55 protein-coding genes (1 of these 55 only partly in view) are annotated in these 57,333 nt (G+C 53.5%); 26 read left to right on the plus strand and 29 right to left on the minus strand.

The features are described from left to right. Positions 1-116 precede the first annotated feature (116 nt). The 6 genes from ACTG3Z_RS12295 to crtA form a co-directional block, all read right to left on the minus strand. Positions 117-635, minus strand: coding sequence for a CoxG family protein (locus tag ACTG3Z_RS12295; RefSeq protein ID WP_439143361.1), 519 nt, complete (start codon positions 633-635; stop codon positions 117-119). Between the two features lie 76 nt (positions 636-711). Further along, complete coding sequence (gene hemE / locus ACTG3Z_RS12300) at positions 712-1,746, minus strand: uroporphyrinogen decarboxylase (RefSeq protein WP_439143362.1); 1,035 nt, start codon at positions 1,744-1,746, stop codon at positions 712-714. Next, positions 1,743-2,630 carry an alpha/beta fold hydrolase BchO gene (bchO, locus tag ACTG3Z_RS12305; RefSeq protein WP_439143363.1) on the minus strand — a complete coding sequence of 296 codons (888 nt, stop codon included), beginning with the start codon at positions 2,628-2,630 and terminating at the stop codon, positions 1,743-1,745. The genes hemE and bchO overlap by 4 nt, the downstream gene beginning before the upstream one ends. A gap of 3 nt (positions 2,631-2,633) precedes the next feature. After that, complete coding sequence (locus ACTG3Z_RS12310; protein ID WP_439143364.1) at positions 2,634-4,292, minus strand: magnesium chelatase subunit D; 1,659 nt, start codon at positions 4,290-4,292, stop codon at positions 2,634-2,636. 27 nt (positions 4,293-4,319) lie between these two features. Next, complete coding sequence (gene bchI, locus ACTG3Z_RS12315; protein ID WP_439143365.1) at positions 4,320-5,327, minus strand: magnesium chelatase ATPase subunit I; 1,008 nt, start codon at positions 5,325-5,327, stop codon at positions 4,320-4,322. Then, positions 5,324-6,028, minus strand: a complete 705-nt coding sequence (crtA, locus tag ACTG3Z_RS12320; protein WP_439143366.1) for a spheroidene monooxygenase — start codon at positions 6,026-6,028, stop codon at positions 5,324-5,326. Before crtA ends, bchI begins: the two co-directional genes overlap by 4 nt. Before the next feature lie 123 nt (positions 6,029-6,151). Here crtA and ACTG3Z_RS12325 point away from each other — a divergent pair, with 123 nt between their 5' ends. From ACTG3Z_RS12325 to tspO, 3 genes are read left to right on the plus strand one after another with little or no spacing between them, the layout of a single operon-like run. After that, positions 6,152-7,702 (plus strand): phytoene desaturase, encoded by a 1,551-nt coding sequence (locus ACTG3Z_RS12325; RefSeq protein ID WP_439143367.1) that lies wholly within the window; start codon positions 6,152-6,154, stop codon positions 7,700-7,702. An 8-nt stretch (positions 7,703-7,710) separates the two neighbouring features. After that, entirely contained in the window at positions 7,711-8,754 is a 1,044-nt protein-coding gene (gene crtB / locus ACTG3Z_RS12330) for a 15-cis-phytoene synthase (protein ID WP_439143459.1), read from the plus strand. Between the two features lie 21 nt (positions 8,755-8,775). Beyond that, positions 8,776-9,255 carry a tryptophan-rich sensory protein TspO gene (gene tspO, locus ACTG3Z_RS12335; RefSeq protein ID WP_439143368.1) on the plus strand — a complete coding sequence of 160 codons (480 nt, stop codon included), beginning with the start codon at positions 8,776-8,778 and terminating at the stop codon, positions 9,253-9,255. Here the strand turns inward: tspO and crtC are convergent. Together crtC and crtD are read right to left on the minus strand one after the other, a co-directional pair. Continuing rightward, positions 9,252-10,130, minus strand: a complete 879-nt coding sequence (crtC, locus tag ACTG3Z_RS12340; RefSeq protein WP_439143369.1) for a carotenoid 1,2-hydratase — start codon at positions 10,128-10,130, stop codon at positions 9,252-9,254. The genes tspO and crtC overlap by 4 nt on opposite strands. Before the next feature lie 32 nt (positions 10,131-10,162). Then, the gene (gene crtD, locus ACTG3Z_RS12345; protein WP_439143370.1) at positions 10,163-11,656 is read right to left on the minus strand and encodes a 1-hydroxycarotenoid 3,4-desaturase CrtD; all 1,494 of its coding nucleotides are present in this window, start codon (positions 11,654-11,656) and stop codon (positions 10,163-10,165) included. 123 nt (positions 11,657-11,779) lie between these two features. Here crtD and ACTG3Z_RS12350 point away from each other — a divergent pair, with 123 nt between their 5' ends. The 13 genes from ACTG3Z_RS12350 to dxs all read left to right on the plus strand — a co-directional run bounded on the left by ACTG3Z_RS12350 (position 11,780) and on the right by dxs (position 23,984). Continuing rightward, complete coding sequence (locus tag ACTG3Z_RS12350) at positions 11,780-12,667, plus strand: polyprenyl synthetase family protein (protein ID WP_439143371.1); 888 nt, start codon at positions 11,780-11,782, stop codon at positions 12,665-12,667. Further along, on the plus strand, positions 12,668-13,801 hold the full coding sequence (locus ACTG3Z_RS12355; protein ID WP_439143372.1) for a methyltransferase: 1,134 nt from the start codon (positions 12,668-12,670) through the stop codon (positions 13,799-13,801). A 121-nt stretch (positions 13,802-13,922) separates the two neighbouring features. After that, a complete protein-coding gene (bchC, locus tag ACTG3Z_RS12360) occupies positions 13,923-14,864 on the plus strand; it encodes a chlorophyll synthesis pathway protein BchC (protein WP_439143373.1) in 942 nt (313 codons plus the stop codon). Beyond that, entirely contained in the window at positions 14,861-15,865 is a 1,005-nt protein-coding gene (locus ACTG3Z_RS12365) for a chlorophyllide a reductase iron protein subunit X (protein ID WP_439143460.1), read from the plus strand. The genes bchC and ACTG3Z_RS12365 overlap by 4 nt, the downstream gene beginning before the upstream one ends. A 168-nt stretch (positions 15,866-16,033) precedes the next feature. Beyond that, a complete protein-coding gene (bchY, locus tag ACTG3Z_RS12370) occupies positions 16,034-17,560 on the plus strand; it encodes a chlorophyllide a reductase subunit Y (protein ID WP_439143461.1) in 1,527 nt (508 codons plus the stop codon). Then, on the plus strand, positions 17,560-19,017 hold the full coding sequence (gene bchZ / locus ACTG3Z_RS12375; RefSeq protein ID WP_439143374.1) for a chlorophyllide a reductase subunit Z: 1,458 nt from the start codon (positions 17,560-17,562) through the stop codon (positions 19,015-19,017). Before bchY ends, bchZ begins: the two co-directional genes overlap by 1 nt. A 2-nt stretch (positions 19,018-19,019) precedes the next feature. Next, entirely contained in the window at positions 19,020-19,253 is a 234-nt protein-coding gene (pufQ, locus tag ACTG3Z_RS12380) for a cytochrome PufQ (protein ID WP_439143375.1), read from the plus strand. Between the two features lie 111 nt (positions 19,254-19,364). Next, complete coding sequence (gene pufB, locus ACTG3Z_RS12385; protein WP_439143376.1) at positions 19,365-19,523, plus strand: light-harvesting antenna LH1, beta subunit; 159 nt, start codon at positions 19,365-19,367, stop codon at positions 19,521-19,523. Positions 19,524-19,535: 12 nt separating this feature from the next. Then, positions 19,536-19,700, plus strand: a complete 165-nt coding sequence (gene pufA, locus ACTG3Z_RS12390; RefSeq protein WP_072631408.1) for a light-harvesting antenna LH1, alpha subunit — start codon at positions 19,536-19,538, stop codon at positions 19,698-19,700. Between the two features lie 116 nt (positions 19,701-19,816). Next, positions 19,817-20,647 (plus strand): photosynthetic reaction center subunit L, encoded by an 831-nt coding sequence (gene pufL, locus ACTG3Z_RS12395; protein ID WP_375264770.1) that lies wholly within the window; start codon positions 19,817-19,819, stop codon positions 20,645-20,647. A 13-nt stretch (positions 20,648-20,660) separates the two neighbouring features. Next, the gene (pufM, locus tag ACTG3Z_RS12400; RefSeq protein WP_439143377.1) at positions 20,661-21,587 is read left to right on the plus strand and encodes a photosynthetic reaction center subunit M; all 927 of its coding nucleotides are present in this window, start codon (positions 20,661-20,663) and stop codon (positions 21,585-21,587) included. 30 nt (positions 21,588-21,617) lie between these two features. Next, entirely contained in the window at positions 21,618-21,854 is a 237-nt protein-coding gene (gene pufX, locus ACTG3Z_RS12405; protein ID WP_439143378.1) for an RC-LH1 core complex protein PufX, read from the plus strand. Positions 21,855-22,064: 210 nt separating this feature from the next. Next, complete coding sequence (gene dxs / locus ACTG3Z_RS12410; RefSeq protein ID WP_439143379.1) at positions 22,065-23,984, plus strand: 1-deoxy-D-xylulose-5-phosphate synthase; 1,920 nt, start codon at positions 22,065-22,067, stop codon at positions 23,982-23,984. Positions 23,985-24,088: 104 nt separating this feature from the next. On the opposite strand, the gene ACTG3Z_RS12415 is transcribed toward dxs, so the two are convergent. After that, positions 24,089-24,418, minus strand: a complete 330-nt coding sequence (locus ACTG3Z_RS12415; RefSeq protein ID WP_439143380.1) for a hypothetical protein — start codon at positions 24,416-24,418, stop codon at positions 24,089-24,091. A 69-nt stretch (positions 24,419-24,487) separates the two neighbouring features. Here ACTG3Z_RS12415 and ACTG3Z_RS12420 point away from each other — a divergent pair, with 69 nt between their 5' ends. After that, on the plus strand, positions 24,488-24,790 hold the full coding sequence (locus ACTG3Z_RS12420; RefSeq protein ID WP_439143381.1) for a hypothetical protein: 303 nt from the start codon (positions 24,488-24,490) through the stop codon (positions 24,788-24,790). A gap of 116 nt (positions 24,791-24,906) precedes the next feature. Here ACTG3Z_RS12420 and idi read toward each other — a convergent pair whose 3' ends face one another. The 4 genes from idi to chlG are packed head-to-tail and all read right to left on the minus strand — an operon-like array spanning position 24,907 to position 28,803. Next, a complete protein-coding gene (idi, locus tag ACTG3Z_RS12425) occupies positions 24,907-25,437 on the minus strand; it encodes an isopentenyl-diphosphate Delta-isomerase (RefSeq protein WP_439143382.1) in 531 nt (176 codons plus the stop codon). Next, positions 25,437-26,615 carry a geranylgeranyl diphosphate reductase gene (locus ACTG3Z_RS12430; protein ID WP_439143383.1) on the minus strand — a complete coding sequence of 393 codons (1,179 nt, stop codon included), beginning with the start codon at positions 26,613-26,615 and terminating at the stop codon, positions 25,437-25,439. The genes idi and ACTG3Z_RS12430 overlap by 1 nt, the downstream gene beginning before the upstream one ends. 3 nt (positions 26,616-26,618) lie before the next feature. Then, positions 26,619-27,905, minus strand: coding sequence for a BCD family MFS transporter (locus tag ACTG3Z_RS12435; protein ID WP_439143384.1), 1,287 nt, complete (start codon positions 27,903-27,905; stop codon positions 26,619-26,621). 1 nt (position 27,906) lies between these two features. Then, positions 27,907-28,803, minus strand: coding sequence for a chlorophyll synthase ChlG (chlG, locus tag ACTG3Z_RS12440; protein ID WP_439143385.1), 897 nt, complete (start codon positions 28,801-28,803; stop codon positions 27,907-27,909). Positions 28,804-29,023: 220 nt separating this feature from the next. Between chlG and ACTG3Z_RS12445 the strand changes: the two genes are divergently transcribed. Further along, positions 29,024-29,458, plus strand: coding sequence for a c-type cytochrome (locus tag ACTG3Z_RS12445; protein WP_439143386.1), 435 nt, complete (start codon positions 29,024-29,026; stop codon positions 29,456-29,458). Between the two features lie 88 nt (positions 29,459-29,546). Beyond that, positions 29,547-30,509, plus strand: a complete 963-nt coding sequence (locus ACTG3Z_RS12450; RefSeq protein ID WP_439143387.1) for an NAD(P)H-binding protein — start codon at positions 29,547-29,549, stop codon at positions 30,507-30,509. Between the two features lie 11 nt (positions 30,510-30,520). On the opposite strand, the gene hemA is transcribed toward ACTG3Z_RS12450, so the two are convergent. The 14 genes from hemA to bchF are packed head-to-tail and all read right to left on the minus strand — an operon-like array spanning position 30,521 to position 45,788. Then, the gene (gene hemA, locus ACTG3Z_RS12455) at positions 30,521-31,735 is read right to left on the minus strand and encodes a 5-aminolevulinate synthase (RefSeq protein ID WP_439143388.1); all 1,215 of its coding nucleotides are present in this window, start codon (positions 31,733-31,735) and stop codon (positions 30,521-30,523) included. Further along, positions 31,725-32,531 (minus strand): putative photosynthetic complex assembly protein PuhE, encoded by an 807-nt coding sequence (puhE, locus tag ACTG3Z_RS12460; RefSeq protein ID WP_439143389.1) that lies wholly within the window; start codon positions 32,529-32,531, stop codon positions 31,725-31,727. Before puhE ends, hemA begins: the two co-directional genes overlap by 11 nt. Beyond that, on the minus strand, positions 32,531-33,661 hold the full coding sequence (gene acsF / locus ACTG3Z_RS12465; RefSeq protein ID WP_439143390.1) for a magnesium-protoporphyrin IX monomethyl ester (oxidative) cyclase: 1,131 nt from the start codon (positions 33,659-33,661) through the stop codon (positions 32,531-32,533). Before acsF ends, puhE begins: the two co-directional genes overlap by 1 nt. Beyond that, positions 33,658-33,954: a hypothetical protein gene (locus ACTG3Z_RS12470; RefSeq protein WP_375264784.1), complete on the minus strand. Its 297-nt coding sequence runs from the start codon at positions 33,952-33,954 to the stop codon at positions 33,658-33,660. Before ACTG3Z_RS12470 ends, acsF begins: the two co-directional genes overlap by 4 nt. 25 nt (positions 33,955-33,979) lie before the next feature. Further along, a complete protein-coding gene (gene puhC, locus ACTG3Z_RS12475) occupies positions 33,980-34,447 on the minus strand; it encodes a photosynthetic complex assembly protein PuhC (protein WP_375264785.1) in 468 nt (155 codons plus the stop codon). A gap of 5 nt (positions 34,448-34,452) precedes the next feature. Further along, positions 34,453-35,097 (minus strand): photosynthetic complex putative assembly protein PuhB, encoded by a 645-nt coding sequence (puhB, locus tag ACTG3Z_RS12480; RefSeq protein WP_439143391.1) that lies wholly within the window; start codon positions 35,095-35,097, stop codon positions 34,453-34,455. A 56-nt stretch (positions 35,098-35,153) separates the two neighbouring features. Continuing rightward, positions 35,154-35,927 carry a photosynthetic reaction center subunit H gene (puhA, locus tag ACTG3Z_RS12485; RefSeq protein WP_375264787.1) on the minus strand — a complete coding sequence of 258 codons (774 nt, stop codon included), beginning with the start codon at positions 35,925-35,927 and terminating at the stop codon, positions 35,154-35,156. Between the two features lie 17 nt (positions 35,928-35,944). Beyond that, positions 35,945-37,375, minus strand: a complete 1,431-nt coding sequence (locus ACTG3Z_RS12490; RefSeq protein ID WP_439143392.1) for a PucC family protein — start codon at positions 37,373-37,375, stop codon at positions 35,945-35,947. Continuing rightward, positions 37,372-38,037, minus strand: a complete 666-nt coding sequence (bchM, locus tag ACTG3Z_RS12495; RefSeq protein WP_439143393.1) for a magnesium protoporphyrin IX methyltransferase — start codon at positions 38,035-38,037, stop codon at positions 37,372-37,374. Before bchM ends, ACTG3Z_RS12490 begins: the two co-directional genes overlap by 4 nt. A 2-nt stretch (positions 38,038-38,039) precedes the next feature. Further along, on the minus strand, positions 38,040-38,936 hold the full coding sequence (gene bchL / locus ACTG3Z_RS12500; protein ID WP_439143394.1) for a ferredoxin:protochlorophyllide reductase (ATP-dependent) iron-sulfur ATP-binding protein: 897 nt from the start codon (positions 38,934-38,936) through the stop codon (positions 38,040-38,042). A 28-nt stretch (positions 38,937-38,964) separates the two neighbouring features. Beyond that, positions 38,965-42,495 (minus strand): magnesium chelatase subunit H, encoded by a 3,531-nt coding sequence (locus ACTG3Z_RS12505; protein WP_439143395.1) that lies wholly within the window; start codon positions 42,493-42,495, stop codon positions 38,965-38,967. Between the two features lie 4 nt (positions 42,496-42,499). Then, entirely contained in the window at positions 42,500-44,023 is a 1,524-nt protein-coding gene (bchB, locus tag ACTG3Z_RS12510) for a ferredoxin:protochlorophyllide reductase (ATP-dependent) subunit B (protein WP_439143396.1), read from the minus strand. Continuing rightward, complete coding sequence (locus ACTG3Z_RS12515) at positions 44,020-45,303, minus strand: ferredoxin:protochlorophyllide reductase (ATP-dependent) subunit N (RefSeq protein ID WP_439143397.1); 1,284 nt, start codon at positions 45,301-45,303, stop codon at positions 44,020-44,022. The genes bchB and ACTG3Z_RS12515 overlap by 4 nt, the downstream gene beginning before the upstream one ends. Next, positions 45,300-45,788, minus strand: a complete 489-nt coding sequence (gene bchF / locus ACTG3Z_RS12520) for a 2-vinyl bacteriochlorophyllide hydratase (RefSeq protein WP_375265839.1) — start codon at positions 45,786-45,788, stop codon at positions 45,300-45,302. The genes ACTG3Z_RS12515 and bchF overlap by 4 nt, the downstream gene beginning before the upstream one ends. Before the next feature lie 276 nt (positions 45,789-46,064). On the opposite strand from bchF, the gene ACTG3Z_RS12525 reads away from it, so the two are divergent. After that, on the plus strand, positions 46,065-46,871 hold the full coding sequence (locus tag ACTG3Z_RS12525) for a cobalamin B12-binding domain-containing protein (protein ID WP_439143398.1): 807 nt from the start codon (positions 46,065-46,067) through the stop codon (positions 46,869-46,871). Between the two features lie 59 nt (positions 46,872-46,930). Further along, on the plus strand, positions 46,931-48,343 hold the full coding sequence (ppsR, locus tag ACTG3Z_RS12530) for a transcriptional regulator PpsR (protein WP_439143399.1): 1,413 nt from the start codon (positions 46,931-46,933) through the stop codon (positions 48,341-48,343). On the opposite strand, the gene ACTG3Z_RS12535 is transcribed toward ppsR, so the two are convergent. Beyond that, the gene (locus tag ACTG3Z_RS12535) at positions 48,340-49,185 is read right to left on the minus strand and encodes a cobalamin B12-binding domain-containing protein (RefSeq protein WP_439143400.1); all 846 of its coding nucleotides are present in this window, start codon (positions 49,183-49,185) and stop codon (positions 48,340-48,342) included. The genes ppsR and ACTG3Z_RS12535 overlap by 4 nt on opposite strands. Positions 49,186-49,548: 363 nt before the next feature. Continuing rightward, positions 49,549-50,154, minus strand: coding sequence for a response regulator transcription factor (locus ACTG3Z_RS12540; protein WP_439143401.1), 606 nt, complete (start codon positions 50,152-50,154; stop codon positions 49,549-49,551). A gap of 201 nt (positions 50,155-50,355) precedes the next feature. On the opposite strand from ACTG3Z_RS12540, the gene ACTG3Z_RS12545 reads away from it, so the two are divergent. The 5 genes in view from ACTG3Z_RS12545 to ACTG3Z_RS12565 are tightly spaced (each overlapping or abutting the next) and all read left to right on the plus strand, a layout consistent with a single transcriptional unit that may run on beyond the window. Further along, complete coding sequence (locus ACTG3Z_RS12545; protein WP_439143402.1) at positions 50,356-52,512, plus strand: thiamine pyrophosphate-dependent enzyme; 2,157 nt, start codon at positions 50,356-50,358, stop codon at positions 52,510-52,512. Then, complete coding sequence (locus ACTG3Z_RS12550) at positions 52,509-53,969, plus strand: indolepyruvate oxidoreductase subunit beta family protein (protein ID WP_439143403.1); 1,461 nt, start codon at positions 52,509-52,511, stop codon at positions 53,967-53,969. Before ACTG3Z_RS12545 ends, ACTG3Z_RS12550 begins: the two co-directional genes overlap by 4 nt. Further along, positions 53,966-55,564 carry an AMP-binding protein gene (locus ACTG3Z_RS12555; RefSeq protein WP_439143404.1) on the plus strand — a complete coding sequence of 533 codons (1,599 nt, stop codon included), beginning with the start codon at positions 53,966-53,968 and terminating at the stop codon, positions 55,562-55,564. Before ACTG3Z_RS12550 ends, ACTG3Z_RS12555 begins: the two co-directional genes overlap by 4 nt. Further along, positions 55,564-56,742 carry a thiolase family protein gene (locus tag ACTG3Z_RS12560; protein WP_439143405.1) on the plus strand — a complete coding sequence of 393 codons (1,179 nt, stop codon included), beginning with the start codon at positions 55,564-55,566 and terminating at the stop codon, positions 56,740-56,742. The genes ACTG3Z_RS12555 and ACTG3Z_RS12560 overlap by 1 nt, the downstream gene beginning before the upstream one ends. Then, positions 56,739-57,333, plus strand: the beginning of a protein-coding gene (locus ACTG3Z_RS12565) for an SDR family NAD(P)-dependent oxidoreductase (protein ID WP_439143406.1). Its footprint extends 662 nt past the window's final position; only the first 595 of its 1,257 coding nucleotides appear in the window; the start codon lies at positions 56,739-56,741; its stop codon lies beyond the right edge, outside the window. The genes ACTG3Z_RS12560 and ACTG3Z_RS12565 overlap by 4 nt, the downstream gene beginning before the upstream one ends.

Here is a 57,333-nt window from a genome sequence, read left to right on the forward strand (position 1 = left end):
ACTGCTCATGTCCGCGAGCTATCACGCTGGATTCACACAGTGAATCCTACAGTGCCCGATTTGTGCAACAAAGCCTACTTAATGGCTCAAAAATTCGATAGTGCAGCGCTTTTGGCTTACGCTCCGCGAAGCTTTCGAAACCAGCCCTTCTTGGGTGCATCTTCATCAACGGTTGCTTCTTCTTCACCATCTTCAGGTGCGCCAACAGCGTCTTGAAACGCTGTAAAGAACTGATCCGCCATTTTCTTGGCAAAGCCATCCACGATGCGTGAACCAAGTTGGGCAAGTTTGCCGCCGACTTTTGCTTCGACTTCGTAGTGCAGGATTGTTTGCTCGCCATCCGCTTCAAGACGAACGTTTGCGCCGCCTTTTGCAAAGCCAGCTGCGCCACCCTTACCGGCCCCTGTTAGCGTAAGGCTTTCGTTTTCGACCATCTCGCTCAGCTCGACAGCGCCTTTGAAGGTAGCTTTTACGGGGCCGACTTTTTGCACAACTGTCGCTTCAAATCCTTCCGTCGCAGAGCCAGTCATTTCTTTGCATCCCGGCACACAAGAGGCGAGTACGTCACGGTCTAACAAGGCAGCGTAAACGGTAGCTGGATCTGCGTTGATGGTTTTTGAATCGCTCAGGTTCATGGGCTAGGTCCGATCTTGGGGCGTGGCAGGTATGTTGGCGTAATCCAACACTGCCAGCCCCAAATTTGCAATCGGTTTACGCGCCGCGCACGGTATCGATCATCAGTTGCACGTTTTCAGGGTCAGCATCAGGTGTGATACCATGACCAAGATTGAAGATGTGTGGACCGTTCGAGAGCGCATCAACGATGCGGCGAGTTTCAGACACCAACGCGTCGCCGCCTGTGACCATGTGACTAGAGGCAAGGTTGCCCTGAACGCATCCATCAGGTTGCACATTTTCGGCAACCCATTCCGCGCTGACGGCGTCGTCGAATGCGATACAATCTGCACCCGTTGCTTTGTGCGCGCCGATGTAGCGCTCACCCGCACCGCGCGGGAAGGCGATGATGGGGGTATTTGGATGTGATGCGCGCACGCCATCAATAATTTTGCGCATGGGGGTTAGGGAGTAGTTATCAAAGTCATCGCCTTTGAGTGAACCTGCCCAGCTGTCGAACAATTTGACAACTTCTGCGCCCGCTTCGATCTGCTTGTTGAGATAAAGGATGGTCGCTTCTGTGATGCGATCGAGCACGCCTTCAAACACTGCTTTGTTTTCAGCTTTCAATGCATGCGCCGGAGCTTGATCAGGCGTGCCTTTGCCACCGATCATATAGGTTGCAACGGTCCAAGGGGCACCCGCGAAACCGATGAGTGTTGTCTCATCAGGAAGCGATTTAGAGAGTGTGTTCACGGTTTGATAGATCGGGTCGAGGTGGTCGTGAATTTCATCCACTGGTTTCAAAGCATCGAGTTCTGCTTGCGACGTGATCGTAGACAAACGTGGCCCTTCACCAGTTTCAAAGCGCAAATCAGCGCCCAAGGCTTGCGGGACCAAGAGGATGTCAGCGAACAAGATCGATGCATCGAACCCATACCGACGGATCGGCTGCAGTGTGACTTCTGTGGCCAGTTCAGAATTGTAGCAAAGCGAAAGGAAATCGCCCGCTTGAGACCGCGTAGCGCGGTACTCTGGCAAATACCGTCCTGCTTGACGCATCATCCAGATAGGAGGTGTTGGCAATGTTTCACCGCTGAGTGAGCGCAGGATGGTTTTCTGAGAAGTCATAGAGATATTCCTTGGTTTTCGAGATGCGAAGGCGCGAGCGCTTCTAGTATTAAGTCAGCGACGAGACCTGCGTTTTCTTCATGAGCCAAATGGCCCAAACCTGAAAGCACATGCCCGCGCGCGTGAGGCATTTTGGCGACAGCTTTTTGCGAGGTTGAGGGCGGGACGGCAAGATCGTTATCCGCCGCAATAAGGTAGGTTTGCGCTTGATTGTCAGGCAGGCCATCGATCAGAGCATCAAGTTTCCATTGAGCCATCATTTGCAAGGTTGCGTTGACATGGCTTCGGCTTGCGACAAGGCGTTTGTAATAGCTGATGTCTGAGGGCTGCAGGTTTGACCCTGTCCCTTTTAGTATACGCTCCACGCCTGTTCCCATCGACGTGGTTGCGCTGAAGAAATCCGAAACAAGCGGCACAGCGGCGATTGTCTTTGCAAGGATCGGGAAAAGGACGCCAGCAACTCCGGCGAACGGTTCGAGCGCTGCATTGATACCGATGATCTGGGGGGGCGTCGGGGCCAAGAGTTCAGCCATGCGCAATGCAATCGCAGCGCCCGCCGAATGACCAATGATTGCATCAGGGCGTAATTTCTCCGCATTGCAGAGTGCGATAATGTCTTCCGCCATCGAATCGAGACCACATCGCTGCTGCGCGCCGAGTTTGGTAAAGCCTTGACCGGGCAGATCGATCGCAATGACGCGGTATCGATCTGCGAGTATCGGCATCATGTGCTGCCAGCTATGGGTCGCTCCGCCTGCACCGTGAATCAAAAGCAAGAGCGGTCCTTGGCCCATCTCTTGGAGGTGCCACTTGTGAGGTTTGCTCAATACAAACCGAGAATGCTCAGAATGCGGCCAAGTTGCTTTGTTGCTCGCCCACTCCATCGCTTAGCTCGAAAGTGATGCGGTGACGGCTGCAGACACGCCTTTGGCATCCGCGCGGGGCATTGCAATGTAGGTGCCGTGCATTTTATCGGCCAGCGCTTTAAGCGCACGTTCTGGGCGGACGGTTGTATCAATGACCAGCGTTTCGAGCCCAAGCATGGAAATCTCACGCGCGAGTTTTTCTGCGTCCTCACCAGCTTGTTTGCGGTTGGCTTGCCCATCAAGCGCGACATTGGCGCGTCCATCTGTGAGCAGAACAATCGTTGCGCTCATTCCCTTTTGTGCGGCTGTTTGCGCCATGCTCATCGCGGCAGACAGACCAGACGCGAGCGGTGTCCCACCACCACCAGGAAGAGCGGCAAGCCGTCGTTTGGTTTGCACAAGTGAACGGGTTGGCGGCAACAGAATTTCTGCGTCCAGTCCACGAAAAGAGATCAGCGCCACATGATCGCGCCGCGCATAGGCTTCGCCAAGCAACATTTCTACGGCGCCCTTGGCTTCGGCCAAACGCGCCAATGCAGCAGAACCAGAGGCATCAACAGCAAAGATAAGCAGACGGTCTGACATGCTTTGATAGCGTTTATGCCGCAAATCGCTTGGGCGAATAATAGGTCCTAAACGTTCGGGGTGCGCCCGTTTGCGGATGGTTTGATAGGGAATCGCTGCGCGCAAAGTCGCGATCAAATCAACGCGCGCAGCGTTGCTTCTGGAACCCGCGCGCGCGGGCAGTGGGCGGCCACGGCGGTTGCCTGTTTGTTTTGCGCCTGTTCCGGTGCCTTTGTTGGGTTTGTTTTTCGTACCACTCGCAAGCTTTTCCAGCAGATCACTTGGCAGCGCTGCTTTGACGGCGTCGAGCAAAAGGTCCTCTGGTATGGTCAGGGACTCTTCTTCGTTTGGCTGGCTTTCGGGTTGTTGAGCGTCTTGCGGCTGATCTGGCTCATCTTCCGTCATCTCGGGCATGCGCGTGGCGCGGTGTGCGTAGACCAGATCAACAGCGAGCGTCATGTCATCGGCATTGATCATGGAGCGATTTTGAAGCGCTGCATGGGTCTGTGCCGCGCGGAGCGCCAGCGTCGGTGCGCGTAAGCTGCTTATGCCAAGACTGACGGCCAATGCGACCAGCTGTTCGGGAATATCATCTGGGATATCGACCTTACGCGCCTCTTTTGCCAGTGCAGCAAGATTTTGCGGCAACTCAAACGCGCTGAAATCTGCGAGCGACAAGCCGTCTAGTGAAATCCAGAATGCCGCTCGATCCGCGAGCGATGCGGGAATTGCTTCATCCTCGTCAACGCCTTCATCCAGAGCAAGAAACGCATGCCCTTCGCCAGCATCCAGCGTTTGGCTAAGCCGTGCGCTAAGATAGGGATCAACGCGTTCGGCCATCGGAAGTGTGAACAATGAGGGTGTGCGATCAAGCAGACCTTTTTGCATCACCAATGTGTTGTTTTCCAAAGTGGAAGAGAGGTCAATCTCACCATCCAGCACTTGCGCCGTCATGCTTGGGTGCAGTTTTACGTGCGGCATGGGAACCTGTTTCGCGATTTGCATAAAGGCATCGCGCACGGGCGAGACTCGTGCACGCAAGATCAAACCTGCGAACCCTTTCGGGTCAATGGCCAGCAATGTGAGTGCCAGCGTCGCGCGGTCCCAAGGGGTCATTTATGAGGTCTCACAATCACAGATAATTCAAACGCCAAGCGTGTCTTGCACAATGCGTTCGACCCGTGTGCTAGACCCTGCATCATCAAGGGGATCGCGGCGCAGGCGGTGGCGCAGTGCAAGTGCAGCCGTTGCGCGAATGTGCGAGGTCGCAAGATGCGTATCATCGCGGAATGCTGCGTATGCGCGCGCCGCTTTGAGTAAGGTAAGTTCCCCCCGCAGACCATCTGCACCAAGGTTGAGACATAGCTCCGCCACATCGCGCAGGGCGCTGTCGGGTGTTTTGAGGTCTTTCAAGGTCGCGCGTGCAGAGACGATGCGATCGCGCAACGCGGCGTCTTCGGCCTGCCAGCGCAGCATAAATGCGGAGTGGTTGTTTTCATAAGCATCGCGACGTTTGATTACTTCAACGCGCTCATCAATGTTGTTGGGAGAGGCCACATCAACCGACAGACCAAAGCGATCTAACAGTTGGGGACGCAGTTCGCCTTCTTCGGGGTTGCCGGAGCCCACAAGCACGAAACGTGCGGCGTGACGGATGGAAAGCCCTTCGCGCTCCACCACGTTCTCACCTGATTGCGCAACATCGAGCAACAGGTCAACGATGTGATCCTCAAGCAGGTTCACTTCGTCGATATAGAGGTAACCACGGTTCGCCTGCGCGAAAAGGCCCGGCTGAAACGCTTTTTCACCGCGTGTCAGGGCGCGTTCGATATCAAGCGCACCGGTGACACGATCCTCTGATGCGCCAAGCGGAAGATCGACAACGGGTGTTGCGATTTCATGCTTTGTATCGTCGTCAACATTTGCCCATTCAGGGCAGTCTTCAAGACGCGCGCTGTTTACAGGGCAGGCTTTGATGGCGGTGATGCTTGGCAAGAGGCCAGCAAGTCCGCGCACGGCGGTTGATTTGCCTGTGCCACGATCCCCGAACACCAGAATACCACCAATTGAGGGGTCAATCGCTGTGAGAATCATCGCTTGTTTCATATCGTCTTGGCCAACGATGGCCGAGAAGGGGAATGGATGCTTCATATCGTATTCACTTTTGCTAAGGGCGACGTACCACCCCATGTTCCAATATCTGAAAGGAGGGTGAAGCGCGCATAGAGCTCTTCATTAAACCATCCTTCGTTGCGTACTGCTGTGATCGCTTCTGCATGGGGTCCCGTGCGCGCAAAATTTGCCATCTGCGCGGCGTCCCGCCAGATTGAGAAGGTCACTTGGTGGAGCAGCGGAATTTCACCGACACCAATTTTGAAAATGACGTTTGGGTCTTTGCCAATCACGTTTGAGATGTTGGGCACACGCCGCCAGAAACGCGCAGCGATGCTTGGCTTGATTGTGGCGCGTGTGAGCGCAACCAAAGGTCCTGTTTTGTTATGCTGTGTTGGGATAAACGGAGTTTGACCAGACCATTCGCCACGCACCGTGTCGGTGCTCATGAACATGCTCCAATGTTCGCTCGCCGTGTTTTTGTAGCGCTGAAAAAGAGGGTCGTTGTCGATAGCGCGGCGCGCGGTTGCTTCATCTGGCCAGGTTGCAAGTATTGCATACACAGAGGTGTTGGGAAGCGGTGTAAAGCCTTCGCCAGAGCCAGAGCCGCACAGCTTCCAGAAATCGATACCATCGATCTTGCTCATGTGACGGCGAGCGAGTCCCATCATTACAAAAGCCCAGATGCGCGCACGCAAAGAGCCAAAGCGGAAGAGACTGAAACTGACAACCTGCGACATCGTCATGCGTTCCCTGTGGATTCCCTTATGTGTAAACTTAGACTGACACATATCCCTTGCTTTGTGAAGCTCCATCGCGCTAATAATGTAAACTAGACTAGACAGTCGCTGCTTGGGGTGATCATGACACAGCTTTCACAAACCGGAACCGACAACCGCGCTATTGTTATTGGTGCTGGCCTCGGGGGGCTTTCTGCAGCCATGCGTCTTGGTGCAAAAGGATATGCTGTCACTGTATTGGATCGTCTTGATCGCACGGGCGGGCGCGGCTCTTCGATTGAGCAAGACGGCCACCGTTTTGATCTAGGTCCGACCATTGTTACTGTGCCTGATGTGTTTGAGCGTCTTTGGGCGGAATGTGGGCGCAACTTTCACAATGACGTGGATCTACGTCCTTTGGAACCGTTCTATGAAGTGCGCTGGCCGGATGGTTCGACTTTTAGTGCAAGTTCTGACGACGAAAAGATGTTGGCAGAAGTTGCGAAACTTAGCCCCAAGGATGTAAAAGGGTTTCAGAAGTTTCTGAAGGATTCCCATGCACGTTATGTGGTTGGGTTCGAGGGCATGGTTGCCAAACCGATGCACTGCGCTTGGGAGACTATTAAAGTTCTGCCAACATTCGCGCGTTTGCGGGCTGATCGCTCTATCTATGGGTTGGCGGCGTCACGTGTGAAGGATGAGCGGTTGCGCATGGGGCTTTCGTTTCATCCGCTCTTTATCGGTGGTGATCCGACCCATGTGACATCCATTTACGCTTTGGTGGCGCACCTGGAGAAAACCTATGGCGTGCATTACGCAATGGGGGGTGTGCAGGCGATTGCGGATGCGATGGCCGATGTTGTTCGCACGCAAGGTGGTGTGATTAAGCAGAACGTCACAGTAGATGAGATTTTGATCCAAGACGGCGCGGCAAAAGCTGTGCGTCTTGAAGATGGCAGTGAATTGGCAGCGCCTTTGATTGTCAGCAACGCAGATGCGGGTCACACCTATTCGCATCTTTTGCGCAATCATAAAAAGCGTCGCTGGACCCCGAAAAAGATGGCGCGCAAGCGTTGGTCTATGGGGCTATATGTTTGGTATTTTGGCACCAAGGGCACCGCTGATAAATGGACTGATGTGGGGCATCACACAATTGTAAACGGTCCACGTTTTAAAGGTTTGTTGAAAGACATCTTCATGCGCGGGAAGCTTTCTGACGACATGAGCCTTTATATACACCGTCCTTGCATCACCGATCCGACAGCTGCGCCCGAAGGTGATGATACGTTTTATGTGCTCTCACCTGTGCCGCATTTGAATTGGGACAATACTGTGGATTGGCAAAAAGAAGAGCCTGTGTACCGCGCCAAGGTTGCTGCTGAAGTTGAAAAGCTGATCCCTGGTTTTCAGGATCATATTACAACAGAAACTGTTTTCACGCCCGAGACGTTCCGAGATAGATATTTGAGCCCGCATGGCTCTGGTTTCTCGCTTGAGCCGCGCATTTTGCAAAGCGCCTGGTTTCGTCCGCACAATGTGAGCGAAGAGGCGAAAGGTCTCTTCCTTGTTGGGGCCGGGACGCATCCGGGGGCAGGGCTGCCGGGAGTTGTGTCAAGTTCTGAGGTGCTTGGAAAGATGGTGCCGAGCATAACACAAACGAGCGCGCCACTCGATACAAGATTGGCTGCGGAATGAGCAGTTCTGTGATCCGCCCTGATGATTTAGAGCATTGTCGCGAAGTTATTCGCACAGGGTCGTTGTCGTTCCACGCGGCATCGAAACTTTTGCCAAATTCTGTGCGTGATCCGGCGCTGGCACTTTATGCATTTTGCCGTTTGGCGGATGACGAAGTGGATGAGGGCAGCAACAAAGGTGCAGCTGTGCTTGATCTGCAAGAACGGCTTGATCTGGTTTATTCAGGGACTCCACGCAATGCACCTGAAGACCGCGCGTTTGCTGCGGTTTGCGAAGAATTTGATATGCCGCGAGCTTTGCCTGAAGCTTTGCTTGAAGGGCTTGCTTGGGACGCGATGGAGCAGCGTTATCATTCCTTATCGGATGTACGCAGATACTCTGCGCGTGTGGCCTCTGCGGTTGGCGCGATGATGTGTGTTTTGATGCGCGTGCGCGATGCGGATGCTTTGGCGCGCGCATGTGATTTGGGCGTTGCGATGCAGCTTACCAATATTGCGCGCGATGTCGGGGAAGATGCGCGGGCAGGGCGGATTTACCTGCCACTTGATTGGCTCGAAGACGCGGGCATGGATCCTTGCGAATTCATGGCCGACCCAAAGGCGTCTGCTGAAGTCCGTCGCATGGTCAAACGACTTTTGGCGGAAGCGCGCCGGCTTTATATTCGCTCTGAAACGGGTATTGGGTCTTTACCGCTGAATGCGCGCACAGGAATTTTTGCGGCGCGTTTCATCTACTCTGCGATTGGCACCCAAGTGACCCGCAAAGGGCACGATTCAATCAATCATCGCGCGCGCACGACTGCGGCGCATAAACTGGGTCTGATCAGCGTGTCCGCTGTGCGCACTGCCGCGAGTGTGGTTTTGCCGAAGTCGCCGGTTTTGTTTGCGTCGCCTTTGGATGAAGTGCGCTTTTTGGTCGATGCGGTTGCGACGAATTCACCACACGCGGATGCATGGGGAACAGGGCGCACAGGTGCGCTTTTGTCAGTGCTGTCGGAACTCAAAGCACGCGAAGTCAACGCCAATGCCACAATCGGGGTGGCGGCGGAGTAAGCGCTGACCTATGATGTGGCGATGGAATATATTCTTTTCGCACTTTTTCTTGGAACATGTTTTGGCGCTGGTGCAACGGGTGGTTTGTTTCCACCGGGTGCGTGGTATGTCAGTCTCAATAAACCTTCCTGGACACCGCCAAACTGGATTTTCCCAGTTATGTGGACCACGATCTATGTTTTGATTTCTTTCGCAGCGGCGCGTGTCGCGGTGATGGAGGGCAGTCATTTTGCCATGGCGTTTTGGGCCGCTCAAATTGCGTTCAACACCCTTTGGACACCGATGTTCTTTGGTCTGCGACGCCTTAAGGGCGCGCTGATCGTGATGGCGTTTCTATGGCTCTCCGTTCTTGGGTGCTTCATCACCCACTGGCAGATTGATTTCTGGGCAGGCATAGCAATGGTCCCATACCTTGCATGGGTCAGCGTTGCTGCGATGTTGAACTACTCCGTTGCGAATTTGAACCCAGATGTAGAAACGCTGGACCTGTCCAAGCTCTAGAACGTCCAGTTTTTACGTCGCGGGACGCGTACTGCCAGCATCGGTTTGATCAGATTTGAGCTATATCGGTTCAAATCAAGCGTTTCATGCACGCCTTCGACGCGTTCACCGTCGATGGCGGTTTGCACAACTGAGCGTGAATAAAACGGCGCATCGAGCATAGCTTTCACCTGTTTCGGCGTGGTTCCTGCGTCTGCGCGGGTGTCGCGTTTCAAGGCCCAAAGCGTGCGCTTGAACGAAGTCTTCGGGGGGCCAGAGACAGCGCGCGCAGTGCCATCCTCATCAAAGTTAATTGCAGCATCCAGAACAGTGCCATCGCGCCGGTTCGCATCATAAAAGCAGGTCGCGCCATTCGCTGTAGGATAGCGGGCCCATGTCCATGTGGAGAAGTCTTCTTCCAAGGAACGTGTGCCGAAGTTGCTATCAAAATAGCCATGCCCGTCGAATTGCCATCCCTTTGCTTCCAGCTCCACGGATATGCGTGCGGTTGGGGCGAAGGGGCGCCACACATGCGCGCCATCAGGGGTTAGGGGCATTTCGACTGAGGTGACACCAGAGGGCTGAAGCCGGATCTGGCCACGCATGCGTGAAATGAGGGGGAGGGACGAAATCTCATTGATGTCGATGATCAATTCACCGTTGTCCCAACGCATCGAGGATGGACCAACTTGCAAGCAATCTTCGCTTTGGCGCAACGCGCTGTTGCCGCGATCTGTCATCGCGAAGCGCCCACCTTTGCCGTAGGTTGCCACGTTGATGCAGCAATTATTGCTTGGATCACCGCGCCCTGACCACGCGTACCAAGGTGAAAACACCGAGCCAATGAAGCCAATAACAGACACGGCGCGCGTGCCATCGTCGCTTACGCCGTCCACATACCACCAAGCATATCCGCCCGCGGGAACGTCTATGTTGAAATTAGGTCGCTCAAGATCGCCTCTGCCGCGTGCTGGCCGGAGAGGGTTGCCATCGGCACCCCCGCGCCCGGATGTGCTCCTCCCCCCGCGAGGTAGAGACCGCTCACCTTGCTGCGCGCCGTCGGGCGTTTGAAGGCCGCCATCATCCCATGTGGGGAACGCCCGTAAAGCGAGCCGTGACTCGCTGGAAACAACTTGGCGAAATCTTGCGTCATCGTGAGCGTTGTCGCGGCGGGTCTTGGCGAAAAACTGAGGCCGAAGTGGCTGAGCTGCTGAAGGATCAAGGTCTGACATTGCTCTGTTTCTTTCTCGCTTGGGGCGGTTTGTTGATAGGTCTTTGTGGGTGGGCTGTTCAGGATGATTTCGAAGCGCTCGGGGCCAGTTGGTTCAACGCCGCCAAAGCGATCTTGCGCACAGATGTAGAGCGTTGGATCCGTTTGTTGTTGGCTTTTGGCCAGCGGTGCGTATTCGGCTTTCGGGTCTTGCGCGAAGAAAACGTTGTGCGCTGCCAGCGCGACGCCCTCTGGGATTGCTGCAAAGGACATTACATTTGCGGATAGGCTGCGCGGCGCGGTTGCGCTTTTTTCGATGGTATTCTCGGACGCAGGGCCAAGCATGCCTTGGTGTAGTGCATTTGGGTCGCCATTGAACAACACAGCATCAACAGTATGTCGCGCGTCATTTGTTTGAACCGCGCAAGCGCGCCCATCTTGGGTTTCGATGCGTGTGACATGAGCGTTGTAGATGAATTCTGCCCCAAAGCCGCGCGCGGCGGCTTCAATGCTTTGCGCGAGTTGATGCATGCCGCCTTTGACGTGCCAGACCCCTTGGCTTTCAGCTTGCCAGATGAGGCTCAGAAGAGACGGGGATTGCGCTGGCAAACCGCCAACATATGTGGCGTAGCGCGCAAAGAGTTGTGCAAGGCGCGGCTCGCCAAAGCTGGTGTTTAGACTGCTCGCGAGCGTGCTGAGCGGTTTCATTGCTCGCAGAAGTTTGGGCGATTTGATCACTGTCATAGCCAACTCGGAAAGAGAAGGCGCTGAGCTGCGAATCATCGGGCCATCAAAAGCGTCGTAGAGTATTTTAGTTTGCGCGCAGAACGCGTTAAACTCTTGTGCGGCAGCGGAGCCGAAAACCGCCGTAATATTATCAAAGCTTTGCGCAGGATCACGCATAAGGTCTAGGACAGTACCGTCGCGCCAAAAATGCCGAGCGAGAATATCCTCGGTCTGCAGTGTGATGTGATCGTTTAATTTTAGTCCAACATCGGCGAAAAGCTCTTCAAACACAGGTTTCATAGTCAAAACAGTGGGGCCTGCGTCCACCGGACCTGCTTGTGTTGGCAATGTGCGCATTTTACCGCCGGGTCCGGCATGGCGTTCCAGAACGGTGACGCGACAACCGCCGTGCGACAAACGTAGAGCTGCGGCAAGCCCGCCAATCCCTGTGCCAATGATCGCAACATGCGGAGCAGTGGTGGTCATTAATCAGGCTCCTTTCCCATGCTTTGGTTGACAGGCGGTTCGAATGTGTCCAGTTTAGTTTACATATTAGACGTCATCAAGAAAATACAGCCCTGCCTGAACGAGCTGTCAAAGGAGAGTTGGATGGATTTTTCCAAGCGCATAGAAGCTGCCATGTCACGTGCAATTGAAGCGGGACAAGCGGCACCGTCTCCAGACAAACTTGCGCGGGCGCTTCATTATTCTGTCAGTCCAGGTGGTGCGCGTATTCGACCCAGCATTTTGTTGAGCGTTGCATCCGCTTGTGGTGATGACGCGCCGAAAATTGCTGATGCTGCGGCTGTCGCGCTGGAGCTGATCCACTGCGCATCGCTCGTTCATGATGACTTGCCGTGCTTTGATGATGCGGACACGCGGAGGGGCAAGGCGACGACGCATATTGAATTCAGTGAGCCGCTCGCGGTGCTCACAGGCGATAGTTTGATCGTCATGGCGTTTTCAGTTTTGACCGAAGTCGCGGGCCTTGATCCGATGCGCGCGATTGGATTGATGAAGGTACTGGCCGAGCGCACGGGTATGCCGAATGGCATTTGTGCTGGACAGGGTTGGGAAAGCGAAAACGAGATTGATCTTGCCGCTTATCACCGTTCCAAAACCGGTGCCTTGTTCATTGCAGCGACGCAAATGGGCGCAATCGCTGCTGGGCAAGAGGGTGAGCAGTGGGAAGAGCTGGGCGCACGCATTGGCGAAGCTTTCCAAGTTGCGGATGATTTGCGTGATGCGCTTTATGATGAGGAAGCTTTAGGCAAACCTGTGGGTCAGGATGATCTGCACGGACGCCCTAATGCTGTGACCGAGCTGGGCGTTTATGGCGCGATTGATCGGATGAAAGACATACTAAGCGGCGCGATTGCGTCTATCCCGAAATGTCCGGGTGAGGCGGGTTTGGCCAAGCTGGTGAACATGCAGGCCGAGGTGCTGACGCCGCTCAAATGGCGCGCAAGCCAAGCCAGCAAAATTCCTGGTGAATAAATGACCGATGCGCGCATGGATATGCCAAGCGCATTGGCGAGCAAGCCAAAGGGCGGTTTTTTCGCACGCTTGATTTCTTCACGTAAGTTTCAGACATGGGCCGCAGGTTTTCCACTGACGCGCGGTATTGTGCGTCGTGAGGGTGAAGCGCTGTTTGATTTGCTCGCGGGCTTTTGTTACTCGCAGGTTTTGATGGCGCTGGTGCAGTTTGATATTCCGCGCCGTTTGCTTGAAGAGCCAATGACAGCGACGCAACTGGCGCATGTTTGCCGTGTTCCCGAAGAGCGGATGGTGATCTTGCTGCGCGCAAGTGCGGCGATCAATCTGATCAAGAAGAAGCGTGGGGGGCGGTATGCGCTGACGCAAAGGGGCGCAGCGCTTGTGGGTGTTCCGGGCCTTGGTGCGATGATCAAGCATCACGATATTCTGTATCGCGATCTAGCTGATCCCGTTGCGTTCTTTCGCGGGGAGACAGAGACAGAGCTTGCCTCCTTCTGGCCCTATGTCTTTGGCGGCGGAATGGAGCCTGACGTAGCGGCGACTTATTCCGATCTGATGGCACAGAGCCAAGAGTTGGTGGCGCAAGATACGCTGCGCTCGATTGATTTTTCCGGCATCAAAGCATTGCGCGATGTGGGTGGGGGTTCTGGCGCGTTCCTTGAGGCGGTTGGTCGGAAGTATTCTGATCTTGAACTGGTGGTCTTTGATCTGCCCGAAGTCGCGCCCAGCTCTGCTGCGCGGTTCGACGCCGCAGGCATGAGTGCGCGTGCGCGATTCGAAACAGGCTCCTTCAAGACAGATGTGATTCCCACTGGCACAGATGCGATCAGCCTTATTCGCGTTCTTTATGATCACAGCGACGACACAGTGCGCCAGTTGTTAACGAAGTGTTACGACGCTTTGCCCGCTGGTGGGCGGTTGATTATTTCAGAACCTATGTCCGGCGGTGAGCGCCCTGAACGTGCGGGGGATGCCTATTTCGCGCTGTATACGTTGGCGATGCAAACGGGCAAGGCGCGTTCAGCGGCTGAGATATCCGCGCTTTGCGAAGCTGCTGGATTTGAAGTTGTTGCAACGCCCAAGCCAATGCGCCCGTTTGTGACGGGTTGTTTGCACGCGCGAAAGAATAACTGACAGATTAAGTGTCAGTTATAGTTGACACATACGTGTGTCAGTTTTACGTTACACATGAGAAGTAATGTCGCAGCTGAGTCTTTCAAGGCCAGCACCGACAAGATCACTGAGGAGGGTCAACGTGGAAACAACAGCTGTTTTGCTTAAAGGCCCTAAGGATTTGGCGCTCGATGTGTTGCCGATTTCAACGCCTGTTGAGGGCGACTTGGTCATCAATGTGAATCACTCTGGCATTTCCACAGGTACCGAAAAATTATTCTGGTCTGGCGATATGCCTCCTTTCCCTGGCATGGGTTTCCCATTGGTCCCCGGCTACGAAGCCTGCGGCGAAGTTGTGCACGCGCCTAAAGGCAGCATGTATCAAGCGGGCGACACGGTATTTGTGCCGGGCGCGAATTGCTATGAGGGCGCCTTTGGCTTGTTTGGGGGTGCTGCGCGCACGCTGGTCAGCGCAGAGGATCGCGTAACAAAGATTGATGCAGGCTTTGGCGCTGAAGGTGCTTTGCTTGCTTTGGCTGCTACTGCGCGTCATGCGATGGCGGGGCAGGGCAAAGCAGTTCCTGATCTGATTGTCGGTCACGGCGTTCTTGGCCGCTTGCTCGCGCGCCTTACGATTGCCGCTGGTGCGCCTGCGCCCACGGTTTGGGAAATTGACCCGAAGCGGCGTACTGGCGCTGTTGGGTATGACGTTATCGCCCCTGAGGATGATAACCGCCGCAACTACAAATCTATCTACGATGCGTCTGGCTCCACCGCAGTGCTCGGTGATCTGATCGGACGGATCGCACGCGGCGGAGAGATTGTTCTCGCCGGATTTTACACAGATGCCATCAGTTTCGCATTCCCGCCTGCTTTCATGAAGGAAGCACGGTTCAGGGTCGCCGCTGAGTGGAACAGGGATGATTTGATTGCCACACGTGCGTTGGTCGAAAGCGGCGCGCTGAGCCTTGGTGGTCTTATTACGCACAGCGCGCATTCAGCCGATGCGCCAGCTGCATATGAACAGGCTTTCAGTGATCCTGAGTGCCTGAAAATGATGTTGAATTGGAGGGACGCGACGTGAAAGACGAAGTGCCAAATCTAAAAGATTTTGACCAACGCCTACGTGACGAAGCGGCGGCAGAGCCGTCTTTGGAAGTGCCGCAAGGCGAGCCAACAAGCAAAACCCAGATCATCGCGATCTACGGGAAAGGCGGCATTGGCAAATCCTTCACGCTCGCGAACCTGAGCCATATGATGGCCGAGCAAGGCAAACGCGTTTTGCTTATTGGTTGTGACCCTAAGTCTGACACGACATCCCTTTTGTTCGGTGGCAAAGCTTGCCCGACGATTATTGAGACCTCAGGCGCTAAGAAAGTCGCTGGTGAAGAGGTCAAGATCGGTGATGTTTGCTTCAAGCGCGGCGGTGTTTTCGCGATGGAGCTTGGCGGACCAGAGGTTGGTCGTGGTTGCGGTGGCCGTGGTATTATCCATGGTTTCGAGCTGCTCGAAAAGCTTGGTTTCCACGATTGGGACTTTGACTATGTCCTTCTAGATTTCCTTGGCGACGTGGTTTGCGGCGGTTTCGGCCTGCCCATCGCACGCGATATGGCGCAGAAGGTAATCCTTGTTGCGTCAAACGATTTGCAGTCACTCTATGTGGCGAACAACGTGTGCTCCGCTGTGGAATATTTCCGCAAGCTTGGCGGCAACGTCGGTGTTGCGGGTCTTGTGATTAACAAAGACGATGGCTCAGGCGAGGCACAAGCTTTCGCGGAAGCGGTTGATATTCCTGTGCTTGCGGCGATCCCGCAGGATGATGATTTGCGCAAGAAATCTGCGAACTATCAGATTGTTGGTACCAAAGAATCCCAATGGGGCGATCTGTTTGCGCAGCTTGGCGATGCGGTCGCGATTGCACCGCCTGTGCGCCCTGCACCTTTGGATCAAGATGGCCTGTTGGGTCTGTTTGACGCCAAGGATACAGGCGGTGACTACGAGCTGGTGCCTGCGACGGATGCAGATATGCGCGGCAAGTTTTCCAAGCCTAAAGTCAGTCTTGAAGTGGTGTATGACGATGCATAATCGCATAGACCCCATAAGCCTCCTGACTGGAGGGTCGTCATGAATGATGGTATCGGCCGTGACGGCTATGAAGTTGCATATGATGAGAACGGCGAGGTACAAATCGTGCCCGCCGATAAAGACGTGAAAGCACCTGCTGATGTGGGCATGATCGACGTCAGTTCCCCAATGACATTCGAAGTTCCAAAAGACGTTCCTGAAGAGGTCAAAGAGATTGCGCTTGAGGGCGGATGTTCTGCTGGCACAGCTCAGATGGAAGCGGCGGCGCGGGCTGCTGGCAAGTCAGACATCTTGGATCAATACGCGGCAGACTATCCGCAAGGGCCACATGACAAGCCACAAAGCATGTGTCCTGCATTTGGATCTTTGCGCGTTGGTTTGCGGATGAAGCGCACAGCGACCATCCTAAGCGGATCTGCTTGTTGTGTTTACGGTCTTTCGTTCGTGTCACATTTCTACGGTGCACGCCGCTCTGTCGGCTACGTTCCGTTCAACTCGGAAACCTTGGTCACAGGCAAGTTGTTCGAGGACATCCGTGAAGCGGTGCATGACATTGCTGATCCTGAAAAGCTCGATTCAGTTGTTGTAACGAACCTTTGTGTGCCGACGGCCTCTGGTGTTCCGCTGCGTTTGCTCCCGAAAGAGATCAACGGCGTGCGTATCGTTGGCATTGATGTGCCTGGTTTTGGCATTCCAACCCATGCAGAGGCGAAAGACGTCCTTGCAGGGGCAATGTTGAACTACGCGCGTGAAGAGATCGAGGCAGGCCCAGTGCCAATGCCGGCTAGTGGCAAGTCGGATCGCCCGACTGTGTCGCTTTTGGGTGAAATGTTCCCGGCTGATCCAATGGTCATCGGTCAGATGCTTGCGCCTCTTGGTCTTGCTGCTGGTCCTGTTGTTCCCTGCCGTGAATGGCGCGAGCTTTATGCAGCGCTTGATTGCGGTGCTGTTGCTGCGATCCATCCGTTCTACACAGCCTCTGTGCGTGAATTCCAAGCGGCAGGGCGTCCTGTGATTGGTTCTGCACCTGTTGGTGTTGACGGCACGCGCAACTGGCTTGCGAACATTGGCGAGGCGTTCAATCTGCCAGCCGATCAAATCGCTGCGACGCAAAATCAGTTCATCCCGATGATCAAAGACGCGCTTGCCGCTTCGCCGATCAAAGGCACGATCACGCTGTCTGGCTATGAAGGTAGCGAACTTTTGGTCGCGCGTTTGCTGATCGAAAGTGGTGCAGACGTTCCTTATGTCGGCACCGCTTGTCCCAAGACACCATGGTCCGCAGATGATGCGGCTTGGCTTGAGGCGAGGGGCGTTCAGGTGAAATACCGCGCGTCTTTGGAAGATGATTGCGCCGCGATGGAAGCGATCAAGCCTGACCTCGCCATTGGTACAACGCCTGTTGTGCAAAAGGGTAAAGAGCTGGGTATTCCGTCGCTTTACTTCACCAACCTTATTTCTGCGCGTCCCCTTATGGGTGCTGCGGGTGCGGGCTCATTGGCGCAAGTCGTCAACGCGGCCATCGGCAACAAAGATCGTATGGCAAACATGCGCGAGTTCTTTGAAGGGGTTGGCAATGCTGACACCGCAGGTGTTTGGGAGAAATCCCCAAACCTGCACCCGAATTTCCGTGCACAGAACCAAAAGAAACTAGAACGCGCCGCGAAAGCCGCCAAAGCAGCGGAGATGATCTAATGTTAGTACAAGATCACGACCGCGCAGGCGGATACTGGGGCGCTGTTTACGCATTTTGTGCTGTCAAAGGCCTGCAATGTGTCATCGACGGACCCGTCGGATGTGAAAACCTCCCAGTCACATCCGTGTTGCACTATACCGACGCTTTGCCACCCCATGAGTTGCCGATTGTGGTGACGGGTCTCGCCGAAGAAGAGATGGGTGCTGGTACGGAAGAGTCTATGAAGCGTGCTTGGGGCGTGCTTGATCCTGCGCTTCCTGCGGTTGTCGTCACAGGCTCGATCGCTGAGATGATCGGCGGTGGCGTGACACCGCAAGGCACGAATATCCAACGCTTTTTGCCGCGCACGATTGATGAAGATCAATGGGAAGCCGCAGATCGCGCGATGACGTGGATTTTCACGGAATTTGGCATGACCAAAGGTCGTATGCCTCCTGAAAAGAAACGCGAAGAAGGTGCGAAGCCTCGGGTGAATATCCTTGGGCCTATGTATGGCACTTTTAACATGCCCTCTGATCTGGCGGAAATCCGACGTCTTGTTGAAGGCATTGGCGCAGAGATCAACATGGTCATGCCGCTTGGTGCGCATGTGGCAGAGATGCGTGGCTTGGTGAATGCGGATGTGAACATCTGCATGTATCGCGAGTTTGGGCGTGGACTGTGCGAAGTGCTTGGTAAGCCGTACTTGCAAGCCCCTGTTGGCATTGATTCAACAACGAAATTCTTGCGCACTTTGGGTGAGCATCTTGACCTTGATCCAGAACCGTTCATCGAGCAGGAAAAGCATTCAACCATCAAACCTGTTTGGGATTTGTGGCGTTCTGTTACGCAGGATTTCTTTGCAACGGCGTCCTTCGCGATTGTTGCCAATGAAACCTACACGCGTGGCGTCCGTAAGTTTCTTGAAGATGATTTGGGTCTGCCCTGTGCGTTCGCTGTGGCGCGCTTGCGCGGCAAGAAGACGAACAACGACGAAGTACGTGCGATGATGCATCAGAAACGTCCGTTGATCGTGATGGGGTCCATCAATGAAAAGATGTACCTTGCGGAGATGAAATCAGGCTTTGGGCCTGCACCATCCTTCATTCCTGCGTCTTTCCCTGGTGCTGCGATCCGTCGTGCTACGGGTACGCCTTTCATGGGCTACGCGGGGGCGACTTACTTGGTGCAGGAAGTCTGCAACAGCCTGTTTGACGCTTTGTTTCATATTCTGCCGCTGGGCACGGAAATGGACGAAACGCCCGCAACACCGACACAACTGCGACGTGATTTCCCTTGGGACGCGGACGCGCAACGACGTTTGGATGAGATCGTCGCTAACCATCCCATCCTAACAAGAATTTCTGCTGCAAAAACGCTGCGGGACGCTGCTGAAAAGCGTGCTCTCGAAAGTGGCGCAGAACGGGTTTTCCTTGAGATCGTGGAAGACCTTCAACCAGCTTCTGGAGGAGCCTAACTATGACCGATTTTACAAATGACGCTTCATGGTCCGCGCAAGATGGTAAATCTGCCAGCGCGACAAGCACAGAGTACAAGGTCTATTTCAGCCTGATCCTGCTTGCGGCATTGCCGATCTGCACGCTCATCTGGGCCTTCTCTACAGTGCGCAACGTTGCTCTTCCCGAGCAAGGCCCGCTTCGCAAAGCGTGGAGCGAAGCGCATTCCATTACGCCTCGGATTTTCTGGGGTTAACAGTTTCGCTGCTTCGCAAGGGGCAGTGAATTTCAGGACAGAGGAAGAGCTTCTGTTCAAACCCAGCCGCGGGGGCAGCGCGGCGTCAGTACATATTTTCAGGAGAAAAACATGGCTGATAATAGTGACCTGAGTTTCACAGGTCTGACAGACGAGCAAGCGCAAGAGCTGCACTCAGTCTACATGAGCGGGTTTATGATCTTTACGGTCGTAGCCGTCGTCGCTCACGTGCTGACGTACATCAAACTGCCTTGGTTCGCCTGGGGCTAAGGAGCACAAAAAATGGCACAGTTTTACAAAGTCTGGCTGATTTTTGACCCACGCCGCGTTTTCGTAGCGCAGGGTGTGTTCCTCTTCTTGCTCGCAGTAATGATTCACCTCGTTCTGCTCAGCAATGAAGAGACAAACTGGTTCAACCGCGCGTTCGCGGCTGAAGCTAGCGAGTAACTCAGCATAAGAAAATCGCAGTGGGCGGCACTTTTTGAGCCGCCCACCGCAACCAACGAAAATTCATTTGTCTTTGCTAGCATCGAACGGGCGCCGGCTTAAGAAGGAGATAGAAGATGGCACAGCTCAGCTTCGAAAGAAAATATAGAGTCCGAGGCGGGACTTTGGTTGGCGGGGATCTGTTCGACTTCTGGGTAGGCCCATTTTATGTCGGCTTTTTCGGCGTCACGACATTCTTTTTCGCCGCACTCGGAACAATCCTAATTTTTTACGGTGCCGCGCTTGGCGACACTTGGAACCCTTGGCTGATCTCTATTGATCCACCTGCACTTGAGGTAGGACTAGGAATTGCACCGCTTGAAGAGGGCGGACTTTGGCAAGTCATCACAGTTTGCGCGACATTCGCGTTCTTGAGCTGGATGATGCGTGAAGTTGAAATTGCGCGAAAGCTTGGAATGGGACTGCATGTTCCGTTTGCCTTTGGCGTCGCTATTCTGGCTTATGTTACGCTGGTTATCATTCGCCCTGTGCTTTTGGGTGCTTGGGGACACGGTTTCCCATATGGCATCTTTAGCCACCTCGATTGGGTGAACAACGTCGGCTACGCATATGGCAACTTCCACTATAACCCGGCGCATATGGTCGCGATCACGTTCTTCTTTACGACGTGCTTTGCCCTTGCGCTTCATGGCTCACTGGTTCTGTCAGCGGTCAACACAGGCAAAGGCAATCCGATTGCAACGCCAGACCACGAAGACACGTATTTCCGCGACCTTGTCGGTTATTCGATTGGACCCTTGGGTATTCACCGTCTTGGCCTTTTCCTTGCACTCAACGCAGTCGTCTGGAGCGCCATTTGTATCGTGATCTCTGGAACGATCTGGTTCGATAGCTGGAGCGCTTGGTGGGATTGGTATGCTGAACTGCCTTGGTGGGCTGACCTGTAGGAGGGTATGAACAATGATTGAATATCAAAACATCTTCACACAGGTTCAGGTTCAAGGACCGCCTGAAATGGGCGTGGACCCCGACGGGACCATCTCCAGAGAGCGCTCAAAGGGCACAGCATTTTCTAAACTTGCTGGTTTGTTCGGTAACGCTCAACTTGGGCCGATCCACTTGGGACCTTTCGGTGTCGTTTCTATCGCGACTGGTTTGATCTGGTTTGTGATCATCGGGATGAACTTCTGGGCGCAGGCTGAATATTCACCGGGCATCTTTATGCGCGACTTGTTCTGGCTGTCCCTTGATCCTCCTGCTGAGGAATACGGGTTGGGCATGGCGCCTTTGGCCGAAGGGGGTTGGTTCTTGATTGCCGGCTTCTTCTTTACCATCTCGCTATGTAGCTGGTGGATCCGCACGTACCTTCGTGCAGAAGAACTGGGACTGGGCAAGCACGTTTCATGGGCCTTTGCGTCTGCGATCTGGCTGGTGTTGGTCTTGGGTCTGTTCCGTCCGATCCTTATGGGATCATGGGCCGAGGCTGTGCCATATGGCGTGTTCTCACACCTTGATTGGACGAACTTGTTCTCGCTGAGCTATGGCAACTTGTTCTACAACCCGTTCCACGCACTCTCAATCGCGTTCCTTTATGGCTCTGCACTGCTCTTTGCGATGCACGGCGCGACGATCCTAGCGGTATCCCGTTACGGTGGTGAGCGTGAGATCGAACAAATCGTTGATCGCGGTACGGCATCCGAGCGCGCAGCATTGTTCTGGCGCTGGACCATGGGCTTCAACGCTACGATGGAAGGCATTCACCGCTGGGCTTGGTGGTTTGCGGTTCTGACAACGCTGACTGGCGGTATCGGAATTTTGCTCACGGGTACGGTTGTCGACAACTGGTTCATCTGGGCTCAAGAGCACGGATATGCGCCGCTCGACTAAGCGGCTGAGAGAAATGAGAGGAGTTTTATCATGAGTGATAATCACGACTATCTAGGAACTGGGAACACGTCGCGCCTAACTGCGGATGTTACGTTCTTGATGCTCAAGGGTGCAGGCTACGCGATGGTGTTCTGCCTTGTTCTTTGGGCAAGCATCGCGGCGCTGCAAGGCATCGGTTTGTTGCTACCAGAAGAATCTCGTGAGACGGAAGATCCTACTCCGTTTTCACACATGTTGGCTGATCCTGTGGTCATTCAACTTACGTAATTCGATTGGGCCTGTAGCTTAGGCCCAATCGTCCAAGTTCCGCATGTTTGGGTCCCTTCAAACATGCGGGAACGTTGGGATCTCGACGTCCTGACACATCCTGTTGGCTACGGGAGGCAGATGTTGAAACCTGTTTCCAACATCTGTCCCCGAGCCAGCAGACTAGCCACAAACGTCGAGAAATACAAATCGTCGAGAAAGGGCTCAAATATGTCGCGTCCGAATACCCCCATTTTAGATCGTATTCATGTCCCCTCTGATATGAAGGGTCTCAGTAATTCAGAGCTGGCCACGCTTGCAGATGAGGTCCGAAGCGAAGTCGTCGAGGCTGTATCCACCACGGGTGGACACCTTGGATCATCGCTTGGCGTGGTCGAATTGACCGTCGCTTTGCACGCTGTCTTTGACACGCCGCGCGACAAATTGATCTGGGATGTTGGGCACCAATGCTATCCGCATAAGGTTCTGACGGGGCGTCGCTCAAGGATGAGCACTTTGCGCCAGGAAGGTGGGATTTCCGGCTTCACCAAACGCGCTGAATCCGAGTTTGACCCCTTTGGCGCTGCGCATTCGTCTACCTCTATTTCTGCGGCTTTAGGGTTCACCGTTGCGCGCGATATGGGGCTGCCGACGGGTGACGCTGTCGCCATTATCGGTGATGGTTCCATCAGTGCTGGCATGGCCTATGAAGCGCTCAACAATGCAGGTGCCGAAGGGCGCCGCATGTTTGTTATTCTCAATGACAACGAGATGAGCATCGCACCCCCTGTGGGTGCTATGTCGAAGTATCTTTCCGGCCTTTATGCATCTCCTTTGGGTGAATTGCAGACCATGGCCGAAGGATTTGAATACGCACTGCCCGGTCCTTTGCGCGAACATGCACGCCGGGCTAGGCAGTTGGTGACAGGTGTGACCGACGCGGGTGGTACAATGTTCGAAGACTTGGGTTTTCAATACGTTGGCCCTGTGGACGGGCATAATATGGAACAGCTTTTGTCCGTGTTGCGCGCTGCGCGCACGCGCTCGACAGGCCCTGTTCTGATCCATTGCTGCACCGTAAAGGGCAAAGGGTACGCCCCCGCAGAGCTATCTGCAGACAAGTATCACGGCGTTGCCAAGTTTGATGTCGTGACGGGTGTTCAAGCCAAGTCGCGCCCTAACGCGCCAAGCTACACGAGCGTGTTTGGAACAGCCCTTAGCAAGCTGGCTGAGACGGATTCAAACATCGTTGGAATCACCGCTGCGATGCCCTCAGGCACGGGCATGGATATCTTTGCCAAGCAATTTCCTAAACGTATGTTCGATGTGGGGATCGCAGAGCAACATGGCGTGACGTTTGCGGCTGGAATGGCGGCAGGGGGGCTGAAACCCTTCTGCGCGATTTATTCGTCGTTCCTGCAACGTGGATATGATCAGATCGTCCACGATGTGGCGCTGCAAAACCTGCCTGTACGCTTTGCGATTGACCGTGCTGGCCTTGTTGGTGCCGATGGTCCGACACACGCTGGTGCGTTCGATATTGGCTATCTTTCTGCACTGCCCAACATGACGGTGATGGCCGCTTCTGATGAGGCTGAACTCGTGCATATGGTCGCCACCGCCGCCGCGCATGACAGCGGGCCGATTGCGTTCCGCTATCCGCGTGGCTCTGGCACGGGCGTTGAGATGCCCGAGATTGGCGAAGTCCTCGAAATTGGCAAAGGTCGTATTGTGCGTCAGGGCAAAGACGTGGCGATTCTCTCCTTCGGGGCGCACTTAAGCGAGAGTTTGAAAGCCGCAGATCTCATGGAAGCGCAGGGCATCACAGCCACTGTCGCGGATGCGCGTTTTGCGAAACCGCTCGATCGGGCTTTGCTGCATCTTCTTGTCAAAAACCACAAAGCGCTGGTGACTGTCGAACAAGGCTCCCAAGGCGGATTTGGCGCAATGGTTTTGCATGACTTGGCCAATGAAGGTTTGCTTGATGGCAATGTCGCCGTGCGCACGATGACCCTGCCGGATCGCTTCATCGACCAAGCCGCACCTGATGCGATGTATGCAGATGCGGGTTTGACCGCGACGGATATCGCGGCGACGGCCTTGCAAGCTTCGGGCGTTGAGGTTCATGGTGTTGGTGTTTCTACGCCTTAAAGCTGTGAAGCTAAACGCACACGAAAGGCGAACGTCGCGTAACGGGTTTTATGTGATGCACGTTAGAGGGGAGTTATTAAGGCCAGCTTAGCGGCCTGATCCACCTATTGATCTCGCGGAACCCTACACCCCAAAACGTTGTTCACGGTATCAAGTTCATCCATTCTACGATTGAAGCAATCACGAAATTCCTGCACCGCTTCGCTTTGGTCATTTGCAGTTTTTGACAGAAAAAATATTTTCTTCATTAATGCTGCACGCTCTTGCTCGTCAGTTCTTGCCTTGCTCTCTGCAAAATAGGCGAAACCAAACAGACTGAGAAGCAACAGTCCAAATCCTGTAATTCGTACTGACTTAGTGATGCTACCCAGCATGAACCCAGATAAAGTGCCACCTGCCAAACCAATCAAGCCAAGGATCGTATCCATGCTCATTTTTGAAAACCCCTTGGTGATATATAATCATATATCGACAGCTTCCATTCGGATGCAAGTTTCAGGGCAATGAGTAAGCCACATTACCCGATAGATATAGACAAGCTTGAAAAAGGAAATGAGACCACATATCTTGCGACACATCGAGCAGTCAATCGCAACGTAACGCTAGGAAACACTAGCGACGGAGCCATTCGTAGAGAGGTGGGTTTTCCCATGACACTGCTCAGTGCCGTTTTCGAAGTTGCTCAATTTGTATTGGGTATAGTTGGAATTTATGTCGGCGTAAAAAGTATTCGTAGTGATACTCAAAAAGGACGATCACAGAAGTCTGATGAAGAGTCCCACAACAAATCCAAAGAAGACCCGTGACTGGCTTTTGATTATCGTCTCAGCTTGTCTGGTTCTAGAATCGCTTCACGACATCCTTGGTTGAAAAATAGCGATCAACACCGATAAGCGCTGTTATGAAATTTTAGCGCCAACCCTCAAGCAGCGGCTGCATTTCCAAAGATCAGCTCACTATGCTCAGCCATATAGATCCGGAGCCAAGGGGTGAATCTTTCAGGTTCCAGTGCCAATTCACGGCGCAAGACTTCGATTGAAATCCAGCGGGTTGCCATGACTTCGTCGGGGTTCACGGTAAACGCCATATCTTGGGACGCATGGGCGAGATAGACTTGCACCACCTCGTGCTCGATCAAGCCATCGCCCACATCGGCGCGGTATTCGACTTCGCCACGGTATTCATAGTTTAAGCCTGTGATCCCCAGCTCTTCGTTTACACGGCGATTGGCACAGACGTCGGGTGCCTCATCCCATTCGGGATGCGTGCAACAGGTGTTCGCCCACAAACCGGGCGTGTGGTATTTGCACAATGCGCGTTGCTGGATCAGGATGTGTTCGCCTGACACAACGAACACAGACACAGCCTTGTGCTTGAGCCCGCGTTCATGTGCGGCGAGTTTTTCGACAGGTTGAAGCGTGCCCTCAACCCAAGCTGGGATCATGATTTCCATCAGACACGTGTCGAAGAAATCATACGCGTCAGATGTGCGAGGTTTTTCAGACCGATTTTCAAATGTGCCATGGGCCGTGCCTTTACCAATCGTTTGTTCATATACGCCTCAAATGTGAGACGTTGAACATCTATATCATGGCAGAGCGAAACAAAACGCTCGCGGCGTTCATCAGAGCGGTAATAGGCGTTTTGCATCGCGCCCAGTACTTTGAACACGCTCTTATGCTCGCGCATGAAGAGTTTGCGCGCCAATTGCAGATCTTTCGCGCGGCCAGTTTTCAGGTATGCACTTGCTGCTGTTGCGGCTACGCGACCACCGACCATTGCATAATAAATACCTTCGCCTGAAGAGGGGGCCACGACGCCAGCGGCATCGCCTGCAAGCACAACATCTGTGCCATTGTCCCAACGATCCATAGGGCGTAGCGGAATGGGAGCGCCTTCACGGCGAATGGTTTTGCAATCTTGCAAACCGGACGCCACGCGCAAATCTGCTGTCGCTTGTTTGAGATCGACACCCTCAAGGCCGGTTCCCATGCCAACGCTTGCTGACTTACCATGTGGGAAGACCCAGCCGTAAAAATCGGGAGAAATTGCGCCATCATAGATCACATCGCAGCGCATGGGGCTGTAGGAGGCGTCGGTTTCAGGCGCTTCAATGATTTCATGATAGGCGATGACATATGGAATTTTATCGCCACCGGGGACTTCGGCCTTGGCCACTTTGGAGCGGGCGCCATCGGCGCCGATGATCATTTTGCACGCAAGCGCACGTTCTTCACCGCTTTCTTTGTCGCGATAAATCAGGTTCTTGGTTTCGCCGTCGCGTTCAAAGCGTAGATAGGTCCCAGTAAAGCGGTCCGCACCTGCTTTGGCGGCGCGTTCCCGCAAGAACACATCAAAATGTTCGCGATCAACCATGCCGACGTAGCCGTTTTCAATTGGGATATCGACTTGGCGTTGGGTTGGCGAAATCATGCGAGCGGTGTTGATGCGCGCTACGATTTGGCTGTCTGGAATGTGGAATTCTTCGATCAGACGTGGGGGCACGGCGCCGCCACACGGTTTGATCCGTCCTTCACGGTCGATCATTGCGACCTTGTGACCAGAGCGTGCGAGATCTTCTGCGGCAGTTGCGCCCGACGGGCCTCCACCAATGACAACAACATCATACATTGCTTATTCTCCCGGGACCATTGACGCGGCCGGAGCGGCCGATCTGTTTTCCATCACGCGCGCGGCCATCAGGGCAGCGGCGAGAAATAATAAAGCTTCAAACGCAAAGACGGAGCCAAAGGCAGGCCCGTCCGCGATAAAGCTGCGTGAAATATCAACCAAGGCGGCGCCAGTCAGGCCACCAAATCCAGCGGCAATCGCTTGGGATGCACCCCAAAGACCCATGCGCGTGCCTTCGCGTTGTGCACGCCCTTCAGAGGCAAGCGCCATCATCGAGCCAATTGCGGCGACAGCGAACATACCGTTGAAAAAGCCAAGCGCGATAACGAGCGATTGCAGACTGATCTGCGTCTGGGCAAACCCCGAAAGGGCGAGCATGATCAGCACGCCTGCCGACCCAAGGCAGCCCGCCATCACCCAAGCGCGCAGCGAGCCTTTTTTCAAACCAGTCGCAACGATACCAACGGTGAGCATCCCGATAAAGACACCGCCGTTTTGCATCCCGCTGAGGGATGTGGATTGCCCTGGCGTGAAGCCAAAGACGAGACCCGCGTATGGTTCAAGGATCAATTCTTGCATGAAATACGCGTTCATCGACAAGAATATGAAAAGTGTAAAGTTGCGTGTTTTCCGCTCACTCCAAACATCGCGCAGTCCTTCCATGAAGGGCGTGTGCGGTTCGGGAGTCGCCGCTGTAACACGGCGTTCGATGCCATAGATCGCAAGTGTGGTGAGAATAATTGCAGCTACTACGATGACACCTACAACGCTCAACAAACGTTGGGGTGAATAGGGATCAAGAAAAGAGCCAGCAAGACCAGCGGTGAGCGCGATGCCAAAAATCATCATGAGCCATGTGATTGTGGCGGCGGCGGCACGGCGATGTGGCGCAGTTGCGGTGGCCATCAGGGCAAGCAATGAGGTGCCTGAAGCACCGACGCCAATGCCGATCAGCGCGTAGGCAACCACAGATAACGCTAGTGCGAGACCGTAGCTTTGTGCGAAGAGCGTGACAGCGAAAGCAGCGCCAAAGCCGCCAAGTGCCAGCGCAATCATGCCCCCAATGATCCACTTTGTGCGATTACCACCGGTGTCAGAGGTAAAGCCCCAACGTGGCCGAGATAGCTGGATACCGTAGTGCAAACCAACCAGCATTCCGGGCAGGATTGCAGGAAGCGAGAATTCGACGACCATCAAGCGGTTGAGTGTTGAAGTTGTCAAAACAACAATTGCGCCAAGTGCCATTTGAACAAGGCCGAGACGGAAAATTTGTAGCCAAGATAGGGTCATCTTAAAGGCTCCTTAATGCGAAGGCGGCAATCATCATGCCGCTGACATAAAGCATGACGCCTGTGCCGTTGTACCACGGCGCGCGCCCTTTCGGGTCGCTCAGCAGAACGCGCATTGCCCAGACTTGCAGCGCTAGTGCGGCGGAAATGGCAATCGCGAAAATGGGTTTGTCCCAAAGGATGAGCAGGGCGATCACCAGCGCTTGCGGCACTGCCATAATCCAGCACGCTGCTTTTGCAGCGTGCTCGGGGCCAAGCGTGACGGGCAATGAATTAACACCCATCTGCCTATCGCCTTCGAGCGCCTTAAAATCGTTAAGCGTCATGATGCCATGCGCACCGATACCGTAGAGCAGCGCGATCACAACAATCTGCCAGCTTGGCGCACCTGCGCTCAGAACGGCGGCGCCAGTAAACCAAGGGAGACTTTCATAGCTTAGGCCGACAAGCCCAGGACCCCACCAACCAGAACGTTTCATCCGGAGAGGTTCAGCGGAATAGGCCCAAGCGGCAAGAACGCCAAGAATAGTCGCTCCAAACCCCCATGGACCAAGAAACCAACCCACAAACAGCGAAAGCGCGGACATGACAAGTGCGATCCAAAGCCCCCAACGACCGGGGATGCGGCCCGATGGGATCGGGCGATCGGGCTCGTTGATTGCATCTACGTGACGATCACACCAATCATTGGCAGCTTGGCTCATACCGCAGACAATTGGACCGGCGAGAATGATGCCAAGGATTACCAAACCCAGTTGCGAGCTAGGAGCCACGCCAGAGGCGATCACCCCGCACAAGTAGGCCCACATTGGTGGAAACCACGTGATCGGTTTGATAAGACGCAGCATTGCTGCTGGTTCAGGGAAGTCCCTTGTTGGAAGATTGGCTAGATCTGTCATAGTGTAACTTTAACCTTACACATGGCGAGTCGACAAGTGTAAAGTATAGTTTACATTACGTTCAATTTCAGGTGAACTTAGCGAATTCGGGGGAAAATGACTTTTGTTTTCACTTTGATATTTGTTAATTGAGGCCCGATATGTAATGAACAGCGCCCGAGCCCTTTCCTTTTAAAGGACGAGCGCTACATCTTTGGTCCTAACTACAGGGAAATACAGCATGAAACTTTTTAGTATCCTCACCCTTGGTCTTGGCCTCGCGGCGGCACCACTTTTGGCAGACGGCCATGCGTCAGGCGACGCTGAAGCTGGCGAGAAAGTGTTCAACAAATGCAAAGCCTGCCACATGATCGTGGGCGATGATGGCACTGAATACGTCAAAGGCAACAAGACAGGTCCAAACTTGTTCGGTCTTAACGAGCGTCAGCTTGGTTCCGTAGAAGGTTTTAAGTACGGCAAGTCCATCGTGGAGCTTGGCGAAACTGGTGTCGTATGGAACGAAGCAGAATTCGTAGAGTATGTCGCAGATCCAAGAAAATATCTGCAGGCGAAGCTTGATGACAAGAAGGCACGCTCCAAGATGTCCTTCAAACTGCGCAAAGAAGAAGAAGCAGCAAACGTTTGGGCGTTTATTGTTTCTGCCGGCGCAGAGTAATTTTACTGCATAACTTTTGGGAAAGGCCTGCTAAGTTTAGCGGGCCTTTTTCTTTGGGCATTTGGTGAATTGAATAGAAAGCAAAGCAGTGCAAAAACGCGTTCTTCTTCTTGGCGCTACGGGAACCGCCGGTCAGGGTGCTGCACGTGCTTTGCTTGCTCAGGACTACGATTTAACCTGCGTTTTGCGCGATAGTGGTAAGACGAACACTCTGCCCGAGGGCGCAAAGCACATTATCGCGTCAATTGCTAATTTTGAGGGTGACCAAAAGCGCGTATTTGAAGATGAATCCTTTGATGTCGTCGTGTCCTGCCTTGCCTCACGCACGGGCGCGCCCAAGGACGCATGGGCGATTGATCATGCAGCGCAATTGAACGCGCTCTCACTGGCCAGATCGGTGGGGGCCAAGCACTTCGTTTTGTTGTCAGCTATCTGCGTTCAGAAGCCAAAACTTGCATTTCAATATGCCAAGCTTGCGTTTGAAGAAGCTTTGATTTCTTCTGGTCTCACCTACTCCATTGTGCGCCCGACAGCGTTTTTCAAATCGCTCTCCGGTCAGATTGAACGCGTGCGAAACGGCAAAGGGTTTTTGGTGTTTGGTGATGGCACGCTAACCTCCTGCACACCGCTCAGTGATGATGATTTAGGGCGTTTTCTTGCAAATTGTATCGCAGATGAAACCAAACATAATCAGATTTTACCCATTGGCGGGCACGGTCCTGCAATCACACCGATTGCACAAGCTGAAGAACTGGCGCGCCTGCTTGGTAAACCTGTGAAAATCAAACATGTGCCAGTTGCCTTGCTCGACGTGATTTATTGGGTGCTCAGAATTGGTGGGCTGCTTAGCAAAAAGTTGGCTGAAAATGCGGAACTCGCCCAGATTGGGCGCTATTATGCCACTGAATCAATGCTCGTTTGGAATGCAGAAACTGGCGCATATGATCGCGCACTGACGCCCTCAACAGGGACAGAGACGCTTTTTGAACACTATGCACAGTTGATAAAAGAAAACCACGCCGTGGAGCGCGGTGATCATTCTGTTTTCTGAAGCGTTGAGTGTTACGCGACAGCGTGTGCAATCGCGCATTGCTTCCATAGGGATGTCAAAGCAGCGACCAAGTGATCGATATCCGCGTCCGAGTGGAGCGGTGAGGGCGTAAAGCGCAAACGCTCCGTGCCTTTTGGAACTGTTGGATAGTTGATCGGCTGCACATAAATGCCCCACTCATCCATCAGATAATCGGCAAGCATCTTGGTCTTTACCGGATCCTTGATCATCACGGGAATGATGTGGCTGTCGTTCATCAAATGCGGGATGCCGGCACGGTCCAGCCCTGCGCGCAGCTTTGCGACCTGCTCACGCTGGCGCTGGCGTTCAATGTTAGACTCTTTTAGATGTGCAATCGATGTGCGCGCAGCTGCGGCAACTGCCGGGGGCAGAGCAGTTGTGAAGATAAATCCAGATGCGAAGCTTCGGATAAAGTCACAAAGCGCAACAGAGCCAGTGATGAAACCACCTACAACACCGTAAGCTTTGCCAAGTGTTCCCTCGATAAGCGTGATGCGATCCATCAAGCCTTCTTGCTCTGCAATACCGCCACCGCGCGGGCCATAAAGCCCAACAGCGTGAACTTCATCGAGATAGGTCATTGCGCCATATTTCTCAGCCACTTCAACAATCTCGCGGATCGGAGCAATATCGCCGTCCATAGAATAGACCGACTCAAACGCGATTATTTTAGGCGCATTTGCAGGGAGGGCTTGAAGCTTGGCTTCAAGGTCTGCGACGTCGTTGTGCTCCCAAATGACCTTTTGCGCGCGCGAATGACGGATGCCTTCGATCATAGACGCGTGATTGCCGGAATCGCTTAGGATGATGCAGTCCTTAAGGCGACTTCCAAGCGTGCTGAGCGCAGCCCAGTTTGACACGTAGCCAGAGGTAAACAAAAGCGCGGCTTCTTTGTTATGAAGATCAGCCAGCTCACGCTCGAGCAACAAGTGATCGTGATTGGTGCCCGAAATGTTGCGTGTGCCGCCCGCGCCTGTGCCCGTGCGCTTCACAGCTTCGCACATTGCATCAATCACAACCTGATTTTGACCCATGCCCAAATAGTCATTTGAACACCAAACCGTCACATCGCGCACTTCGCCATTTTGGTGATTGCCAGCGCGTGGAAATTTACCACAACTGCGTTCAAGCTCGGCAAAAACACGGTAGTTGCCTTCGTCTTTCAACGTGTCGAGCTGGTCTTGGAATAGTGCATCAAAGTTCATGGGACTGTCCTGTCTTAGAGGTCGTAGGCAGCGAAGGAAGCATCCAGCGCCATAGTTTCGCATCTGGTAACGGGATAACCATCAACCAATGCTCTAAAGTGGCCAAAGCAGATAGCGCAAGGAGTAGGGCAAAGCCCACAAGCGCCGGTGTTGTTTCAGCAGTGAATAGGCGCTCAGCAAAGCACGCAGTTGCGAAGCTGAGAAACGTAACGCCAAGCACGAATGCGATCGTGACATTGCCTTGGCGAAAGTAGCTTTTGAGGTGCTCAAGCGGCTTTGGCACGAATTCCGTGTTGATCCGTGGCACGCCGAAGAAAAGGTTAAGCTTTGCCGAAATGCGGGCTGCAAAAAGCGTAAGATACGCCCAAAACCCGAAGGTATTTTCAGAGCCAATGGTCGCAACCGTGACAATGAGCATCCCGATGAGCAACAGCAACTCATGATAGGAAAGCGTATGCCATGCCCGCACAAAACGTGCCCACCCCTGCAAATGCTCAGGGCAGGGTGCGCGCTCTGGCCCTGTGATGATCCCGGAGAGGAACGCAAGTTCGATCCAACCCCAAACAAGCAGCACCGAGAGGAAGGACACATAGACATTTGCAACGTTCAACGTGTTAGCAGACAGGACCAAGCCTGCAGTGCCAAGCGCGAAGAGCGGTACAGACAGCACGACATTTCTACCATGCGCCGCGCCACCAAATTTGTCCGCCCTGCGCACAACAAGCAATATGATCCCGGTGAAGAACCACCAGGAAAATATCGCCAAAAGCGCTGCTATCCAGGGCGAGCTGAGCATTAGTAGGCGGGCTCCATACGAGGGCTGACAGGCACCTCATTCTTGATTGCAGGGATCGTAAAGATCGACACGAACGCAACCGCTGCTTTCGCCATACCGCCAACACGGCTCACAAATCCAAGCACACCGCCGCGCTTTTTCGCAGCAGCCACTTGACGCGACGCCGCTTCCATACGGTCCAGATTTGGACGCCAGCGCGGGTGATCAATGTCCAAAGTCATCGGGAAGACCTGCTTGGAAATCTCTGACGTCTTGCGGAACACTTCTTGACCATACCATGTCACATCCACACCAAGCGCTTCATGGAACAAGGGACGCTGATGATCACGCACCCACATCGTTGAATAGACGGCCGTCAGGAAGAATTTGATCCAGAGCTTGTTCATCCAAGTTTCTGTCAGCTTCGCATCTGTCTTCAACAACAAGGCGAACGCTTCACCATGTGAGAACTCGTCGTTGCACCACTCACGGAACCACTTGAAGATCGGGTGGAACATCAGCTCTGGGTTCTTTTCCAGATGGCGATAGATCGTGATGTAGCGCGCATAGCCGATTTTTTCAGACAGATAAGTTGCATAATAAATGAACTTCGGGCGGAAGTAGGTGTACTTCTTTTGCTGGGTCAGAAAGCCAAGGTTCACGCGAATACCCGCTTCGCGCAGGGCATCGTTGATGAAACCCGCATGGCGTGCTTCGTCGCGCGCCATAAGTTGAAAGAGCGTGGTGATGTCCTCGTTAGAGCCACGGCGCTTCATTTCCTTATAAAGCACACAGCCAGAGAATTCGGCGGTACAGGATGAAATCAAAAAATCGATGAACTCAGCTTTCAGCGCAGGGTCCATTCCGTCCCAATCTGCTTCCCACTCATCGGTCTTTTTGAAGTGACCTTTGTTTGGGTCCGACTTCATCTGGTTGATCAAAACATCCCATTCATCGCGTATGGAAGACACATCAATTGCATCCATTTCGTCAAAATCGGTCGTGTAAAAGCGTGGCGTCAAAAGCGTATTTTGCATCGCAACTTCCGTCGCCTTTTCAGACGTCATCGGATCTGCGTTATCAAGCGCGTCCTGAGCTGCGATGGCTTCTTCTGCGGTATTAGCAAATGCGGAGTGTACAGGAGCGTTCATGAGAGCACCTCTTCAGAAAAGGAAAATTCGCAGAGTTCCATGAACTCGAAATCGCCAGTGGCGCGGGTCCAAAGTTGTTCCAGCTTAGAGGCGCGCGTGATCGTTGCGATACGCTCTTCCTCAACCAGTTCACCATATGCAGCCAGAATTTCTGGCCCTTGCACTTGCACGCTATCACCGGGGTTCACGACAGCCCCGTTGTTGAATTTCACATGTGCTGACAGCTCTTCAAAGCGGTGCGAGATTGTCACCGTGCACGGTGCGGTTTCCTTTGATCTTGTGATAAGTCCCATTTTAAGTGTCCCTTTAAGTAAATTTTCAATCAAGCAGCTTGGCGAAAGCCGCAACATTGTCTTTTCCGTAACCGATCAGTTCGATCTTCCAATCAGTGGTATCGTCGAGTATCCCGACATTTCCGTTTTCACGCAGTACCACGCGTACAGGTGCGTCAGATGATGCATCTTGCACCAAACGCTCACGCGTTACGGCAACCCAGATTACGTCAATAAAGCCCTTCTTCGCATCGGTGGAATGCGCAAGCAGGCTACCTGCGGTATCATAGACACCAACACCTTCACTACGCGAGCCTTTTAGCGTGACGCTGACTTCTTTTACGATGTCGCTATGGGCAACAACCGATGTTACTTCGCGGCCCGTGAAACGTGCGGCGCCCACCAGCAACAGGCTCGCAGCCATCAAGGTAAACATTGCGACAACAAGAAACTTTGGGACCATTTCGCGGTCCCGATGTTTCATTTGATTAGAAAGTGCATTGAAAGAGGCCATCAGACTTACTCCGCTGCAATGCCATCGGTGCCAAGATCTAGGGTCTCAGTACGTGTGACTTGTGGTTGAGAGACGCGTGTTTCAGCGGCTTCTGCGAAAATGGCGGCAACTTTGGCGACCTCGGGAATAGCACGCAACGCGGGTTGTGTGCGGCGCATGTGCCAAGGACGAACATGGGGCCATGTCATGAGATATGACAGACGTGTGTCACCGATCAGTTCTAAATTGATTGTGCCCATTCCGTTAGAACGCACAGCGGCCTGAGCATTGCCGATGCAGACGTAGGGCAGATTCAACGTCATCGTCAAAGCCGCGCCAATCCGCATGCACACACGCTTATTAGTGAGCGTGTAGATCGTGCTGCGCGCTTGCACTTTCGCAATCATGTAAATCAACAGTGCCACAACGATACCCGCAAGCACGAATGGAACACCGTGCAAAAGGGCAGTGGTGAAAGGAACATCCGCAGAGGATACGCCAACACGCCAAATCGTCAGAAAGACGAAATAGCCGATCACCCAGTTGAGCGCCCATGCGTCTTTTGCAAGACGCAGAGCATTGGGGCTGCCTTGCCACAGGATCTCTTCATCCTTTGGCAAGTCTTCAGGTAAGCCCCTGACAGGTTCGAAATTAAAGTCATCATGGTGCATTTTAGTGTCCCTCGAATGTTATTGCCGGACCCTGGCGAAAAGCCCGGCAATTATTTTTACAGAAGTGGCTCAGAACGGGACGGATCTGCATAAAGCGTACCGCCGCCGTAATAGGCCATGATCTTTTCCTCTTCCAAAAGCGTGATTTGCTCATCGCTTTTGATGCCTGGAACGTCTGCGAAATGTGCACCGTAAAGCGAACGTACTTTAACGTGATCGCCTTTGATGCGGCAGAAGTTGATAGGCAGCAGACGCGTCTGGCCCGATCCTTCAGGGTTCAAATCAATCGTAAGGAAACGTACCAATTGCTCAGGCACGTCCACCCACATATCGATGCAGCGACCGATGATTTCACCGTCACCAGCCATCACAACCAAACCACGCGGGTCACGACCTGCGGAGAACGCGAAGTCTGGCAGTTTAGAAAGTGGCTTGATCTTAACGTGACCGTGCGCATCAAGTTCAGGATGATCATGGCGTGGTGCCCATGCGCCTGGACCAACACCATCAAGCATTGGATTGCCCGTTGGAATATAAGGCGAGCCAGCAGCGCGCGATGATTGCTCAAGCGCAAGATCATCACGATCGCCACGCTGACCTGATGGAACCGTCAACTCACCGCGACCCTCGGACAGAATAAATGTTTTGTCTTTAGGAACAGGGAACGGACCTTGGTTAGGTGCTGCGTTGCCTTCTTCGTCTTGCAAAGGATATCCTTCGCGCATGTTTTCAGTCTGAAGGTAAAATACCAACAGAGCGAAAAAGATCCAAAACATCCAAATCGCGGCGCTCGCGAGATCAAAGTTTCCAAAAAATTCAGTGCCAACCATAGTCGCCTCCTATGCGGTCATGTGGGAAAATCAGACAGCTCAAGGCTGCGTGTTTCTGATGCGTGAAGTCCCTTGGCTCGCACGAGCGGACCAAGAGCGATGAGAGTGATGAAAAGCAGCCCGATTTCGAGCTGATAAACGACGGAATATCCAACGGATGGAGAGGTCAGTGCGCTGCCAAGAGCACCGCTTTGACCTGCGGTGTTTACAAGATCGCGGATTGCACCGCCGATGAAGATTGAAAGACCAGCGCCGGTCGCTTGAGCCGCGCCCCAGACACCAAGTGCAAGTCCACGACCTGCCGCGCCTTTGACTTCGATAGTCATCGCAGCAGTCAGAGTTGCAACCGCAAAAAGTCCGCCGCCAAGCCCGATCAGTGCTGCCCCGATGAAGAAAAGCACAGGGGAGGACAGCGGCGCCGACAAAAGCACAGCGCTAAACGCAGCAATCCCAATAATGACTCCACGGCCGCCCATTCGAAACGGGTCAATCCCTTGAGACAACCAACGCGCCGCGAGGCCAAAACCAAGAAGCGCACCGCCCGCCCACATCGCTGTAAGCAAAGTGGTGGACGATACAGACAGTCCAAGAATCTCGCCGCCATAAGGCTCTAGCAAAACGTCCTGCATGTTAAACGCCATCGTACCAATAAAGATCGTCACAATCAGACGCACAACGCTGCTGTCTTGCGTAAAGTCAGACCAGGCCACGCTAAACGCAGGCTTAGGCGCGCTGCGTTCTGCGGTGCTCATAGGCGAGAGTTTTTCTTGCTTCCAAAGCGCGATCACATTCAGAACCAGCGTCATCACAGCAGCGCCTTGAACGACTTGAACCAGCAAAAGCGAAGAATAGTCGCGCAAGAGCGTACCAATGATCAGGGCAGAGAAACCCATCCCGAGCAGATACATCACATAAAGAAGCGAAACGACTTTGGCGCGTGTTTCCTCAGATGCACGATCCGCCGCCAAAGCAAGACCCGCGGTTTGCGTCATATGCATGCCAAGACCTGTCAGCAGAAACGCCAGCGCCGCTGCAACTTGGCCAAACATGCCCACGTCCACCGCAGTGTCGCCTGCGAGAACCAACAGCGCCATCGGCATAATTGCAAGACCGCCAAACTGCCAGATGGTACCAAACCAAAGATATGGTACGCGCTTCCAACCAATCGCAGAGCGATAGTTGTCAGACTTGAAGCCGAGAAGCGCCCGGAACGGCGCAATCAAGACCGGAATCGCAATCATCAAAGCAACGATCATCGCAGGCACAGACAACTCAACAATCATCACGCGGTTAAGCGTGCCCAAAAGCATCACCGCCGCCATGCCCACAGAAATTTGGAACAACGACAGACGCAAAAGCTGCATAAGGGGCAAGCCCTCGCTCGCGGCGTCCGCAAACGGCAACATCTTGAGTGTCATATTCTTGACGATGTTCTTGCTCGCGATCATGCGCGGAACTCCAGCGCTTGACTGATGTAAAAGCCTGATGAGACGCGTTCGATCTCGCGAATTTTGCCTTTGGTCGCAGCCGCAATTTTATACGACTGATGAGGGATCATTGTTGGTGAGCGATCTGCGCGCGGAAATAGTTTCCCAACGCGCCACATTGCCATCAAAAGAGGTGTGCGTGGCGCAACGGTGAAGACCATGTTGTTGTTCAGACGCGGTGCAATCTCATTCAGGATCCGACCAATGTCATCCGCTGTGTAATAGATCAGGCTGTCCATCGCGACGATATGGTCAAAACCGCCAAGGCGCTTATCTAGCATATCACCGGCAGAAAACGTAAGGGACCCGCGCACGCGATCCGGACGACGCTTGTTCGCGATGTCCACAAGCTGCGGAGAAATATCAACGCCAACAACATCCGCGCCGCGCTTGGCCAATTCAAATGCCAAAGCACCTGTGCCACAACCCGCATCCAAAATGCGCGCGCCGCGCAGATCTTCGGGGAGCTGCGCAATCAACACATCGCGCATACGGTCACGACCCGCGCGCACGGTCGCGCGAATGCCCGACACAGGCGCATCTGATGTCAGCTGCTCCCATGTGCGGGTCGCGGTCTTGTCGAAATAGGTTTCGACGCGCGTGCGTGTGGCTTCATAGCTCATCTTTAGTCGAACCCAAGCAACTCGAAGATTTCACGATCAGGAAGGGGATCGGGCGCAAGTGGCAGCGTGCCGTTATAAAGCGTCTCTGCGAGGCGGATGTATTCCTTGCGCACCTGTACGATGTCTTCTTCGTCAGGCATTTCGAACAACGTCTTTTTCTTCAGACGTGAGCGGCGGATTGCATCAAGGTCTGGCATGTGCGCAATGCGGCTGAAGCCAACGGTGTCACAGTAACGATCGACCTCATCCGTGTCTTTGGAGCGGTTCGCAACACAGCCGGCCAAACGCACTTTGTAGTTTTTCGACTTCGCCTGAACCGCCGCAATAATCCGGTTCATCGCGTAGATGGAATCGAAATCATTCGCCGTCACAATCAATGCACGATCCGCGTGCTGCAAGGGGGCTGCAAAGCCGCCACAAACAACGTCGCCGAGCACGTCGAAGATCACAACGTCCGTGTCTTCAAGCATATGGTGTTGCTTGAGCAGTTTGACCGTCTGGCCAACCACATAACCGCCACAGCCCGTACCCGCGGGCGGACCACCAGCTTCGACGCATTTCACGCCGTTGTAGCCTTCTGCCACATAATCTTCGGGGCGCAGCTCTTCGGCGTGAAAATCAACGCTTTTCAGGATGTCGATCACAGTGGGCTGCAGGCGGCCCGTCAGCGTGAATGTGCTGTCGTGCTTTGGATCACAACCGATCTGCAAGACGCGGTGACCGAGCTTGGAAAAGGCCGCAGACAGGTTCGACGAAGTCGTCGATTTACCAATTCCGCCTTTACCGTAAACGCTGAAAACCTTCGCGCCTTCGATCTTTGAACTTTCGTCCTGATGGACCTGAACAGATCCTTCACCGTCCCCACCGAGGTTGGGAATGCTTCTATCAAGTGGGCTCATGAGTTTAGTCCCTTTCCAATAATTTGGGTCATTCGGCTGCAATGCCCTCTAATCTGTCTTCTATGGCGTCAGCGGCGTTTTGAAGCGCTTCCAACGTGTCTGAGTCTGGTGTCCAGTAGTCACGATCCGAAGCTTCCAGCAGGCGGTTCGCCATGCGCATCGAGGCTTGCGGGTTCAAATCAGCCAGACGCTTGCGCATTGCATCATCGAGTACGAAAGTTTCTGACAACTCTTGGTAAATCCAAGGATCAACCTTGCCTGTCGTCGCAGACCAACCAACGGTGTTGGTGATATGCGCTTCGATCTGGCGCACGCCTTCATGACCGTGCTTCAGAAGGGGTTCGTAAAATTTCGGGTTCAAACTGCGCGCACGGGTTTCAAGCGAAACCTGCTCTTGCAAGCTGCGCACCTTGGCACCGCCACGTGTTTGGTCCCCAATGTAGACAGGCGTCTCAGCGCCATTCTTCGCGCGCTTCACCGCCGCAGCAATGCCGCCAAGCGTGTCAAAATAGTGATCAACCGATGTGACACCCAGCTCGACCGACTCCAAGTTTTGATAAGCAAGTTCCACATTGGATAGCGTATCTTGCAGCAGTTCAGCTTGTTTGGAAGCTTCGCCATCAGTGCCATAAGCAAAGCTCTTGCGAGACTGATAGGCATCCGCCAAATCACTGTCATCTTCAAAAGCAGAGCTATCAACAAGCTGGTTCACGTTTGAGCCATAAGCCCCCTCAGCATTGGAGAACACTCGCAGAGCAGCGGTCTGCATATCGCAGCCATTTTTTTCCATAAACGCCAGCGCATGGGCGCGGATCGGGTTCATGTCTAAAGGCTCATCTGCGTTCGCACACTTAAGCGCAGCATCAGCCAACAGCTTTGTCTGCAAAGGCAGCAAGTCGCGGAAAATACCAGAGAGCGTCATCACCACGTCAATGCGTGCACGGCCAAGCGTTTCAAGCGGGACAAGGTCAGCACCACAAAGGCGACCATGACTATCAAAGCGCGGGTTCGCCCCCATCAGTGCAAGCGCTTGCGCAATCGGGCCACCGTTGGATTTAATATTGTCAGACCCCCACAAAACCAACGCCACAGTTTTTGGCAAAGTCTCATGTGTTCTCAGAAGTTCCGCTGCTTGCAGCGCACCATCTTCCATCGCGTAAGCGGTAGGCATACGAAATGGATCAAACGCGTGAATGTTTCGCCCTGTTGGCAGAATATCAGGCGCACGGATAACGTCACCGCCCGCAACAGGCTTGATGAATTCGCCGTTCATCGCGCTCATCAAAGCTTTAAGTTCAACAGACGTTGCAAGATGCTTACGCGCCGTTTCGCGTGCCGCTTTAGAATCAAAACTCATCTGATCAAGCGTGTTTTGAACTGACTCCTCAGACAGCTCACGCCCCACGATGTGCAAGCCATCAGGGATCAAAGCATCTTCGGTTTCTAGCAGTTTCAACCACAGCGTGCCGAGATCGTCGCACTCAAGATGCACGGTGTCTGCTTGCGCACGGATCAGTTTTTCAAGCGCCTCGACGCCTTCATCATTAGGGTTCAGGCTGCGCCACTTCGTCAGGCTGTCTTTCAGATCTGCCAAACCACGGTAAAGCCCAGACGCCTGCAAAGGAGGCGTCAAATGGGTGATCGTTACAGCGTTTGTGCGCCGTTTCGCTAGCGTCGCCTCTGACGGATTATTCGCCGCGTAAAGATAAACATTTGGCATGTTGCCCATCAAGCGATCAGGCCAGTCATTACCGCCACATCCGTTTTGTTTACCAGGCATAAATTCTAGCGCGCCATGCATGCCGAAGTGCAACACAACATCAGCTTTCAGATCATGCTTTAGATACTGATAAAATGCGCTGAAGGCATGGGTCGGGGCAAAGCCGCGTTCAAAGAGCAAACGCATTGGATCGCCCTCATAGCCAAAGGTGGGCTGCACACCCACAAAGACGTTGCCAAAGTGCGCGCCAAGTACAAAAACTTCACGACCATTGGATTGCACACGACCAGGCGCTGCGCCCCACGCCGCTTCGATTTCATCGAGCCAAGGCGTGTTCGCAACAATCATATCCGCACTGACGCAAGCCGCAACATTGGCATCTTGGCCGTACGTTTGCGCATTGCCTTTAAGGACAACATCACGAAGGGCATCAACACTCGCAGGTGGCGTGAGGTCATAGCCCTGCGCCTTCATCTCGTGAAGCGTGTTAAACAAGCTCTCGAAGACGGACAAATACGCAGCGGTTCCGACAGCACCAGCATTTGGAGGGAAGCCAAACAACACGATGCCAACGGTCTTTTCAGAGTTTTTCTTACGGCGCAAAAGCGCAAGGCGCTCAGCCTTTTCGACCAAAGCATCAACGCGCTCAACACAAGGCGCCATCGCTTTCACGTCACCAATCGCAGCACATTTGTGCGCGCAGCCTGCGCAGCCCTCAGGTGCGTGGCGACCTGCGAAAACAGTCGGGTTTGTTGCGCCATCAATTTCTGGCAAAGCGACAAGCATGGTTGCTTCAATCGGGCTGAGACCTTGATCACCGCCGGACCATTGCGCGAGAGTTTGAAACTCTAGCGGTTGCGCCGCGACGTAGGGCACATCAAGCGCGCTCAGCGCATCAACCGCGCCAGTGCTGTCGTTATATGCGGGCCCACCCACTAGCGAGAAGCCCGTCAAAGACACAAGTGCGTCGATCTTGCCCAGGTAGTAAGCGTCGATCGCAGGGCGTCCATCAAGACCACCTGCAAAAGCCGGAATAACACGCATGCCACGCGCTTCAAACGAGCGGATCACATGATCATAATGCGCCGTGTCCCCCGCAAGCACATAGCTGCGCAGCATGAGCAATCCGATGGTTGGCCCTGTGCCTTTAAGCGGTAAATCAGCAACGTCTGTTACGATATGGTGATCTGGCAGATCAGGATGATAGAGACCTGTCTCAGGATATTCGATTGGTTCATCAGCTTGAACACCGCGCCATTCTGGACGCGAAGAATAACGCGAAATCAGAAAACGCACAAGGCTTTCGACATTGTCGTCAGACCCACCAAGCCAATACTGCATGCTCAAGAACCAAGCGCGCAGATCCTGTGATTTGCCAGGGATCAGTTTCAGGATTTTGGGCAAGCGGCGCAACATCTTCATCTGACCCGCGCCAGAACCGCCAGACTTTTTCGACGGCTTAAGCTTTTTCAGCAACGCAATCGCGCCCGTTGCTGGCCGCATCATGTCGAGATCGCCCATCTTGGTCAGTTGAACAATCTCTTGATCTGCGATTACACCAACCATCGCATCGCACGCATCACGGCGCGCTTTGAGATCGGGCAGTATCATTTGGATGTGCTCTTCGAGGAAGATCACAGAGCTAACGACGATATCCGCGCTTGCGATATCTGCCTTGGCGGCGTCAAGCGCGGCTGTATCCTTGGCCCATTCCGCTGCAGCGTGTATCTTCAACTGCAACCCCGGAAAATCCATCGCCAAAGCTGGAGCAACCCGCGCAGCAGGTCCTGCCGCGTGGCGGTCCAACGTCACAAGAACGACGTTGTAGGGCTTATGCATTACATCATCGCGCAAAGTGGGCTTTGGCCTCATATAGGGTATCTACAGAAATTTGGTTAAGACCTTGCTCAACCGCATAGCTTTCTGTGTTGCGGCGTGCTTTGCCACGTACAAAGAACGGTATTTTCTTCAGCTCACGTTCAGCGTCTGACAACCAGATGACATTGTCATCAACATGCACTTCTTCGATCACAGGCGCGCTGGCCGCTTTCTTGGGCGAGTGTCCGCCATGATGGCTTGGACCCGCAGCATCGTTAAACTCAAAGTCCTCGCGGAACATGTGCAACAAATGCTCTTCCAGACCCATGACCAGCGGGTGGATCCACGTATCAAAGAGCACATTCGCGCCTTCAAACCCCATTTGCGGGGAGTAACGCGCGGGGAAGTCTTGCACGTGAACAGGCGCAGAAATGACCGCGCAGGGAATGCCAAGGCGCTTGCCAATGTGACGTTCCATCTGCGTGCCAAGGATCATCTCCGGCTGCAGTTCTTCAATCGTCTTTTCAACCAGCAAATAATCGTCGGTGATCAACGCCTCAACGCCATACTCTTTCGCAGTCGCGCGCACATCGCGTGCCATTTCACGGTTATAGCAACCCATGCCAACAACTTCGAAACCCATCTCGTCGCGCGCAACACGTGCCGCGGCTTTGACGTGGGTGCCATCACCAAAGATGAACACACGTTTGCCCGTGAGGTAGGTGCTATCGACAGAACGTGACCACCATGTTTGGCGAAGACGATCTGAATCAATCTCATTGGTAGAGCCGCTCAACTGACGGATTTCTTCGATGAAGTCCCACGTCGCTCCAGCACCGATAGGAATGGTCTTGGTATAAGGTTGCGCAAACGCGCGCTCGCAATGACGCGCGGCCATTTCGCCAGTTTCAGGGTAAAGCAGCACGTTAAAATGCGCTTGTCCCATCTTGGCGATATCACTCGGCGTCGCGCCCATGGGTGCGCAAACGTTCACTTCGATACCGAGTTCGTAAAGCAGGTTAGTGATCTCAGCCACATCATCGCGGTGACGAAAGCCAAGAGCTGTCGCGCCGATGATATTGCAGCTCACGCGTTCTGTCTTTTCCATCGGCTTGGCGAGGTGTTTTACGATCTGGAAGAACGTCTCATCCGCACCGAAATTCTCTTTGCGTTGATAGCTTGGCAATTCCAAAGGAATGACAGGGATGTCAAGACCCATGGTTTCGGCCAAACCACCGGGGTCGTCTTGAATCAGCTCGGCTGTGCAGGAGGCACCAACGATGATCGCTTCAGGCTTGAAACGGTCATAAGCATCTTGGCACGCGTCTTTGAACAGACCAGCAGTATCCGCACCCAGATCACGCGCTTGGAAGGTTGTATAGGTAACAGGCGGGCGATGATCCCGGCGCTCGATCATAGTGAAGAGCAGGTCCGCATAAGTGTCGCCTTGGGGCGCATGCAAAACGTAGTGCAGACCTTTCATCCCAGTCGCAACGCGCATCGCGCCAACATGGGGTGGGCCCTCGTATGTCCAGACAGTGAGCTTCATTCTGCAGCTACTCCAAGGATTGACTTGCGACGCAGGGGCCGCGCGAAGAGGGAGGCGAGATCGCCCGCCTGCTCGTAGAAATGCACAGGGGTGAAGACCAATTCGATCGCCCATTTGGTGCTGAGACCTTCAGCCTCTAACGGATTGGCCAAACCCAAACCACAAACTGTCAAATCAGGGCGCGCTTCACGGCAACGATCAAGTTGCAAGTCTACATCTTGCCCTTCGGAAATCTGTGGACCTGCTGGGAGAAGATCAAGATCAGGGCCATGTAAGGCGTCATGAATATAGGGCATGCCTACTTCGATCGCGCTCATCCCGCACTCACGGGTTAGAAAGCGTGCGAGAGGAATTTCAAGTTGGCTGTCTGGGAAGAAAAACACAGACTTGCCGCCAAGTGTTTCAGCTGCTTGCGCCACAGCTTGGCGTGCACGACGACGGGGCGCTTCTGTTGTTTTCTCAAACACGTCATCCGCGACATCAAATTCATCTGCAATCGCTGCGAGCCATGCTGTCGTGCCTTCTTCCCCAAGCGGGAAAGGCGCTGCGAGATGACGCGCGCCACGACGCACAAGCGCAGCATGGGTTTCGCCAAGGAAAGGCTGCGTTAAAGCAAAGACCGTGTTCGGACCAATTTGTACATCCGCATCAATCGTACGCGCTGGCAAGACTTGAACGTTCTCAATACCAAGGCCGTCAAGCAAACCAAGCATTTGATCCTCAACCACATCAGGAAGAGCACCAACAACAACCAGATTGCGCGCTTCAGTCTTAGGCAGAACAGGGACCATCGCCGCCAAACAAGCATCTTCACCTTGTGTGAAGGTCGTCTCGATCCCGGAACCGGAATACTCAAGCACACGCACCTTTGGCGCATAAGCTTGGGTCAAACGCTCCGCTGCGCGATTAAGGTCAAGCTTGATCACTTCCGACGGGCAAGATCCGACTAGGAAAAGCTGGCGAATATCAGGACGACGCGCCAACAAAGTCTCAACTTCACGGTCCAACTCAGCATGCGCATCGTTCAAACCCGCAAGATCTGATTCTTCGAGAATCGCCGTGCCGAATCGCGGTTCGGCGAAAATCATCACGCCAGCCGCGCTCTGCAACAGATGCGCACAGGTGCGAGAGCCGACCACCAAAAAGAATGCATCCTGCATTTTACGGTGTAACCAAATGATTCCCGTGAGACCACAAAATACTTCGCGTTGGCCACGTTGCTTCAGGACCGGTGCAGAGCGGCAGCCACCTGCGATTGGAGGGCGGGATTGATCGGTCATGCGGCGAGCTCCGATTGAAGGCGCGCGGCGCGCAATTTCCACAGGAATTGACCTGCGTTGACAACGTAAGTGGCATAGGCGGCTAGCACGATAACGATCAGCGCATCAGGCGAGATGCTGCCCGTCAAAAGGCCATATAAATAGAGGGTATGAAGCGCGATCACGACAAAGCTGAACACGTCTTCCCAAAAGAATGCAGGGGCAAAAAGCCACTGCCCAAAGACGACCTTTTCCCAGATCGCGCCAGTCACCATGATGAGGTACAAAAGGAACGTCTTTGCGATGATTGAAACAGTCGCAATCTCGTAGCCAGCGCCGTTCATGAGATAGCGCAAAACCAGCACCAACGAGACGAGAAAAACAGCAAATTGTAGCGGCGCAAGAACTGCCTGAACCGTGGTCCAAATACTCGCGTCACGGCGCACGCGCTGCTCAGGCGTATATAGCCCGACCTGCTGTTGCGATACATGTGATGCGTTTGTCATTGTGCCCCCTGAGGCGTCTTCAGTGTAAATAAAATTTGGCAGTCCCAGTCCAATATGTCAACTTTGATTTACACATTGCAGCCTTTTTTAGCAGCGCTTTTCAACTATTTGCCCGCTAAGTGGCCGTTTTTGCGATTAATTGGTAAAAGTGTCATGATTTATTGACATATATCACTGGATACGTGACGATAGTGCGCAATGTATCTTACGCGCGCCGCGCTCGAGGTTGTTTTCTTCTTGAGGCAGCTTTAAAATCATAAGGGAGGGAAGTGTCACTTGGTATTCGACGAAATCACTTTTTCTGCCCGCCCCGCAAGCGAAGTTGATAGCGTCGCTGTGCGCGCTCTTAGCTTGCTTGCTGCAAATACTGGGAACAAAGCGCCAAGCAGTTCCTTCAAAAGTCTGGCAGATCATAAAGACCTGACCAAGATGCTGACACAGCGCCTTTACCAGGCTTCTTGTGATGCCGACCGCCAGAAAGTGATAATCGCGATCAAGGAAATGCAAGTTTCCGAAGCGAGCGTTTCAGACATTATATCCATACTTGTGCCAGCTGCTGCGCGTAAACTTGGACAAGATTGGGTCAACGACACAGCCTCGTTCGGGGCAGTTACGATTGGGTGCGCACGCTTACAGGCCTGCGTACATCATCTTGAACGCAACTTTGCAGAACGGCCGTTGAGGGACAGCGCGCATCAAACCAATTGTCTGGTTGTCGTTCCAGAGGGCGCACAACATACGCTTGGTGCCGTCGTTCTAGCCGCTGAATTGCGTCAAGCTGGGCCACACGCACAGCTTGCATTGGATGTCAGTCCGGAAAAGATGGCGCGTCTCGTGAATGATGAACACTATGACATTGTGATGATTTCTGCAGCACTTGGGCAGGACATCGGAACGCTTCGCGCGCTTGTGAAGGCTGCTCGCACAAAAGATGCTCGCTCCAAGGTAATTATTGGCGGAAGCCTCTTGACGAGCGAAAAAAATCTAAGAAAAACAACACTTTCAGATGCTGTTACCTCTGATTGGCAAACTGCTCTGAAAATAGGCAATTCGGGGTTGCAAAGTGTCGATGCAAAGCCCTAGACACCAAGTATTACTACGTGCGCGTTTTTAAGTAGCGCTCACTTGAAGGAATTTGATAAATGGCGCCACACGGTGAAATGAGCTGGACTGAAGGAATGATCCCTGCGATCAATCCCGAAGTTGTGGCAGGCATCGTTTCGCGTATTTCCGACCTTGCGCTCATCATTTCCGAGAATGGAACCATCCGGAATGCGCAAGCGAACCCAAATTTCAATTTATTACCAGATCTGCAAACTTGGCTCGGTCGTCCCATTCAGGATTTTCTTACTGTTGAATCAGTTCCAAAATTCGAAACACGACTTGCACAGTTCAAGGATCACACGGCCGATGTGCAGCCTGTTCAGGTCAACCATGTTGCTAACGGCGAAATACCCGAATTCCCGGTGCAATACAGCTTCCATCGCACAGGCGTTGAAAATAGCATTCTCATGCTTGGCAATGATCTCACCTCGACTGCTGAAATGCAGCAGCAGTTGGTTGCTGCACATATTGCGTTAGAAAATGATTACGAAACCCAGCGCGAGCATGATTTACGGTTCCGCGTTTTGCTCGAATCCTCTGAAACTTCTACCGCCTTTATTTCGGTCAAGACCGGCAAGCTAGAAGCATGCAACAGCGCTGCTGAAACGCTCTTCGGGAAACCACGCGATACACTGATTGGCGGCGCATTCGCGCTTGAATTTGAAGTGCAGGGCAGGGGCGATCTTGTCGACCAACTGGTCGCAGCCGCGTCCGAGCAAGTTAGAACATCCATTATTGTCAAAAGCGTGAAGACTGGCCAAGATCTCACACTTAAACCAACGCTTTATCGCGGTGCAGATGGCCCAATGCTATTGTGCAAGATGAGCATTGATGACGAAGAGGGCGCGTCCAGCGGCCAGCTCCAAGCGCAGCTCGTTGATCTGTATCATCGTGGCAGTGACTCCATCGTGTTCCTTGATGGCACTGGCCTGATCCTAAGCGCCAACGATGCGTTTTTGAACTTTACCGACGTAACACATCCGCAGAACCTCAAAGGTCGTTCAATGGTTGAGTTTTTCAGCCGTGGCTCAATTGATTTGAACGTCATGATTGAAAATGCACGGCGCACCGGAAGTATGCGGCTTTACGCGACCAAAGTTCTAAGTGAGCATGGTGGAGAACGCGCTGTTGAGATTTCGACGACGCAACTCAAAGCTGGCAAGGCGAGCGTGTTTGCAATGATTGTCCGCGACAGTCGCCGCGTCGAAACTGTGCGCACGCCTATGCAGCAAATCACAGAAGTCGATATGCGTTCTGTGATTGAGCTGATAGGCGGACATTCCTTAAAAGACATTGTCGCGCAATCGACTGATGTTATTGAGAAAATGTGTATTGAGACGGCTGTAGAGATGACATCAAACAATCGCGTTGCCGCCGCTGAAATGCTCGGTTTGTCGCGTCAATCGCTCTACGTCAAACTACGCAAATACGATCTGGTCAATAAATCCTAGCGCGAGATTGACTCCGCCCAAAGCTCGCTCAGACGCTCTTTTGCGTCCTCGACATCGCTGCTGATCCCTTCGAATTCCATTAGTTCTAGCAGCGGCATATTCTCATCAACGCTCTGGCCGCTCAGAAAAATCGACATATGGGGTGCGGATATGCGCACCGCGAGAACAAGGCGCGACAGGGCTTCAAACGAATGCTGCCCACTCATCGAAAGGCCTAAGATGCGTGCCGGTGTCTGCTCGATCTGTGCAACCAAAGCATCGTGATCCAGCCCCGTCTTTACAGTAATATCCCAACCTTCTTTGCGGAATAAGTCAGCCGCCATGCGGACACCAAGTGTGTGATCTTCGCCCGGAACAGACGCAAACAATGCAGACTTACCTTCGACCAAAGCGACCGGCTCAAACAAATGCCTCATGCTGCGCATAATCGCAAAAATACGTCCCGTCGCGAGTGTTACTTGCGAAAATCTAACGCGATCTTCTTCCCACCAAACACCCAAAAGGCGCGCAGCCGCCGCAAGGTGCGCAAGATATATTACCTCGGCACCTTTGCCATCTGTACGAAGATTCATAATAATTCTAAGCGCCGCACCGTCATCTTGATCAATGAGCGCATGCGCCAGTTTTTCCAACTCGTCCGCGTCAATTACGTCCGGCTCAACTGCGATAGTGTCCGCCTTGGAAACGACGCGGCGGATCACCTCCCGCGCGAGGCTTGCGAACAACTCTTCAGGAACGTGATCCTTCAGGCGGTGGATATTGGTTTTGTTGCGCTCATAAACTTCAAGCTCCAAAGCATTGAAAGTAGCATTGTCGCTCAGAGTTTTGCTCTCACCCACCATACAACGCCCCCCCCAAAAAAACCTTAATCATTCTCAAAAACCGCAGCTGACCTTGTCATCAACCAAGCCTTACACTCAGCAATTGCTGAGCGCTTGGGTATATTAGGGATAAGCGACGGCCTTACGGTGCAAGCACTCTTAATTCAAGCGCGCTATAGTGCCGTAAAACCTGTGCTGAAGGTCCCAATTTCATCAACACATTTTTCCGCATTTCCAGAGTTTATTTGCGTGGCTAGCGCAAAACAGATGCCTCTGGTCAGCAGAATTTTCAGTGGGACTCGACTATCCCTCTAGTCTTCAGAGTATGTTGCATGAAACCTACTCAAGTACTTCGGATATACCACTACGTAAAAATACGCGAAATTAACCAACCATACGGATGAGATCCGCGATACCACGCGCGTTCATCTTTTCTCGAATGCGGGAGCGATGCCCCTCAACCGTGCGTTGGCTCACATCAAGCTCACTCGCAATTTCTTTATTCAGTTTGCCTTGCAAAAGGTGCTGTAAAACTTCGCGCTCTCGATCAGTGAGTTTCGCCAAACGATCGGCAACAATCTTCTTAGAAACCGTAGCAGGCTGCTTTTTGAACAACATCTCTGTTGCTGTCGCCACTGCGCTCATAAGACGTTCTTCGGACATCGGCTTTTCAATAAAATCCAGCGCACCTGCGCGCATCGCTGCAACTGCATCTGACACGCTAGCGTTTGCAGCAGTTACGATAACCGGCAAACGCATCCCATTCTCTGCCATATAGCTTTGAAGCTCTGCACCACTCATTTCAGGAAGCGATAGATCAAGCACCATCAGCGCGCTTTGTCGTGGCTCGTATTGCGCCAGGAACTCTTCGGCACTTGCGAACGGCAAACACGTGAAACCTTTATCAGCAAACAGGGCACGATATCGCGCGCGCGCGATATCGTTCTGCTCAACGAGGTAAATCGAAAGTGTATCTGTCTGTTTATTCATCGATCGCCTCCGTATCCTGATTACAACTGTAGACGTAGAACGCGCAGCGCCCGCTTCAACTGATGGCGCAAATAAACTTGGCGCAATAAGTCGCACCTCGTACCGCCATCCTCGAAATTAAAATTCAGAATTTTTTCCCTTTCTCAGTCTCCACTCTCATCGTATGAAAATGCATCTCGTTTTCTCAGGGAGGGGTAAAGCGTGGCCGAACGTTCTTTCGCGAAAGAAGTCCAGCATCTAAAGATCGGTGCTGGTGAAACCTTTCGCGGTGAAGGCATATTGGCCATCACCAAGGCCTTGTTGGAAAACGGCGTGGGCTATGTTGCGGGTTATCAGGGCTCACCGATTTCACACCTCATGGATGTTTTGGCCGACGCGCAAGACATTCTCTCCGATATGGGTGTGCACTTTGAAGCCAGCGCGTCCGAGGCAACCGCCGCAGCTACTTTAGCCGCTTCAGTCCATTATCCCATCCGCGGTGCTGTTACGTTCAAATCGACTGTTGGTACCAATGTTGCCTCTGACGCCTTGGCCAATCTGTCCTCTGGTGGTGTGACAGGTGGCGCGTTGGTAATCGTCGGCGAAGATTACGGCGAAGGATCGTCCATCATGCAAGAGCGCAGCCATGCGTTTGCGATGAAAAGTCAAATTTGGCTACTGGATCCGCGTCCTAACTTACCCGCCATGGTCAAAGCTGTTGGCGATGGGTTCGCGCTATCAGAAGCTTCAAACAGTCCCGTTATGCTACAACTCAGGATCAAGTCCTGCCATCTGTTGGGTGAATTTGAAGCCAAGGACAACTTGCGCCCGTCCACAACCGTCAAAGATGCTTTGGAAAACCCCAAGCGCGACGTTGAAAGGATAGTTCTTCCACCGGCGTCATATCTGCACGAACAGGAAAAAGTCACCAAACGCCTGCCCGCCGCGATTGAATATATCAGCGCGAATAAACTGAATGAAAACTTTGGCCCGGCAAGTGGCAAGGTTGGAATCATCTGTCAGGGTGGACATTACAACGGCGTCATTCGCACGCTGCAACGCCTTGGTCTCGCCAATATGTATGGCGATTGCGAAGTCCCGCTGCACGTTCTGAACGTCACTTATCCACTGGTAGATGATGAGATTCTAAACTTCGCAAAGAACAAAGACAGCCTGTTTGTCATTGAAGAAGGCCACCCCGCCTATATCGAGCAAAACATTCGCTCAATCCTGCACAAAGCCGGTGCGCGCTCCGCTGTTGAGGGCAAAGGGCCGCTTCCTGAAGCGGGGGAGCTCACAGGGCAAATCCTTCTTGATGGGCTTTCAAGTTATTTCAGTGAGACCGCTCCAGAGCTGATGCCAGACGTAGCGCGCGCGCCAAATGCGCCGCCTCAGCTCAAGATGCCAGAGCTGGCAGACACCGTCCCTGCAAGGCCCCCAAGCTTTTGCATAGGCTGCCCAGAACGTCCCATCTTCGCCGCTACCAAACTTATAGAAGAAAAACTTGGGCCCCATCACATCGCGAGCGACATCGGCTGTCACCTCTTCTCGATCAACGCGCCGTTTGATCTGGGTGCAACCACAATGGGCTATGGTCTTGGCCCTGCGTCTGCATCTGCGTTCAACGACAAATCAGCCAATCGCCGCTCGATATCCTTTCTTGGTGATGGCGGGTTCTGGCACAACGGACTGACCTCTTCGATTGGCAACGCTGTTTTTAATGACAATGATGGCGTTATCATCATCGTCGACAACTACTATTCTGCGGCAACAGGCGGGCAAGATATCCTGTCCTCGCGCGCAGATAACGTCTCAAAGTCTACACAACACCCTATCAAAGAAGCCGTTGAAGGCATGGGTGTAAAATGGGTACGCCAGTTGGATCGCACCTATGATGTGGGCAAAATGCAAGCGACTTTGAAAGAAGCGCTGGAAACCCCTGAAACTGGACCGAAGGTCATTATTGCGTCCTCTGAATGCATGCTCAACAAGCAGCGCCGCGAAAAACCTATGCTGAAAAAAGCCGTCTCAGAAGGCAAGCGCATGACCCGCACACGCTTTGGTGTGGATGAGGATGTGTGCACAGGGGATCATGCGTGTATTCGTCTTTCGGGCTGTCCGTCTTTGTCACTCAAAACACTGGATGATCCGCTACGTGATGATCCTGTCGCAAGCATTGATCAAAACTGCGTCGGTTGCGGCAACTGTGGCGAGGTTGCGGATGCTGCTGTGCTTTGCCCGTCGTTTTATCAAGCGGATCTGATCCAGAACCCTTCAAAACTGGACCGAACCCTAAGCGATTGGCGCGCAAAGCTGATCAGCAAACTCCAAAAACGCCGTGATGCGCGGCGTCTGGTCTTCTCGAAAGACACTGTATGAGCGACATCATAAAACTTGCCGTGCTCGCGGTTGGCGGGCAGGGCGGTGGTGTCCTCACCAACTGGATCGCCGATCTTGCCACGCACTGTAATTATGCTGTGCAGATGACCTCTGTTGCGGGCGTTGCGCAACGCACCGGAGCGACAATTTACTATGTCGAAATGGCCCCCAAGACCGACCGCCAACCCGTTTTCGCCCTGAGCCCGTCCCCCGGTGATCTCGATATCCTGATCGCTGCAGAATTGATGGAAGCAGGCCGCGCTGTCCTACGTGGTTTTGTCACACCCGATCGCACAACGTTGATCGCCTCGACGCACCGTATCCTAGCCACTTCGGAAAAAATGGTGCCGGGTGATGGCCGCGCTGAGGATGCTTTGGTCGAAAGTGAAATAACCAAAGCAGCGCTCCGCTCAGTTTGTTTTGATATGGAAACGCTTGCAACGGAAGCAGGCAGCATGATTTCCGCCAGCCTTTTTGGCGGCCTTGCGCGCAGCGGTGCCCTACCATTTGAGACCGCGCAATTTGAAGCGGTCATAGAAGCCTCTGGTCGCGGTGTGGCGCAAAGCCTGTCCGCCTTTCGCGCCGCATTGAATTATACGCCAGATACTCAGCCCATTGTTCAAATCAGCGAAGAGCGTGTGGAAGGCCCAAAAGAGCTGCAAGACAGCTGGCAGGCGCTTTTGAAGCAAGTCGAGAGCTTTCCCAGTAACGCGCAAGACATGATTAAAGCAGGGCTACAAAAAACTGTCGATTATCAAGATATCGCTTATGGCGAGACCTATCTTACCAATTTGCAAAGTTTCGATACCGAACTCGTCCCAACCGCCGCAAAATACATCGCAAACGCCATGTGCTATGATGACATTCTGCGTGTCGCTGACCTCAAAACCCGCGCGTCGCGCCAAGACCGCCTTCGTGCGGAGCAAGACATCCCAGACGGTGAAATCGTTCACGTCACAGAATATTTCCACCCGCGTGCGCAAGAAATTTGTGGCACACTGCCAGCAGGTATCGGTGCATGGATTGAAGCACGTCCTAAAGTGTTCAACGGTTTGGATCGCATCGCAAACAAAGGTCGTCGGATTAGAACAGATGGCATCTTGGGGTTTGGCCTACTGTGGATGGTCAGCGCGCTGAAACCTTATCGCCGAAAACTCCTGCGCCACCGCTACGAGAATGCGCATCTGGACCGACTGCTTGAAACCACGCAACAATACAGTGCAAAAAATCCAGCACTTGCCATCGAAATTCTATCCTGCCAACGCCTCATAAAAGGCTACTCTGACACGCATGTTCGCGGACAATCCAAGTTCGACAAAGTTCTTTCGTCACTCAACGCATTAGAGGGTCGCGATGATGCAGCCGACTGGATCAAGCGCTTGCGCAATGCAGCGCTAAAAGATGAAAAAGGCGACGCTCTTGATGGCGCACTCGCAACGGTGCGCTCTTTCACATGAGCACAGTCTATGACCTTTTCACCGAAACGGCCAAACGCACACCAGAGCGTCCTGTCCTGAATATCTTGCCGCGTGTCGCAAAGATTTATGACATTCCAAGCGGTGAGATCACTTACCGTGACGCGCTTGTTGAAATTGATGAAATGGCCGCCGCATTCCAAGCCGCTGGCTACAAGATTGGCATGCGCGTTGCGCTTTTGCTCGAGAACCGCCCTTCGTTTTTTATCATCTGGTTGGCACTGAATAAGCTCGGGCTTTCTGTCGTCCCAATCAATCCAGACCTACGCATGAGCGAGTTAGAATACCTCATTGGCAACGCCGAGCCTGCGCTTATCGTGGCACTTCCTTCTCGTCATGCAGAGCTAAAAAATGCGGCCACTAGCGCAAGTATTGCCCTAAACGTCATCGCGCCAAACGACGCTATTCCCAACCCGCGCACAGACGCAATCGTTGCGCGCGATCAAAGTGGGCAAGCGCGTGAAGCCGCGATACTGTATACCTCCGGCACAACAGGAAATCCAAAAGGATGTGTGCTTGCCAACACCTATTTCTTGCTCGCAGGGCAGTGGTACGCAGACCTTGGCGGTATCGGCACGCTGAGCGAAAATGGCGAACGCATGATCACTCCGCTGCCGATTTTTCATATGAACGCCATGGCCTATTCGTTCATGGCAATGATCACAGTTGGCGGATGTCTGACAGTTTTGGACCGGTTCCACCCCAGCACGTGGTGGCAAGATGTAAGCGCCTCAAGGTCGACGTGTTTGCACTATCTTGGTGTCATGCCAACAATGCTCATGGGGTTTGAGCCATCTCCACAAGATCGCGCGCACAGTGTTCGCTTTGGCTTTGGCGCAGGTGTTGATCCGAACCTGCAAGCGGACTTTGAAGAGCGTTTTGGCTTTCCCTTAATCGAAGCTTGGGCAATGACAGAAACAGGTGCAGGCGCGGTTATTGCGTCCGGCACCACAGACCGTTTGATCGGCAAATCCAGCATTGGAAAACCCGAGGCGTCCGTAGAATGCAAAATCCTCGACGACACAGGAAAGGTCGCGCAACAAGGCGAACTTTTGGTACGCCGCAAAGGCAATGATCCACGCTATGGTTTCTTTTCCGAATACTACAAAGACCCACAAGCAACCGAGGCCGCATGGCAAGGTGGCTGGTTTCACACAGGCGACATTGTCCGCGTCGACGCAGACGGCAACTACTTCTTCGTAGACCGCAAAAAGAATGTCATCCGTCGTTCTGGCGAAAACATCGCAGCGGTCGAAGTAGAATCCGTCTTGATGCGCCATCCAGAAATACGCGCCGCAGGGGTCGCCCCTGTGCCCGACGCGATACGCGGTGACGAAGTCTTTGCATGTCTCAAGGTCGCCAATCCAACGCCAGAACTCGCCGATGACATCACCCGCTGGTGTCTGGATCAAATGGCATACTACAAAGCGCCGGGCTACATTGCCTTTGTCGACGAACTGCCATTAACCTCTACTCAGAAAATTCAACGAGCAGTGCTGAAAGCCCATGCGGAAGAGTTAATGAGCAACCCGAACACTATAAAAACAGCATATTTAAAAAAGCGGCAAACACGTTGATGGTCAAAGCGCGACAAAACTACGATGGCGTTGCAATCGCCGCGCCCTTTTCGATGCCCTATCAGCGCTATTCGATTGAAACGGCACATTGGTGGATCGCCAAAGCCTTGCGCGGTTCACTGACTGCCGCAAACTTAAAACCCAGCGATCTGGATGGCTTTTCTGTTGCCAGTTTCACCCTGTTTCCTGACTCTGCCGTTGGACTTACACAGCATTTGGGCCTTTGCCCGCGCTGGCTCGATCACATCCCAATGGGCGGAGCAAGCGCTTCTATCGCGTTACGCCGCGCCGCGCGCGCGGTTCAAGCGGGGGATGCAAATATAGTGGCTTGTGTTGCGGGTGATACCAACCACATCGACAGCTTCCGCAACATGCTATCGAGCTTTTCGCGGTTCGCGCAGGACGCGTCTTATCCCTATGGCTACGGTGGTCCGAACGCGAATTTCGCCCTGCTGACAGATCGCTATATGAAAGAATACGGCGCAACCCGCGAAGACTTTGGCCGCATTTGCGTCGCGCAACGCGACAACGCTTTACGCTATCCAAATGCCGTTATGAAAAAACCACTCACGCTTGAGCAATACCTAAGCGCGCGTCCAATCGCTGACCCCATCGCGCTCTTTGATTGCGTCATGCCGTGCGCGGGATCAGAGTGTTTTCTTGTCATGTCCGAAGACGAAGCTGCGAAACGCAATTTGCCCTACGCAACCCTGAGCGGCGCGATTGAGCGTCACAATGCCCATAGCGAAGACGACATCCAGCTCCGTGGCGGTTGGACCATGGACATCGATGAACTCTATGCCATGTCAAACTGTACGCCCGATGACATCGACCTGCTCCAAACCTACGATGATTACCCCGTGATTTCGATGATGCAGATCGAAGATCTGGGCTTTTGCGCCAAAGGCGAGGGGCCCGAATTTGTGCGCAATCATGACCTCACGATCGATGGCGATTTTCCCCATAATACCTCAGGCGGACAACTTTCTGCCGGGCAGGCGGGCGCTGCGGGCGGCTACATCGGCATTGTCGAAGCGATCCGCCAAGTAACCGGAACCGCAGGTGGCACTCAGATCAACAATGCAAGCACCGCGATGGTCTCTGGCTTTGGCATGATCAACTATGATCGCGGCGTGTGCACCAGTGCCTCAATTCTGAAAACGGGGGCGCGTGCATGACTGAACCCCTCGCGTTCCCACCAAAGAAAGACCCGCAGAAACGCTCTGTCACACCAACACGACCACCCGAAGCACGCTCTCGCGCGTCTTTGGCCCTAACGGCCGCCGCCGCAGAAGGTCGGTTTGTTTTGCAAGTGTGCGACGAATGCGAGACTGTTCAATATCCCCCGCGCGACGCATGTGTGAACTGCATTGGCACAGATTTGTGCTGGAATTATGTTTCGCCAAAAGGTCACTTGTTGGCAGAAACAACGGTTCAAACGTCGACGAAATTGTTCTTTCGCGAACGCGCGCCTTGGCGCATGGGGTCTGTAAAACTGGACGTGGGTCCTGTGATTTTATGCCATATCCATGGTGATTGCCCGCGCGACAGTGCCGTAAGGGTGTTGAACCGACTGGACAAATCAGGGCAGGCTGTTCTCATCGCCATCCCCCTCGAAAGGAGCGATCATATGGATGATGACCCGCAATTGCGCGCGCTCTCTGCTCATCCCAAACACCGTCGTATCCTGATTACAGACGCATGGAACCCGAATACGCCCGCTCTTGCTCATGCGCTCCTAGATGCCGGTGCTGCGACTGTATTTGTTG

The organism is Planktotalea sp., assembly GCF_965659345.1.
In the GTDB taxonomy this organism is placed as follows: domain Bacteria; phylum Pseudomonadota; class Alphaproteobacteria; order Rhodobacterales; family Rhodobacteraceae; genus Planktotalea.

Bases quoted from the DNA above. Each gene is read 5' to 3' on its own strand.
- ACTG3Z_RS12310 (WP_439143364.1), bottom strand. From the start codon at position 4,292: ATGACCCCTTGGGACCGCGCGACGCTGGCACTCACATTGCTGGCCATT.
- ACTG3Z_RS12420 (WP_439143381.1), top strand. From the start codon at position 24,488: ATGAGTAAGCCACATTACCCGATAGATATAGACAAGCTTGAAAAAGGA.
- ACTG3Z_RS12295 (WP_439143361.1), bottom strand. From the start codon at position 635: ATGAACCTGAGCGATTCAAAAACCATCAACGCAGATCCAGCTACCGTT.
- puhB (WP_439143391.1), bottom strand. From the start codon at position 35,097: ATGCACCATGATGACTTTAATTTCGAACCTGTCAGGGGCTTACCTGAA.
- hemE (WP_439143362.1), bottom strand. From the start codon at position 1,746: ATGACTTCTCAGAAAACCATCCTGCGCTCACTCAGCGGTGAAACATTG.
- hemA (WP_439143388.1), bottom strand. From the start codon at position 31,735: ATGAACTTTGATGCACTATTCCAAGACCAGCTCGACACGTTGAAAGAC.
- idi (WP_439143382.1), bottom strand. From the start codon at position 25,437: ATGGAAATCATGATCCCAGCTTGGGTTGAGGGCACGCTTCAACCTGTC.
- ACTG3Z_RS12550 (WP_439143403.1), top strand. From the start codon at position 52,509: ATGAGCGACATCATAAAACTTGCCGTGCTCGCGGTTGGCGGGCAGGGC.
- ACTG3Z_RS12505 (WP_439143395.1), bottom strand. From the start codon at position 42,495: ATGCATAAGCCCTACAACGTCGTTCTTGTGACGTTGGACCGCCACGCG.
- ACTG3Z_RS12430 (WP_439143383.1), bottom strand. From the start codon at position 26,615: ATGTATGATGTTGTTGTCATTGGTGGAGGCCCGTCGGGCGCAACTGCC.
- ACTG3Z_RS12435 (WP_439143384.1), bottom strand. From the start codon at position 27,905: ATGACCCTATCTTGGCTACAAATTTTCCGTCTCGGCCTTGTTCAAATG.
- crtA (WP_439143366.1), bottom strand. From the start codon at position 6,028: ATGTCGCAGGTTGTCAGTTTCAGTCTCTTCCGCTTTGGCTCTTTGCGT.
- ACTG3Z_RS12515 (WP_439143397.1), bottom strand. From the start codon at position 45,303: ATGACCGATCAATCCCGCCCTCCAATCGCAGGTGGCTGCCGCTCTGCA.
- bchM (WP_439143393.1), bottom strand. From the start codon at position 38,037: ATGAGCTATGAAGCCACACGCACGCGCGTCGAAACCTATTTCGACAAG.
- bchI (WP_439143365.1), bottom strand. From the start codon at position 5,327: ATGAAGCATCCATTCCCCTTCTCGGCCATCGTTGGCCAAGACGATATG.
- ACTG3Z_RS12355 (WP_439143372.1), top strand. From the start codon at position 12,668: ATGACCGATGCGCGCATGGATATGCCAAGCGCATTGGCGAGCAAGCCA.
- ACTG3Z_RS12325 (WP_439143367.1), top strand. From the start codon at position 6,152: ATGACACAGCTTTCACAAACCGGAACCGACAACCGCGCTATTGTTATT.
- acsF (WP_439143390.1), bottom strand. From the start codon at position 33,661: ATGAACGCTCCTGTACACTCCGCATTTGCTAATACCGCAGAAGAAGCC.
- pufL (WP_375264770.1), top strand. From the start codon at position 19,817: ATGGCACAGCTCAGCTTCGAAAGAAAATATAGAGTCCGAGGCGGGACT.
- ACTG3Z_RS12555 (WP_439143404.1), top strand. From the start codon at position 53,966: ATGAGCACAGTCTATGACCTTTTCACCGAAACGGCCAAACGCACACCA.
- bchZ (WP_439143374.1), top strand. From the start codon at position 17,560: ATGTTAGTACAAGATCACGACCGCGCAGGCGGATACTGGGGCGCTGTT.
- ACTG3Z_RS12415 (WP_439143380.1), bottom strand. From the start codon at position 24,418: ATGAGCATGGATACGATCCTTGGCTTGATTGGTTTGGCAGGTGGCACT.
- ACTG3Z_RS12540 (WP_439143401.1), bottom strand. From the start codon at position 50,154: ATGAATAAACAGACAGATACACTTTCGATTTACCTCGTTGAGCAGAAC.
- puhA (WP_375264787.1), bottom strand. From the start codon at position 35,927: ATGGTTGGCACTGAATTTTTTGGAAACTTTGATCTCGCGAGCGCCGCG.
- dxs (WP_439143379.1), top strand. From the start codon at position 22,065: ATGTCGCGTCCGAATACCCCCATTTTAGATCGTATTCATGTCCCCTCT.
- ACTG3Z_RS12445 (WP_439143386.1), top strand. From the start codon at position 29,024: ATGAAACTTTTTAGTATCCTCACCCTTGGTCTTGGCCTCGCGGCGGCA.
- bchY (WP_439143461.1), top strand. From the start codon at position 16,034: ATGACATTCGAAGTTCCAAAAGACGTTCCTGAAGAGGTCAAAGAGATT.
- pufQ (WP_439143375.1), top strand. From the start codon at position 19,020: ATGACCGATTTTACAAATGACGCTTCATGGTCCGCGCAAGATGGTAAA.
- chlG (WP_439143385.1), bottom strand. From the start codon at position 28,803: ATGACAGATCTAGCCAATCTTCCAACAAGGGACTTCCCTGAACCAGCA.
- ACTG3Z_RS12535 (WP_439143400.1), bottom strand. From the start codon at position 49,185: ATGGTGGGTGAGAGCAAAACTCTGAGCGACAATGCTACTTTCAATGCT.
- pufA (WP_072631408.1), top strand. From the start codon at position 19,536: ATGGCACAGTTTTACAAAGTCTGGCTGATTTTTGACCCACGCCGCGTT.
- ppsR (WP_439143399.1), top strand. From the start codon at position 46,931: ATGGCGCCACACGGTGAAATGAGCTGGACTGAAGGAATGATCCCTGCG.
- bchL (WP_439143394.1), bottom strand. From the start codon at position 38,936: ATGAGCCCACTTGATAGAAGCATTCCCAACCTCGGTGGGGACGGTGAA.
- tspO (WP_439143368.1), top strand. From the start codon at position 8,776: ATGGAATATATTCTTTTCGCACTTTTTCTTGGAACATGTTTTGGCGCT.
- bchF (WP_375265839.1), bottom strand. From the start codon at position 45,788: ATGACAAACGCATCACATGTATCGCAACAGCAGGTCGGGCTATATACG.
- bchO (WP_439143363.1), bottom strand. From the start codon at position 2,630: ATGGAGTGGGCGAGCAACAAAGCAACTTGGCCGCATTCTGAGCATTCT.
- crtD (WP_439143370.1), bottom strand. From the start codon at position 11,656: ATGACCACCACTGCTCCGCATGTTGCGATCATTGGCACAGGGATTGGC.
- ACTG3Z_RS12470 (WP_375264784.1), bottom strand. From the start codon at position 33,954: ATGGGACTTATCACAAGATCAAAGGAAACCGCACCGTGCACGGTGACA.
- bchB (WP_439143396.1), bottom strand. From the start codon at position 44,023: ATGAAGCTCACTGTCTGGACATACGAGGGCCCACCCCATGTTGGCGCG.
- puhE (WP_439143389.1), bottom strand. From the start codon at position 32,531: ATGCTCAGCTCGCCCTGGATAGCAGCGCTTTTGGCGATATTTTCCTGG.
- pufB (WP_439143376.1), top strand. From the start codon at position 19,365: ATGGCTGATAATAGTGACCTGAGTTTCACAGGTCTGACAGACGAGCAA.
- puhC (WP_375264785.1), bottom strand. From the start codon at position 34,447: ATGGCCTCTTTCAATGCACTTTCTAATCAAATGAAACATCGGGACCGC.
- pufX (WP_439143378.1), top strand. From the start codon at position 21,618: ATGAGTGATAATCACGACTATCTAGGAACTGGGAACACGTCGCGCCTA.
- ACTG3Z_RS12490 (WP_439143392.1), bottom strand. From the start codon at position 37,375: ATGATCGCGAGCAAGAACATCGTCAAGAATATGACACTCAAGATGTTG.
- pufM (WP_439143377.1), top strand. From the start codon at position 20,661: ATGATTGAATATCAAAACATCTTCACACAGGTTCAGGTTCAAGGACCG.
- ACTG3Z_RS12350 (WP_439143371.1), top strand. From the start codon at position 11,780: ATGGATTTTTCCAAGCGCATAGAAGCTGCCATGTCACGTGCAATTGAA.
- ACTG3Z_RS12560 (WP_439143405.1), top strand. From the start codon at position 55,564: ATGGTCAAAGCGCGACAAAACTACGATGGCGTTGCAATCGCCGCGCCC.